The organism is Aquincola agrisoli (assembly GCF_036621135.1).
GTDB lineage: Bacteria > Pseudomonadota > Gammaproteobacteria > Burkholderiales > Burkholderiaceae_C > Aquincola > Aquincola agrisoli.
The window spans coordinates 54568-109280 of the sequence record NZ_JAZIBG010000003.1; the positions used below are offsets into that span (position 1 = coordinate 54568).

Consider the following 54713-nt stretch of genomic DNA (forward strand, 5'->3'; position numbering starts at 1 on the left):
AGCTCCAGCGAGATCTGGCGGCTCATGGCCGCCTTGAGCTGCGGCTCGGCCGCTTCGTGCTTCTGCTTCTGCTCGGCCACGCTGCGCACGATCGCGCGGGCCGCGCGGTGGGTGGAGTCCTCGGCCAGCACGCGGCGCGCCAGGCGGTCGGCCTGCTCGGCGTCGCCGCGCGCCAGCGCCTGCTGCGCGTCGAGCGCCACGCCGTTGAGCCGGCGCATGCGGTGCACCGCGTCGATGCCCGACTGCGCCGTCACCGAGTTGGCGTCGAAACGCAGCGCGCTGCGGTAGCGGGCCTCGGCGCCGTCGAGCTCGCCGGCCAGGCGCAGCGAGTCGCCGTCGCGCACCATCGCGTTGACGATGCCGTCGCGCTGCGTGATGTAGAGGTTGTAGGCCTCGGGCCGCCGGGGCTGCGACATCGCGGCCGCCTCGAGCTGCGCGAGACCTTCCTCAATGCGCCCTTCCGACAGCAGGCGCTGGCCGGACTTGAGGTCGGTGTTGGTGGCGCAGGCAGCCAGCAGCAGCGCAGCCGCCAGGCTGGCCAGCGTGGGCCGGAACGCGGGTGGGGAGGCTTGTCTCATGGTCAGTTGTTTTCCGTCTCGCCACTGGCGGTGTCGGGGGCGTACTCCACGTCGTCGCGGGTGCTGCCGGGCTGCGCCTGCAGCGGCAGCGCCTGCAGCGTGCCCAGCGGCTGGTAGCGCAGCACGATCTGGTGCTCCTCGATCGCCTCGACGCGGTAGCCGCCCTCCAGCGTCGCGCCGACGCGGGCGCTGTGGTCGCGGCCGCCGGCAGAGAGGAAGACGGTGGTCTGGCCCTGCTCGATCCACTTGCCGAGGTAGGTAAAGGGCAGCGGCGGCGCGCTGGGCGGCGCCACCTCGGCCACGGGCGCGGGTGCCACGGATGCAGGCGGCGGCGGCGGGGCTTCCCAGGCCGGCATGGCGAAGGGGTCGGCCGCCGACGGTGCGAATGCGCGCCGCGCCGCATCGGGCAGCACGAGCCCGCCGCGCGGCGCCGGCGCCGGCGCGGCAGTGCCCGCACCGCGCGCCGCCGGAGCAGTGGCCGGCACGGCGGCCACGAGGGTGTCGTCCACCGGCGGCGCGGGCGGCGGCGCCGTGACGATCGCCGCCGCGGTGAGCGCGCCGGCCCCGGCGTAGGCGATCCAGCGCTGGCGTGCGGTCCAGGCCATCGCTCAGCGCTCCCGCAGGTACAGCGAGAGGCGGATGCGCGCCTCCAGCGTCGCGCTGCCCGCGTTCTCGCGCCGCAGCTGGATGTCGTCGATCGCCGCCGCGGGCACCTCGGCCAGCACGGTGCCGACGAAGCCGCGCAGCTCGGCATAGGTGCCGGTCAGCGGCAGCGTCAGCGTGTAGCGCAGCAGCGGTTGCTCGGGCCGGCGCTCCACCCGGTATTCGGCCGAGGCAAGCGCCACGCCGTTGGCCGCCGCCGCGGCGTGGATGCGCGCGAGCCAGGGTGTGGAGGCGTCGGCCCGCGGGAAGAACGCGTGGAAGGCGGCGAGCTGCTCGCCCGCGCTGGCCGGTGCGCTGGCCAGCTCGCGGCCGCTTTGCAGCCGCGCTTCCAGTGCGAGGGCCTGCTGCTGCAGCCCTTCGTGCTCGGCCTGCAGCGGGCGCAGCACGAGCAGCGCCCACCCCAGGGCCGCCGCCAGCAGCACCAGGCCTGCGGCGCCGAAGGGGCCGAGCCTCCGGCCGAGCATGGCGACCATGGCCTTCATGGCGCGTTCCCCACCCAGTCCGCGCTCAGCGTGAACACCACCGTGCGGCCGCCTGGACCCTCGCGCATCGCGTGGCTGGCGAGGAAGACCTGCGCGAAGCCGTCGGTGGCCTCCAGGCGGGCGACGTAGTCCAGCACCTGCTCGTAGCGGCGTGCCTCGCCGCCCAGGCGCACCCGGCGGCCGTCGGCCTCGGGCTGGATCGACAGCAGCGTCACCTGCCGGTGGGCGACCGACTCCAGCTCCTGGAAGAAGCCGTTCCAGGGCTGGTTCAGGCTCGCCAGCACGGTGTTGGCACGTGCCAGCGCCTGGGCCTGGGCCCTCGCCTGCGCCGGGTTCTCGGCCTGCAGCGGGCCGCGCGAGCGGTTGGCAAGGCCGTTGGCCTGCGCGAGCCGCTCGCCCAGCGCGGCCGTGTCGGCGGCCAGGCGGCCGTGCTGCCAGGCCACGCCGCCCGCCAGCAGCACGCCCGCGGCCAGCAGCACGAGGCCGGCCCGCGGCAGGCGGCGCCGCGGGTGCAGGAAGTCGAGGTGCAGCGCCGTCATGCGTGCCCCCCGCGGGAGGGCGGCGGTGCGGCTTCGACGGGATCGGCATCGAGGCGGACCGTGACCACGTCCCAGTCGCCGCCTTCGGGCCAGGCCGGCGCCGGCAGGCCCTGGGTGGCCAGCACCAAGCGCCGCAGCTCGGGCAGGCCCTCGACCAGGCCGGCCTGCGCCAGCAAGCCGGGCAGTTCCTGCGCCAGCGGGGCGCGCAGGCGGTGCGTGCGCAGGCGCTGCCAGTCTCCGCGATCCAGCGCGGCCAGCACCACCTGGCCCGGCTCGGCCACGGCCAGCCATGCGGGGCCGGCCGCCAACGCCGCCCGGCAGCGGCGCACCGCCACCGACAGCAGCGGCTCGATCGCCGCGCCACGCACCTGGGCCTGCGAGAGCGCCGAGGCCAGCCCGTCGAACAGCCCGGGCTCGATGCCGGCCGCCACCGCCGCTCCGCGCCCGGCCTCGCCGTCGAGCACCACCCGCCACTGCTGCGCCTCGTCGCCCACGACCTTGCGCAGGCCATGGCGCGCCGCCGCCTCGCGCTCGGCCTCGTCGCGCAGCTCGCGCCCGCCCGGCACGAGGGCGAGCCGGACAAAGCGGTGCGACAGGCACACGCTGACGGCCGCACGGGGCACGCCCAGCCGCGCCAGGCCGTCGGCCAGCGCCGCCACGGCGGCTGCGGGGCGCGGCCCCTCCGCCACGCAGGGCACGTCGATGCCGCGGGGCGCCTGCGGCCGCCAGCCCCGCGGCCGGTGCGTCAGCCGCACCGACTCCGGGCCCACCTGGGCCTCGATGCGGTCACGCCACGAAGGTGACACGGTCGATCTCCTCCAGGCTACTGCGCCCCTCGCGCACCAATGCCACCGCCGCATCGCGCAGGAAGCGCGTGCCGCCGCGGCGCGCGGCCTCCTTCAGCGCCCGCACGGGCTCCCGCGCGACGATCATCTCGCGCAGCTCGTCGGTCAGCACCATGATCTCGGCGATCGCGGTGCGGCCCTGGTAGCCGGTGCTGCGGCACTGGCCGCAGCCGCGCCCGGCCATGAAGCGGAAGCCCTCGACCTGCGCGGCCGACAGGCCCGAGACGGCCAGCTGCTCGGCCGTCGGCTTCACCGGTACGCTGCAGTGCGGGCAATTGAGCCGCACCAGCCGCTGCGCGACGATGCCGTTCAGTGCCGCCGCGAAGCTGTAGGGGTCGACCTGCATGTGGGTGAAGCGGCCCAGCACGTCGAACACGTTGTTGGCGTGCACGGTGGTGAACACCAGGTGGCCGGTGAGCGCGGCCTGCACCGCGATCTGCGCGGTCTCGGGGTCGCGGATCTCGCCCACCATCACGCGGTCGGGGTCGTGGCGCAGGATGGAGCGCAGCCCGCGCGCGAAAGTGAGGCCCTTCTTCTCGTTGACCGGGATCTGCAGCACGCCGGGGAGCTGGTACTCGACCGGGTCCTCGATCGTGATGATCTTGTCGCGGCCGTGGTTGGTCTCGGAGATGGCGGCGTAGAGGCTCGTCGTCTTGCCGCTGCCGGTCGGGCCGGTGACCAGCAGCATGCCGTAGGGCTCGTTGGCCAGGCGGCGGATCAGCAGCCGGTCATCGGCCGCGAAGCCCAGGCTGTCGAGCGTGAGGCCGCGCGCCTCGTCGGCCAGGCGCTGCTTGTCGAGGATCCGCAGCACCGCGTCCTCGCCGAAGATCGACGGCATGATCGAGACGCGGAAGTCGATCTCGCGCCCGCGCAGCGACACGGTGAAGCGGCCGTCCTGCGGCACGCGGCGCTCGGAGATGTCGAGCTCGGCCATCACCTTGATGCGCGAGACGGCCTGCTCCGCCACGTCGAGCCCGTTGACGGTGGCCACCGGCACCAGCACGCCGTCGATGCGGTACTTGATGTGCAGGCCGGTGCCGCCCATCTCGATGTGGATGTCGGAGGCGTTGGTCTTCAGCGCGTCGTAGAGCGTCGATCGCACGAGGCGCACCACCGGGCTCGCATCCTCCGTGATGCTCTGGAACGACAGGTCCTCGACGCCTGCGTCCGCGCCGCCCGCATGGGCCTGCGAGGGCAGCAGGCCTTCCATCGCCGACAGGCCCTCCTCGTGGCGCGACAGGTAGGCGGCCACGTCGGCATGGTGGGCTAGGCGCCAGGCGAAGGGCGCGTCGACGCGGTGCTCGATCCATTCGATGCGCTCGGCCGCGAACGGATCGCCCAGCACCATCAGCAGCTCGCCGCCGGCCTCGCGCAGCGGCAGCGTCTGCGCACGCGAGGCCTCGGCGAAGGGCAGCACGTCGAAGGCCGGCTGCCAGCGGTGCAGGTCGTCCATGGTGGCCGCGGCGTAGCCCAGCGTCTGCGCCAGGCGGGTGGTGAAGGCCTCCGGCGCTTCGCCCGACAGTTCCTCCAGCGTGGCCGGCACCGGCAGCCCGCGGCCGGGCGCCGCACGGCGGGCCTCGGCAATCTCGGCCGCGGTGAAGGGCAGCACGGGTTCGATGGCGCGCATGTTCATGGCCGCGTCACTGGAGGCTGCCCGCCAGCTCGAAGATCGGGAGGTACATCAGCACCACGATGCCGCCGATGGCCACGCCGATCAGCGCCATCAACAAGGGCTCGAAGAGCTTGGTGAACCAGTCGACCCAGCGCGCCAGCTCTTCATCGTGGAAGGCGGCGATGCGCTCCATCATCACCGCCATGTCGCCGCTGCTCTCGCCCACGCGCAGCATGCGCGAGGCGACGGGCGTCGACAGGCCGGCCTGCACCATCGCGTCGGACAGGCTCATGCCTTCGCGCACACGCTGGGTCGCGACGGCGAGCCGCTCGCGCAGCTCAGGGGGCAGCAGGCCGGCGACCATCGCCAGCGCCGGCACGATGGGCGTGCCGCCGCGCAGCAGCATGCCGACCGTGCGGTAGAAGCGCGCCAGGTGGTACATCAGGATGCGTGCGCCGATGGCCGGCACGCGCGCGGCCAGCGCCCGCAGGCCGCGCAGCAGCTGCGCGAAGCCCAGCACGCCGCCGACCAGCACGGCCGCCGCGGCGGCCAGCATCAGGCCGCCGTGGGTGTTCATCAGCTGCCCCCACTCCAGCAGCAGCCGCGACAGCAGCGGCAGCTCGCGTCCCGACTCCGCATAGATGAGCGAGAAGCGCGGCACCACGTAGGCGAGCAGGAACAGCGTGACCAGCGCGCCCACCACCAGCAGCACCGCCGGGTAGATGGACGCCGAGACGATCTTCTTGCGCACCCGGTCGAGCTGCTGGTGGTAGTCGATGTAGCGCGACAGCGCCTCGGGCAGGTCGCCGGTGCGCTCGGCTGCGCGCACGGTCGCGACGAACAGCGCGCCGAAGACGGCCGGCTGGGCCTCCAGCGCCTGGGACAGCGCCCGGCCCTCGAACAACTGGTCACGCAGCGCAGCCAGCACGTGCCGCACCTCGGGCCGCGCTTCCTTCTCGACCATGGTCTCGATGGTCTCGGGCAGCGACAGGCCGGCCCGCAGCAGCGACACCAGCTCCTGGCTGAATCCGAGCACCGGAAAGCGCGGCGCCCACAGCCGCCAGGGGCCCGCGAGCGAGCGCTGCGCTCGCGCCGACAACACGGCCAGCCCCTGGCCGCGCGCGAGCTCGAGCGCGGCCTCGCGGCTGGGCGCCTCGAAGGCGACCGAGACCACACCGCCCTCGCCATCGAGCGCACGGACATCGAAGCGCATGGAACGACCCGCCCCTACCAGCTCGTGACGTCGGCCGCGTCGCCGCTGCCGCCAGGCTGGCCGTCCTTGCCGTAGCTGAAGAGATCGAACTCGCCGTGTTCGCCGGGCGACTTGTAGCCGTACGGCCGGCCCCAGGGGTCGGGCGGCGCGGCCTTCTGCAGGTAGGGGCCGTTCCACTTGGGCGCGTTGTCGGGCCGCGTGGTCAGGGCCGCCAGGCCCTGCTCGGTGCTGGGGTACTGTCCCATGTCGAGCCGATAGGTGTCGAGCGCGTTGCGCAGCGCGGCGACCTGCGCCTGCGCCGAGCGCACTTCCGACTTGCCCACCTGCGAGAAGTAGCGCGGCGCCACGTAGGCCGCGAGCAGGCCGATGATCACCATGACCACCAACAGCTCCAGCAGGGTGAAACCGCGCTGCTTCATCCGGGGACTCCTCTTCGCTTCGCCAATCAGCCGATGGCCACGTGCGACACCTCGCCGCGGCGGCCCGGCGAGTAGATGTCGTTGATGTTCCAGTGGCCCGTGGTGGGTACCGGCTCGTTCTGCATCGCGACGTCGATGACGAAGGGCTTGTTGGCTGCAACCGCCTGCGCCAGCACCGTCTTGAACTCCGCCGCAGACGTGATCTTGACACCATCGACGCCATAGGCCTTGGCGATGGCCGCGAAGTCGGGCGAATAGCTCTCGCCGCCGCGCTTGAACAGCGTGCCGAAGGTGGTGCCGTAGTGCGCCATCTCCAGGCCGGCGATGGTGCCGTAGGCCGAGTTGTTCATCACGACCCAGATCACCGGCACTTCCTGCTCGGCGGCGGTGGCCAGCACCGACGGGTTCTGGCCGAAGCCGCCGTCGCCCACCAGGGCCACGACCACGCGCTCCGGGCAGGCCAGCTTGGCGCCGATGGCCGCGGGCGCGCCGAAGCCCATCGTCGCGTAGCCGCCGGGCGTGAGGATGCTGCCCGGGGTGTAGATCGGGAACTGCTGGCCCACGCCGTTCTTGTTCCAGCCCACGTCGGTGGTGACCATGCCGTCGCGCGGCAGCACCTCGCGCACCGCGGCCAGGATGCGCTCGGGGCGCATCGGGAAGGCGTCGTTCTGCTGGTGCGGCACGTTCTTGGCGTTGAACTCTTTGCGGAAGTCGGCGATCTTCCGGATCACCGCGTCGTCCTTGCGGCCTTGCGGGTAGAGGCGGCGCGCCACGCGCAACAGCACCGTCAGCGCCGCCTTCAGGTCGGTGACGACACCGATGGCCGCGGGGTAGTTGCGGCCGATTTCCGCGGGGTCGATGTCGATGTGGATGAGCTGCGTGGGCGGGAAGCTGAAGGTGAACTCCGGCTCCCAGGAGCTGCAGTCGGCCTCGGCGAAGCGGGTGCCTGCGCCGAACACCCAGTCGGCGCCGCGGCAGGTGTCGTTGACGAGCTGCGTGCCCCAGAAGCCCGTCATGCCCAGCGTGAGCGGATGGTCGTCGGGCATCGCGCCCTTGCCCATCAGGCTGTGCGCCACCGGCAGCGACAGGTGCGTGGCGAATTCGCGCAGCTCCTCGGCCGCGTCGGCGAGCAGCACGCCGCCGCCCGCGTAGATCACCGGCGACTTGGCCTCGGCCAGCGTGCGCACGATCTGCTCGGCCACCACCTCGTCGAGCGAGGGCTTGTGCAGCGACTTGCTGTGGTGCGACAGGCGCTCGAAGAGGGCGGTGTCGACCTCCATCGAGAAGATGTCCATCGGCACCGACACCAGCACCGGGCCGGGCCGGCCGGTCTCGGCCAGCTGGAAGGCCTTCTCGAGGATCTCGGGGAAGAGGTCGGGCCGCTCGACGCGCCACACGCGCTTGACGAAGGGCTTGTAGATCTCCGACTGCGCGGCGTCCGCGTGCAGGTTCACTTCCTGGTGCGGATGCTTGCCGTAGTAGTGCGTCGGGATGTCGCCGGCGATCACCACCATCGGGATCGAGTCGAGCGCCGCGTTGGCCACGCCGGTGGAGGCGTTGGTGAGGCCGGGGCCCAGGTGCGACAGCAGCACCGCGGTCTGCTTCTTCGCGCGGGCGTAGCCGTCGGCGATGTGCGCGGCGATCTGCTCGTGGCGGGTGTTGATGAACTTCAGCTTGCTTTCGGACATCGCCGCCAGCACCGCGATGTTGGTGTGGCCGCACAGGCCGAACACGTACTCGACGCCGCGGTCTTCGAGGTACTTGACGAGCTGCTTGGAGATCAGGGCTTTCATCGGGAACTCCTGTGAACTGAATAGGGGTGGGATGGCGGACGCGGTCAGATCGCGCCCACCTCGCGCAGGCCGGCCAGCTCCACGGGCGAGTAGCCCAGGCTGCCGAGGATCTCGTCGGTGTGCTGGCCCAGCACGGGCGGCGGCTCGGTCGCGTCCGGGTCGCCGTCGGAGAGCTTGAAGCCGGCACGCGTGACGGTGATCGGCCCGTCGAGGTCGTTCGGGTGGTCGAAGGTCTTCAGCAGCTGGCGCGCCGCGATCTGCGGCGAGGCCAGCACCTGTGGCACGGTGAGCACCTGGCCCGCGGGCACGCCGATGCGGTTGAAGTCCTCCACCCATCCGGCGGCAGGCCGCGCCGCCAGCGCGGCCTCGATCTCGACCGTGAGCTCGGCGCGGTGGCGCTTGCGCGATTCGCGCTGCGCGAAGCGGGGATCGGCCACCAGGTCGGGGCGGCCGATGGCGGCGGCCAGCGCCTCGAACTGCTCCTGCTTGTTGGCGGCGATGTTGAGCAGCCCGTCGCCGGTGCGGAAGGTGCCGGAAGGCGCGGCGGTGAAGTTGTCGTTGCCGTTGGGCGTGGGCTCGACGCCGGCGATCAGGTAGTTGGACACCACCCAGCCCATCGTCACGAGCGAGGCATCGAGCATCGACACGTCGATGAAAGCCCCCTCGCCGCTGCGCTGGCGGCGCACCAGCGCGCTGCTGATGGCAAACGCGGCGGTGATGCCGCTGAGCGTGTCGGCCACCGGATAGCCCACGCGCAGCGGTGCGCTCTGCGCATCGCCGGTGATGCTCATCATCCCGGAAAGGCCCTGGATGATCTGGTCGTAGGCCGGCGCGTCGCGCAGTGGCCCTTCCTGCCCGAAGCCGGTGATCGCGCAGTACACGAGGCCGGGGTTGACCTCGCGCAGCGTGTCGTACGACAGGCCCAGCCGCGCCATCACGCCGGGGCGGAAGTTTTCCACCAGCACGTCGGCCGACTGCACCAGCCGCTTCAGCACGGCCTTGCCCTCGGCCGCCTTCAGGTTGACGGTGACCGACTTCTTGCCGCTGTTCTGCGCCAGGAACGACGCGCCCATGTAGCGCTTGTTCAGGCTGCCGTCCGCCCCGAGCTGGCGCGCCAGGTCGCCGCCGGCCGGCACCTCGACCTTGATCACCTCGGCCCCGAGCAACGCCAGCTGGTAGGCGCAGAACGGCCCGGCCAGCACGTTGGTCAGATCGAGGACCCGGATTCCTCCCAATGCTTTGCTCATGTTGTTGTCTCGTTCTCCGATCAGCGGCGCACGAAGGGGTTGGGCACGTCCAGGTCGGACGAGATCCAGACGCACTTGGTGTGCAGGTATTCCTTGATCGTCTCGGTGCCCGACTCGCGGCCGATGCCCGATTCCTTGTAGCCGCCGAACGGCGACGTGAAGCTGGTGGCGCGGTAGTTGTTGACCCACACCGTGCCGGCCTTGAGCTTGTCGGTGAGCAGCATCGCGCGCTTCAGGCTGCGCGTCCACACCGCACCGGCCAGGCCGTAGTTGACGTCGTTGCCGATGCGGATGGCTTCCTCCTCGTCGTCGAACGGGATCACGCTGAGCACCGGCCCGAAGACCTCCTCCTGCGCGATGCGCATGTCGTTGCGCACGTTGGTGAAGATGGTGGGCTCGACGAAGAGGCCGGCGCCCAGGTCGGGGCGCGACACGCCGCCGAGCACGCAGGTGGCGCCCTCGGCCTTGGCGATGCCGATGTACGACATCACCTTCTCGAACTGCGGGCGCGTGGCCACCGGTCCGATCTGCGTGTCGGGCTGCGACGGATCGCCGAGCTTGGCGGTCTTGACGAACTCGATCAGCTTGGCGACGAAGGCATCGTGGATCGAGCGCTGCACCAGCAGCCGCGAACCGGCCTGGCAGCTCTGCCCGGTGGCCGCGAAGATGCCGGACACCACGCCCTTGACGGCCTGGTCCAGGTCGGCATCGTCGAACACGATGTTGGGCGACTTGCCGCCCAGCTCCAGCGTGACCGTCTTGAAGTTGCGCGCGGCGATCTCGTAGATCTTGCGTCCGGCCTCGCTGCCGCCGGTGAAGCCGATGTGCACGACCTTCGGATGCGTGACGAGCGCCTGCCCCACCTCGGCGCCCAGGCCGGTGACGACGTTGACCACGCCCTTCGGGAAACCGGCCTCGGCGAACAGCGCCGCGAACTCGACCATCGAGGCCGAGGTGAACTCCGAGGGCTTGATCACCGCGGTGCAGCCGGCGGCCAGGGCCGGCGCGAGCTTCCAGCTCGTCAGCGTCAGCGGCGAGTTCCAGGGCGTGATGATGGCGACGACACCCTTGGCCTCGTAGCGGGTGTAGGCGAACACGCCCTTCTTGTCGGTGGGGATCACCGAGCTCTGCACCTTGTCGGCGAGGCCCGCGTAGTACTTGAAGTAGTCGCCCATGTACTTGACCTGGGCCACCACCTCGACGATGAGCTTGCCGTTGTCGCGCTGCTCGATCAGCGCCAGCCGCTCGGCGTTGGCGACGATCAGGTCGCCGAGCTTCCACAGCAGGCGGCCGCGCTCCGACGGCGTCAGCGCCGGCCAGGCGCCCGTCTCGAACGCGCGGTCGGCCGCCGCGACGGCGGCGTCGGCATCGCGGGCGTTCCCGCGCGCCACCAGCGCCCAGGTCTCGCCGCTGAAGGGGTTCTCGGTGGGCAGGTACTCCCCCGAGTCCGGAGCGACGGCCTCCCCGTCGATGTAATGCTGGTACTTCGGCAATGTGTTTTCTGGCATGCGGATCTCCGTTCGTTACCGGTGGGACGCTGAGTTCGATCGGCGACGAGCGTATCTTCAATCGTTCCGTTCAGCGTAACTGTGTTCTGTAAATTGACCTATCGGGGTTAGCGCCAATACTTGCGCCGGGATGCCGGCACGCCGCTGCTAGACTGGATCGCCAATAAGAATGAAGGCCCGTTCGAGGAGCAATGCATGAGCGATGAAGGTGGCGTGGCAGCGGTCGATCGGGCGCTGTCCATCCTGGAGGCCCTCACCGACGAGAAAAACAGCCTGGCGGACATTTCCAAGCGCACGGGGCTCTACAAGAGCACGGTGCTGCGGCTGACGAAGTCGCTTGAAAAGTTCGGCTACGTGCACCGCAGCGAGGAGGGCAGTTACCGGCTGGGCTCCAAGGTGTTCCACCTCGGCTCCATCTACCAGCGCCACTTCAACACCGGCGACCTCGTGCCCCCGGTGCTGCGCCGGATCGCCGAGGAGCTGAAGGAAGGCGCCTCGTTCTACATCGGCGACGGAGACAAGCGTGTGTGCCTGCACCGCGTCGACGCGACGCGCGCCGTGCAGGACTCGGTGCACGAAGGCGACCGGCTGCCGCTGACCGTCGGCGCCGCCGGCCACGTGATCCGCGCCTTCCAGGGCGTGCGCGGCGAGCAGTACGACGAGATCCGCCGCGAGCTGTTCGCCGCCTCGTTCGGCGAGCGCGACGCCGAGACGGCCGCGATGGCCTGCCCGGTGTTCAGCGTGAACCAGCGCTTCCTCGGCGTGCTCAGCGTGTCCGGCCCGCGCTACCGGCTGGAGGCGCTGGGTGTCGATCGCGTGAAACCGGTGCTGTTCAAACATGCCAAGGCGCTGACCAAGACGCTCGGGGGCGACGTCGACGCCCTCGAGCTGTCGGCCTGGTCGAAAGCACCCGCCAAGGCCGTTGCGGCGAAGCGGCGCCCCAAGGCCACCTGAGGGCGCCGCGCCGGTCGTCATTCCGGAAGCCGGATCACTGCTTCTGGATGCGGTCGAGTTCCGACTTGAACGTGCTGACCAGGGCCTTGTCGTACTCGCCCGAGAACTTGTCGTAGATCGGCTTCACGGCCGCCTGCATGCGGGCCAGCTCGGCCGGCGCCAGTTCGTTGACCTGCATGCCCTTGGCCTTCAGTTCACCGACGGCCTTGGCGGCGATGTCACGGCTGACCTGGCGCTGCCAGACGATGGCTTCGTTGGCCGAGTCCTGCAGGATCTTCTGCTCGGTGGGCGACAGCTTGTCCCAGAACTTCTTGCTGACCAGCAGGATGTTGGCCGCGTACACGTGGTTGGTGGCGCTCAGGTACTTCTGCACCTCGTAGAACTTGTTCGACAGGATCACCGAGAACGGGTTCTCCTGGCCGTCGACCGCCTTCTGCTCCAGCGCGCCGTACAGCTCGGCGAAGGGCATCGGCACCGGGTTGGCCTTGAAGGTCTTGAAGGTCTCGAGGAACACGGGGTTCGGGATCACGCGCAGCTTCAGGCCTTCGAGCTCCTCCCCCTTGGTCACGGGGCGCTTGCTGTTGGTGACGTTGCGGAACCCGAGGTCCCAGTAGCCCAGGCCGACCAGGCCCTTCTCCGGCAGCTTGGCCAGCAGCGCCTTGCCGACGGGGCCGTCGAGCAGCGCGTCGGCCTGCTTGAAGTTGCTGACGATGAACGGGAAGTCGAGCAGGCCGAATTCCTTGACGATGCCGGCCAGCGACGTGGGCGCCGGGGCGGTCATCTCCTGCACGCCGCCCTGCAGTGCCGACTGCTGCTGCAGCTCGTTGCCCAGCTGCGACGCGGGGTACTCCCTCACGGTCAGCTTGCCGCCGCTCTTGGCTGCGACGATCTCGGCGAACTTCTTGGCCCCCATGCTCATGGGGTGGTCGGCGTTGTTCAGGTGACCGAACTTGATCGTCCGCTCCTGGATGTCCTGCGCGCTGACGGCGCCGGCGGACAACAGGGCTGCGACCAGCAGCCACGGAGCAAAGCGGGATGGGAGGATCTTCACGGAAACGTCTCCTTCGACGGGGTATGGGGGCACGAGCTCCAGCGGGGTGTTCCGAAGGCTCGCCTCTCGTTGCGTTCAACAGAACGTTGTTCCGATTCTGAGAGGGGTGTTCGCGAAAGTCAACAAGGAAACCCCCACGTGCGACAGAACGTATCCGCCTCTAAGCTCCGGGCAGACTGGAACCATCTCAGGCTCCGGCATCACGCAACCAGCGAGGAGTACCCACCCATGAGCATCGCGAAAACCTTCAAATCCGCGGCCATCGCAGCAGCCCTGGTGGCAGCCGGCGCATCCGCCCAGGCCGTCACCGTCGTCACGCTGCCCGATCACAACGGCGGCTTCGGCACGGCGAGCCTGGAAGCGGTGGGCACCTTCTTCTTCGACGCCTCGCTGTTCAGCAACATCAGCGAGATCGGCAGCGTGGTGCTGTCGGGCACCTTCGGCACGGGCGGCTGGCCCAACGACCACACCGCCCTCGGCGACCTGTACGCCGACGGCATCACGGTGGCCACCTGCGACTACAGCAGCACCTGCTGGCTGCCCGGCGCCGGCGCCCAGAGCTGGAGCTACACCTTCACGGTCGAGCAGTACACCGCCTTCCAGGACGGCCAGCTGAGCCTGGTCGCCGACAAGCTGTACCACGACGAGGTCAATCGCTTCGGCAGCCTCACGCTGACGATCAGCCCGGTGCCCGAGCCCGGCTCCTACGCCCTGATGGGCGCCGGCCTGGGCCTGCTGGCCTGGATGCGCCGCCGCCGCGCCTGACCTGCCCCGCACGGACACAGGCCGAAGGGCGCCGCAAGGCGCCCTTCTTCATGGTGGGCGCGCGGTTTGTGCAGCCCGGATCGGGAGCTCTCAGGGCAAGCCCCAGTGGCACGCAATTGACAGGCGCCGAGCCCGCCCACGATACTGCGCCCCGTCCGACGAATGGAACACGATTCTGCAGAGAAGAACATTTCGCTACAGCGAAGACAGGACAGGGGGGCTTCCGCGCACCCTCCACACCACGCGCCCGCTGGGCGTGCTGGACATCCAGCCCGGTTCCGCCAGTTCCGCACCGCGACTCCTCACCGTGGTACGGGACCGGCTCTTTTTTGTCGCGCACGACAGCGCCGGCGGGACCGAACTCTGGGTCAGCGACGGCACCGGCGCCGGCACGGTGATGGTCAAGGACATCCTGCCCGGCGCGCAGGGCGCCAGGCCGCGCCACCTCGCGGCGATGGGCAGCACGCTCTTCTTCGCGGCGGACGACGGCCGCAACGGCATCGAACTGTGGAAGAGCGACGGCACGGCGGCCAGCACCGTGATGGTGGAGGACCTGAACGAAGGCAGCGGCGGCTCCTTCCCGCACGACTACGCTCGCGTGGGCGATGCGGTGTTCTTCGCGGCCGACGACGCACGAGGCTTCACGTCGCTGTGGCGCCTCGATGCGGCCGGCGGCCTGCGCAAGGTACCTGCGCCGGGCGACGCGGCGCCGTAGCCGCGGCACGTCCGCCTCCGGTGCCTACTCGGCAGCCCGCGAAGCGGCCTTCTGCGCGAGCAGCGGCCTCGCGCCTTCCTTGTCCAGCAACCACAGCCGCGACACGCCGGCGGCATCGTCCGCGACGAACACCAGCGCGTCTCCGAAGGCCATGAAGTGCCGCGGCGGCGACGCCTTGGCACCGGGCACGCCCTCGATCGGCCGGGTGCCGGCCTCGATGCCGTCGCTGCGCCAGGCCCTGAGGCCGGTCTCGCCGTCGGGCCACGCCCAGACGACCCCTTCCTTGAAACGGGTCAGGCCGGTGGGCTGCGAAGGCGTCGCGACAGTCGGCAGGCGCTTGACCGCCACCGTGCCCTCCGCGCTGCCGTCGCTGCGCCAGAGCGCCGTGCCCTCGGCGTCGTCGGCGATGAAATACAGCGCATCGCCCACGGCCGTCAGTTCGCGCGGCGCCGACTGCCGATAGCGGCGCGGATCGACGTCCTTGACCATCACCGTGCCGGCCTCGGTGCCGTCGCTCTTCCACAGCTCCGCGCCGGCGCGGCCGTCATGGGCGCCGAAGTACAGCGTGCCGCCGATGCGGACCAGGTCCCGCGGCGCGGACCCGTTGATCCCCATGCGGATGTCCTTCACCAGGCGCGTGCCTGCGGGGGAGCCGTCGGTGGCCCACAGCTCGGCACCATGGGCCTCGTCGTGCGCCACGAAGTAGAGGGTCTCGCCCGCCGCGAACAGGCTGTCGAACCGCGTCAGCGCATGCCCCGGATTCAGGTCGGCCACGAGGCGCGTGCCGCGCGCGGTGCCGTCGCTGACCCACAGCTCCGCGCCGTGGCGGCCGTCGTCGGCGATGAAATGCAGGCGCTTGCCCACCACCGTCAGCACGCGCGGCATCGACGCATGCATGCCCGGCCAGATGTCGGCCACCCGCCGCGTGCCTTGCGCCGTGCCGTCGGTGCGCCACAGTTCGAAGCCCGACTCGCCATCGTCGGCGACGAAGAACAGGTCGCCGTCGAATTCGATCAACGCGCCGGGCATGGAACCTTCGGGGCCCGGCCGCAGGTCCTTGACGATGCGCGTGCCTTCCGGCGTTCCGTCCGTCGTCCACAACTCCAGGCCCGTGCGGCCGTCGTCCGCGGTGAAGAACGCCCGGTTGCCCACCCGCAGCAGCTCGCCGGGGTATGCACCGCCGGCGCCGGGCTGGACGTCCCGCACCAGGCGCGTGCCGGCAGGGGTGCCGTCCGTGCGCCACAGCTCGTGGCCGTGCACGTCGTCGCTCCCGGCGAAGAGCAGATGCGTCTCGAACGCCGCCGGGCGCCGGGTGACGGAGGGGCCTTGCAGCTGCGCCTGCGCGAGGCCGGCGGCGGACAGCAGCAACAGCAGCGCGCCGCGGCGCAGGCGGCGCAAGCCGGGCATGGGTAAGCGCGGGATCATCGGTCGTGCGGCAGCAGGTCGGAATGAAAAAGGCCCGGGAGCCGCAGGCCTCCGGGCCGGAACCGGGCCCGTCCCCGGGCCCAAGCGCACTCTTCTTACTTGCAGAAGGGCACCAGGCCCATCACCGACTTGATGCCGTTGACGACGTGCTTCTGGAAGGCCATCGCACCCTCCACCTTGAACTGCGCCGTGTTGATCTGGTCGGCCGGCAGGAAGGCGTTGGAATCGTGGCCCAGCGTGGTGACCCACGACTTGCCGCCGTCGTAGTACTGGCACCAGCTCACCGGATGGAACTTGCCATGGCCCGGATGGCCGCCGGTCGCACGCTTGACGGCCAGCGTCTCGGTGTCGACGGTCGCCAGGAAGCGCACGTTGGTCGGGAACGGCACCAGCGTGTACCACTCGTCCTTGAAGCCGACGCGGGTCGGCAGGCCGGCGGTGGAGACGTCGGTCTTGTTGACGAACACGATGTCGCCGTTCTGGTTCGCGCCGTGGTCGTAGAAGTTGGCGTTGCCCAGCAGGCCTTCGTACCAGGGCCAGTTGTATTCCGTGCCGAATGCGTTGTGGATGGCCACGAAGCCGCCGCCGCCCTGGATGTACTTGCGCAGCGAGGTCTTCGCCGCATCGACCTGGGTGCCGCCCGCCGCCGTCTTGGCGTGGTCGGTCATCGTGTCACGCGACGTGCTCAGGAAGATCACGGCCTTGTAGTTGTTCAGGCTGTTCAGGCGCGTGACGTCCTCGGTCCAGTCGACCTCGATGCCCTCGTCGTTCAGCAGGCGCTTCAGGTGATGCTGAGCGATGTTGCGGGTGGGATCCAGCGTGGGGTTCAGGCCGGCCGGCAGGGCCGGGCCCAGGTTGGCGTGGCGCGGGCCCGCGGTGCGCGAATAGATCAGCACCTTGTTCTGGCGCACGCGGCCCCAGTCGCTGTAGCAGGCCGGGTCGAGGCCGCGGCAGACGTTGTAGATCGGATCGAAAAAGCCCTTCGGGCCATTGCCGGCCTGAGCCATCGCTCCGCTCGACAGGCCCATCATCGCCACGCCGGCCACAGCGCCCGACAGCTTGACCAAATTCACCATTCCTTGACTCCTCTGCATGATGTTTCCTTCCGATGAACGGAGTAGGTTGACTCCTCCAAGACGTCTTGCGACACGGGCCCGCCCCGCGCCCAGCAGTTCTGTTTAATAGAACGCCGTTTTGTTCTTGGCAAAAGAAGTATATGAACCGACTTCGAGGTGTCAATCAGTGTCGGCCTCAGGAGTTCTATCCTGCAGAACACGATTGCATCGTCCGCCCCCCACGAACGATGACTTCCCCGGATCAGCGTCCTGTGCCCGGAGGAAAGCTGCCGCCCAGCGATGCGGTGATGCGGCGCGCGGCGGCCAGCACATCCTTCGCGTGGTCGGGCACCAGGCGGTGCACCGGCATCGTCAGCGTGACCGCGCCGGCCAGTTCGCCGGTGACCTGGAACACCGGCGCGGAGATGCCCGCCAGCTCGGGCACGCGGTCGCCGCGCATCACCACGACGCCGTCGCGGCGTATGCGGTCGAACAGCGGCCCGGGGGCGCCCGAGAAGGCCTGCAGGATGCGGCCGCCGGAGCCGCGGTCCATCGGCATCAGGTCACCGGCGCGCGCATGGTCGCGCACGGGATGCGGCGAGTCCACGCGGTACAGGCACAGGCGCATGTCGCCCTGCTGCACATGGAAGGCCGCGCTCTCCAGCGTGGCGCTGGTCAGCTCCTTCAGCGCCGGCACGACCACGGCCTCCAGCGAGAACGACGCGGCGTACACCGCATTGAGCCGCGCGATCTCCGGGCCCAGCACGTAGCGGCCATTGGCATGGCGCATCACCACGCGAGCATGTTCCAGCGAAGCGAGCAGGCGCAGCACGGTGCTCTTGTAGAGGCGGCATCGCTCCGCCAGCTGCGTGAGCGACAGCGAGGGCTGCGCCGTGCTGAACGCGGACAGCAGCGTCAACGCCCGATCGACACCGGCCGATCCGCCAGGCGCAGCGCGTTCGTCGGCAACCGAAGGCATGGCAGCACGTTTGGGCATGCAGGGGACGCAACCGTCAGGGGTAGTCGAAAGGTTCCCAATAATAGATCGACGTTCTGTCAAATGGAACTGGGGAATAACGCGGGGTCGGCATGCCGCAGGCCTGCGCGGCCGCCTGAAGGCGGGCGGATCGAGCGCGGCGGGCCGGCTCAGGGCTTGTCGTGGTCGGCGATCAGCGCCTTGCGGGCCGCCGCCAGCACGGCCCGGCCACGCGCGTTGTCGCCCAGCGCGCGCGCGATCTGCAGGCTGCCCACCAGGGTGCCGGCGATCACCGGTGCACGGTCCTCGGGCACGCCGGGCGGCAGCGCGGCCCGCACCCGTTCCACGAGCTTCTGCACACGCGCGACCGAGGCCTCCTGCACCTCGGGCGCCTGGCGCGGCATCTCCGAGACCAGGGCCGCGACCGGGCAGCCCTGCTCGGTGGAGGCCAGGTGGGCGTCGGCCAGGTACAGCTCGACCAGCGCGCGCAACGGGCTGGCCCCCCGTGCGAGCCGGGCCGCCGTCCGCTCGTCGAGCCGGGCGGCGCTGTCGCGGCCGGCACGCTCGATCGCCTCGGCGAGCAGCGCGTTGCGCGACGCGAAGTGCGCATAGAAGCCGCCGTGGGTCAGGCCGGCCTCCCTCATGATGTCGGCCACCCCGACGCCCGCATAGCCGGCGCGCCGGATCGCCCGCGCCGCCGTCTCGACGATGCGGTCGTGCGTCACCTCGCGGCGGCTACGCTTTGGTTGCATGGCGGGCGGCACCGATTCCATGACGGTCATCATAGGCCACCGTGCGTAGGTGCAGGCGCACAAGCCGCCGACGCCCCCGCCGGCAGCGCTGGCGCCGCGCGCTTCTACAATCAGCGTTCGATGCTTCCGCGCGTCCTCACCTTCTTCGTCGCGTTCATGCTGTTCTGGTTCGGCCTTGCCGCGCCGGAACCCGTGGCCGCGGCCGCCGCCCCCGAGGCGGCGGCACAGGTGGAAACGTCGCTGGCCGGGGTGGAGCAAGGCTCGCCGGGCCACGAGCGTGCCGCCGGCGACCCGCCGGGCGAGAAGCCCTTCGTGCAGCTCCACGCGGAGGGCGCGGCCGACGTGCCCGCGCTGCTGCCGGTCCGTCCCGCGGCCGACGCGCCCACGCTGACGATGGGGCGCCCGCGCCCCTACGCCACCGCCGCCTGGCTGGCCCCCTACCTTGACGGACTCCAGCGGCCGCCCGCCGCGCCCGGGATCCGCGACTGACGCTGCCGCGGCCCTGGCCGCTGGCACCCGCCGGCCCCTTGCATTCCGCACTGCGGCCGGTACTGCGCGGCTTCGCTGCCGCTTCCCATCATGGACGCCCTGCTAGACCCCAACATCTGGATCGCCTTCGCGATGCTGACCGCCCTGGAAATCGTCCTGGGCGTGGACAACATCATCTTCATCTCCATCCTCGTCGGCCGGCTGCCGCCGGAAGTTCGCGACAAGGCGCGGCGCCTCGGCCTGGGCTTCGCGATGGTCTCGCGGCTGCTGCTGCTGTTCTCGCTGAGCTGGGTCATGAGCCTGACGGCGGACCTGTTCAACGTGCTGGGCCAGGGCATCAGCGGCCGGGACATCGTGCTGCTGCTGGGCGGCCTGTTCCTGCTCTACAAGGCCTCGCACGAGATCTTCGTCGAGGTGGAGGCGCCGGAGCAGGACGGCCCGCCCCCGACGGACACGGCCGCCGTCAAGGCGGCCGGCAATCGCCTCTTCTGGAGCATCATCGGCCAGATCGCGGTCATCGACATCGTGTTCTCGCTCGACTCGGTGATCACCGCGGTCGGCATGGTCGACCAGATCGGCGTGATGGTCGCCGCCGTGGTCACCTCGGTCGGCGTGATGCTGGTCGCCGCGAAGCCGATCGGCGAGTTCGTCGACCGCCATCCGTCCGTCAAGGTGCTCGCGCTCGCGTTCCTCGTGATGGTGGGCATGGCACTGACCGCCGAAGCCTTCGAGATGCACGTGCCCAAGGGCTACATCTACGCGGCGATGGCGTTCTCCCTCGCCGTCGAGGCGCTCAACATCCGTTCCCGCGGCAAGCGGCGCAAGGCGGCCGAGGCCGCCGCCTGACCCCCCACCCACCTTCGTTCCCCCCAAGGAAACTGCCATGAACCAGACCTTCCCCACCTACCAGGCCGGCACCGCCGGCACCTCCGTCGCCGAACGCAACCGCGTCCTGCGCAACACCTACTGGCTGCTCGCGCTGTCGATGGTGCCCACCGTGCTGGGCGCCTGGATCGGCGTGTCGACCGGCATCGCGCGCGCGATGTCGCCGGGCATCGGCCTCATCGTGTTCCTCGTCGGCGCCTTCGGCTTCATGTTCGCGATCGAGAAGACCAAGAACTCCGCCGCCGGCGTGCCGATGCTGCTGGCGTTCACGTTCTTCATGGGGCTGATGCTGTCGCGGCTGGTGGGCAGCGTGCTCGGCCTGGCCAACGGCGCCAGCCTGATCATGACGGCCTTCGCAGGCACCGGCGCGATCTTCCTGGGCATGGCCTCGCTGTCGTCGATCATCAAGCGCGACCTGACCTCGATGGGCAAGTGGCTCTTCATCGGCATGATCATGCTGCTGGTCGCCGGCATCGCCAACTTCTTCATCCAGTCCAGCGCGCTGATGATCACGCTGTCGGTGCTGGCCATCGGCATCTTCTCGGCCTTCATCCTGCACGACCTGAAGCGTGTGCAGGACGGCTATGAGACCAACTACATCACCGCCACGCTCGGCGTGTACCTCAGCCTCTACAACGTGTTCCAGTCGCTGCTCGCGCTGCTGGGCATCTTCGGCGGCCGCGACGAGTAAGCGCCCTCCCCTGCCGCGGCGCCGCCTGCGCGCCGCGGCATGGCCGGTCAGAGCTTCGGAATCCGCAGGGTCTTGCTGGCCATCAACGTGCCGGAGAGCACGAACAGCAGCGACAGCGGGTGCAGCACCCAGGGGCCCAGCACCCAGGCCCCGCCCCACAGGGCCTCGCCCACGCGACCCTGCCACATCGCCACCGCCAGCACCGCGGTGAGCAGCACGCTCGTGGGAATCGGCGTGCCCTCGAAATAGGCGACCTTGTCGCCGCCCCCCGAAAGCGACTCGGCGGTCACGTTGTACCGTGCCAGCCGGCTGACGCCGCAGCACACGAAATACACCAGCGCTGCGGCATCCCAGCCGCCCTGCAGCCCGGCCGCGAAGCCCAGCGCCGCCGGCCCCACGCCGAACGAGACCACGTCGGCCAGCGAATCCAGCTCCCGCCCGAGCGCCGACGACTGCCGGCGCCACCGGGCGATGCGCCCGTCGAGCACGTCGAACAGCAGCGCGGCGGGCGCCATCGCGGCAGCCAGCCAGAAGTGGCGCACGTCGCCGAGCTGCAGGTAGCGCATCGCGAACAGCACCGAGGCGACGCCGCAGGCCGCATTGCCCAGGGTGAAGAAATCGGCGAGCTGGAAGTCCCGGATCATCGAGAAATGGCGCCGCTGCGCGGGGGCGGCGGCGGGCGGCTTGCTGTGCGTCAGGGCCATGGGTGTTCTCCGCGTGGCGAGGCTCGGACCTCGAGTGGATACCGAATCGGTTCCGCAAGGCAGCCCGCACCGGCGCATTGCGCCGTCGGAACCGGCCTACGGACCGCGTCCATCCCGGCAAATTCCGCAAATTCGGCTCAAGTTCCAAGCACAAATGAACGAAATGATATTGTCGCCACAGTAGCACCTCCACCGTGCCACGAGGTCCATTTCGAATCACCTGCTGCAACGCGTGCTGTCCATCTACATCCTGGTGACGATGGCCATCTTTGCTGCAGACATGGCGCTTCAGTATCGCAGCCACCGCCAAGGCATCATGGCCGAACTCTCGATGCTGCAGCGGACCTTCGAGCGCAGCGTCGGCTACGCGCTCTGGCACATGGACCGCCGGCAGCTCGACGCCGCCGTCGTCGGCATGCTGGAGATGCCCAGCGTCAGCCGCGTCACCGTCACCGGGCCGGAGGGCGAGATCGTCAGCGAGGCGTCGTCCGGTGAAGCGCGCAAGCAGCGGCACCTGCTGCCGATCAGCACCTTCTCGTCGTCGATGCCGCTGGTGCATGCCAGCGGAAGCGCGCCGCCGGTCGCGCTGGGCACGCTGGAGATCCAGTCGAACAGCAGCGTCATCCTCCACCGCCTGCAGGGCGTGCTGCTGTTTGCCGCGCTGACGGCGGCGATCAAGACCGCGGTGCTCGTGCTGCTGCTGCGCCGGCACTTCGACCGCATCCTGTCGCGCCCGCTGTTCGAGATCGCCCGGCGTGCCGGCCAGATCAACCCCAAGGATCCCGAAGTGCGGCCGCTGCCCGTCAAGCCCGGCGAGCCCGACGAACTCGACGTGATCTCCTCGGCGATCAACGGCCTGCTGCAGGAAGTGGCCGCCACCGTCGGCGCCTTCGACGCCCTCAACAAGAACCTCGAATCCCAGGTGGAGCAGCGCACCGCCGCACTGCAGCAGTCCAACGCGGCGCTGGCGCAGTCGATCGAGCAGCTGCACCTGGCGCAGCAGAGCCTGGTCGAGTCTGAGAAGATGGCGGCACTCGGCGGCCTGGTGGCCGGCATCGCGCACGAGATCAACACCCCCGTCGGCCTGGGGCTGACCGGCGCCTCCCACTTCGCCTACATGGTCCAGCAGCTGGAGACGCGCTTTCGCGCCGGCGAACTGGAGGAGGCGCAGTTCGAGCGCTTCCTCGTCGATTCCAGGGAGCTTGCGCGGTCCATCTGCGTCAGCCTGGAGAAGGCGGCGGCATTGGTGCGCAGCTTCAAGCTGGTGGCGGTGGACCAGGGCAGCGACGAGCTGCGCCGCTTCGGCGTGCGCCAGTACATCGACGACGTGGTGCTCACCCACCACCCGGCGCTGCGCAACGGCAAGGTGGCCGTGCACGTCGACTGCGACCGCCAGCTCGAGGTCACGAGCTACCCCGGCGCGTGGTCGCAGCTGCTGTCCAACTTCATCAACAACTCGGTCACCCACGCCTTCGACGCCGGCACCCGCGAGCCCGCCATCCGCATCGCCGTGCAGGAGGACGGGCAGGACATCGTGCTCACCTATGCCGACAACGGCAAGGGCATGCCCGAGTCCGTGGCCCGCCGCGTCTACGAGCCCTTCTTCACCACCAACCGCCAGAACGGCGGCAGCGGCCTCGGGATGCACATCGCCTACAACCTGGTCCGCCAGCAGCTGCTGGGCAGCATCGCGCTGCAGACGGCGCCCGGCGAAGGATGCGCGTTCACGCTGCGGCTGCCGAAGCAACTGCCGACGACCTGAGCCTGCCCATGTTCAAGAAACCCGCTCCCTCGCCCGACGCCCCGGCCGCCGCCGTGCCCCCCTGGCGCGTGCTGGTCGTCGACGATGCCGCCGAAGTGCACTCGATCACCCGGCTCACGCTGAGCGACTTCGAGTACCTCGGCCGGCCGCTGGCCTTCCTGGGCGCCACGAGCGCCGCCGAGGCACGCGAGCTGCTCGCCGCCACGACCGACATCGCGCTCGCGTTCATCGACGTCGTGATGGAAACGGACCACGCCGGGCTCGATCTCGTCACCCACATCCGCAACGTGCTGGGCGACCGCAACATGCGCATCATCCTGCGCACGGGGCAGCCGGGCATGGCGCCGGAACGCCAGGTGATCCGCGACTTCGAGATCAACGACTACATGAACAAGACGCAGGCGTCGGCGGACAAGCTCTACACCTCGACGCTGGCCGCGCTGCGCGCCTACGACGGCCTGGTGACGCTGGAGCGCTCGCGCCGGCAGCTGGAGTGCTACCGCGACGGCCTGGAGACCGTGATCGAGGCCACGTCCAACCTGTTCGAGCAGCGCTCGCTGCGGCTGTTCGCCAGCGGCCTGCTGCGCCAGCTCAGCGCGATGCTCGCCGGGGCCCACCAGTCGATGATCGTGCGCGCCCACGGCGTGAGCGTCATGCAGACCGGCAGCGGCTTCGAGGTGCTGGCCAAGGCGGGCCGCTTCGACGACCCGCAGGCCGATCCGCTGTCGCCGCAGGTCGCGCAGCGGCTGCAGGCCTGCATGGCGCGCCAGCGCTCGGCCTTCGACGGCGACACCTTCGTGGGCTACTTCCCCACCCGCAGCGGCGTCACCAACCTCATCTACCTCGACGGCGTGCAGGGCGCCGGCGCGGTCGACATGCGGCTGCTCGACATCTTCTCGAAGAACATCTCGATCGCCTTCGAGAACCTGTACCTCGACCGCGAGGTGCGCGAGACCCAGGCCGAGATCATCGCGACGCTGGGCGACGTGGTCGAGACGCGGTCGAAGGAGACCGCCAACCACGTGCGCCGCGTGGCCCACCTGTCGGCGCTGCTCGGTGCCGCGGCCGGGCTGGACGAGGAGCATTGCAGCCTGCTCCTCGCGGCGTCCCCGATGCACGACGTCGGCAAGGTGGCCATCCCGGACAGCATCCTGCTCAAGCCGGGCCCGCTCACAGACGACGAGTGGGTGTGCATGAAGGAGCATGCCCGTATCGGCGAGGAGGTCTTCGGCCGCTCGACCCGGCCCATGCTGCGCGCGGCCGCGATCATCGCCGGCCAGCACCACGAGAAGTACGACGGCACCGGCTACCCGCGCGGGCTGCGCGGCGAGGAGATCCACATCTTCGCGCGCATCGTCGCGCTGGTGGACGTGTTCGACGCCCTCGCGCACGCGCGCTGCTACAAGCCGGCGTGGCCGATGGACCGCGTGCTGCAGCTGCTGCGCGACGAACGCGGCCGCCACTTCGACCCGCAGCTCGTCGACTGCCTGCTGGCCGAGATGGACGCCGTGCTCGACGTGCTGGCGCGCTACCCCGACGGCACGCAGGCGGCTGCCGCCGCGGCCGTCGCGCCCGCCGGCCTGCATTGAGGCGGCCATCCCACGCGCCCGCGCCGCCCGACCATGTTCAAGCCGCCGAGCACCCCCGCAGCGACCGCCGCCGATGCGCCGCTCCCTCCGTGGAAAATCCTCATCGTCGACGACGAACCGCTCGTCCACCTGATGACACGCATGGCGCTGTCGGACCTGCGCTTCCGCCACCGCGGCGTGGAGTTCCACACCGCGGAGAACCTCGCCGACGCCTGGGCCACGCTGCGCCGCGTACCCGACATCGCCGTCGCGCTGATCGACGTGGTGATGGAGACCGACAGCGACGGCCTGGCGCTGGTCGAGCGCATCCGCAACGAACTCGACGACCCCGCGATGCGCATCATCCTGCGCACCGGCCAGCCGGGCCTGACGCCCGAGCGCACCGCCCTGGCGGAGTACGACATCAACACCTACCTCGACAAGTCGACCACCGACGCGAACCGCCTCTACGGCGCGGTGCTGACGGCGCTGCGTTCGTACAGCGAGGTGTCGCGGCTGCGGCAGACCGTGCGGCACCTCGAGGCCCTGTCGGCCACCGACCAGCTCACCGGGCTCAACAACCCCAGCACCCTGCGCTCAACGCTGTGCAAGGCGCTGAGCAGCGCGCAGCGCCGCGGCGAGCCTTTGTCGGTGGTGTTCCTCGACCTGGATGATTTCAAGCGCGTCAACGACCTGCACGGCCACCAGCGCGGCAACGAGATCCTCAGCGCCGCGGGCGCCGCCATCCTGGCCAACTCCCGGCTGGAGGACGGCTGCTTTCGCTACGGCGGCGACGAGTTCTTCGTGATCCTGCCCAACTGCACCGAGGACCAGGTGCGCGAGCACTACCTGAGGCGCCTGCTGCCGGCCTTGGAGCGCATCGGCATCGGCGTGAGCCACGGCGTGGCCCAGGCCGGGCCCGAGGCCTACGACGACGCCGACACGCTGATCCAGCGATCCGACCAGAACATGTATGCCGTCAAGCGCGAACGCCAGCGCCGGCGCCAGGCCGGCCGGCCGGTGGCGCCCGTGGCAGCGCCGGCGGGGCCGATCGCCTGAGCGGGTGGTTCAGGCCAGCGCGATCGCGGCGCGCGCCGCGGGCACGCCGGCCGCCGCCTGCTGCGGCCGTTGAGCGATGAGCCCCGCGAGATGCTGCGCATCGCGTGCGATGCCCGAGAAGCGGCCCGATCCCCAGGTGTGCAGCCACGGCAGCCCCAGGAAGAACAGCCCGGGCAGCGCGGTGACGCCGCGATGGTGCTGGGGCTGCCCGCGGCCGTTGAAGACGGGCGCATCGAGCCAGCCGAAGTCGGGGGCGAAGCCGATGCACCAGACGATGGCTGCGATGCCGGCCTCGCGCAGGTCGATCTGGCCGCGCTCTTCCGCCGGCGCCCACACCGGCTCGTAGCGGCCGCCCGGCGGCGCGTCGATGCCTTCGCGGGCGATGTACTGGTCGATGCTGGCGTTGATGCTGTTGTAGACCGCGTCGGCGCGGTCGAGCACCTCGGCCACGTTGGGCTTGAAGCGCAGCGTGGTGCCGTCCACGCCCTCCATCGCGCCGAAGAGCTGCATGCCTTCGGCGGCGAAGCGGCGCAGGTCGATGTCGCGCCCGCCGTCGCGGCCGGTCACGTAGTGGTTGGTGTTGTCGCGCACGCCCTCGCGCAGCGGGTGCTTCTCGACCGGCATCTCGTAGTAGCCCATGTCGGCCAGCCAGTCGACCACGTCGCGGCCGCGGTAGAAGCGCGCGCAGCGCGGCGCGTCGCCCGCGGCCAGCAGCACGCGGCGGCCGGCCAGGTGCAGGTCTTCAGCGATCTGCGCGCCCGACTGGCCCGAACCCACCACGAGCACCGCGCCTTCGGGCAGCGCCGCGGCGTTGCGGTACTGCTCGGAGTGGAGCTGCAGCACGTCGGCCGGCAGGCGCTCGGCCATGCGCGGCACGATGGGCACGTGGTAGCCGCCCGAGGCGACGACCACGTGGTCGGCGGTGCAGTGCAGCGTGTCGCCGCCCTGCGCGTACTGCACGTCGAAGCCGCCCGAGGCGCGGGGCCGCACCCGTTGCACCGCCACGCCCTCGCGCAGCGGTGCATCCACCTTGCGGCGGAACCCGTCGAGCCACGCGACGATCTCGTCCTTCTTCATGAAGCCGTGCGGATCGTTGCCGGCATACGGGTGGCCCGGCAGCGCGCACTGCCAGTTGGGCGTGACGAGGCAGAAGTTGTCCCAGCGCTGCGTGCGCCACACGTGCATGGCGGTGTGCTTCTCGAACACGACGTGCTCGACGCCGGCGGCCGACAGGCAGGCGCTCATCGACAGCCCCGCCTGCCCGCCGCCGACGATGACGACGCGGTGGTGGGGAACGGCTGCGGTGGTGGGATGGGACATGGCGGGCTACTCCTGGAAGGCCAGCATCTGCACGCGGGCGTCGGGTTGGTCGGTGAAGCGCGCGGCTTGCGCCTCGATGACGTCGAGCTGGTCGGCGGCACGCGAGCACGCGAAGCCGTACTTCGCGGCCACGCGGTCGGAGGCGATCTGCGTGGCCTCGCGCACGCGGCGCAGGAACTCGGGCAGCGCGTAGCTGCCGCCGGGCTCGAAGTAGTCGCGGATCACCAGCGACGGCGAATAGCAGGTCGATTCGCTGGCATCGGGCCAGCGGAGGCGGTAGTGCATGGCAGGCATGGCGGTCTCGGGTCGGGCTGAATGGAAGATCGGTCAGGCGGCTTCGCGCGCAGGTGCCGTATCGCGCACCGGGCTGCCATACAGCGCCAGGTGGTGTTGCGCGCTCTCGGCCCAGCCGAAGCGGCTGCAGACCGCGGGCGGTGCGCGCCGGCCCAGCGCCACCGCCGCGCGCAGCGCATCGGCGATCGAGTCGGCGTCGAGCGGGTCGGCCCAGTGCACGTCGCCGTCGCCGAAGTGCTCGGTGAACGGAGCGATGCGCGACACCACGGCACGCGTGCCGCAGGCCAGCGCCTCCAGCGCGGCCAGGCCAAAGCCTTCCAGCAGCGACGGCATCGCCAGCACGTCGGCGCTGCGGTAGAGCGCGGGCATCCCGGCATCGGGCACGGGACCGAGCAGCACGACGGGCCGGCCCGGGCCGATGGCCAGGCCCGCCGCGGCAGCTTCCGCATGGAAGGCGGCGACTTCGCCGGCATGGTCGAGCACGCTCGCGCCGCCGGCCACGACCAGCTGCGCGCGCGGCAGCTGCCGTCGCAGGCGGGCGAAGGCCTGCAGCGTGCGGCGCGTGTTCTTGCGCTGCTCGATGCCGCCCACCGTGAGCACGAGGGGCGAGGCCGGCCGTCCGCCGGCGGCGGGCCGGGGCGCGGCTTCGGCATCCGCCAGCCACAGCCCGAGCTCGTGCGCCACGGCGGCGTCGGCCGGCTGCGGCGCGGCCGAGAAGCGCACCGGGTCCACGCCGTTGCGCACCTCGTGCGCGGCCAGGCCGTGCTGCTCGCGCAGCCGCCGGCGCCACAGCGCGCTCACGCACAACAGCAGCCGCGCCTCGCGCAGCGAGCGTTCCTCCCACGCCTGCACCTGCGCGTCGGCGAAACGGTCGACGTGGTGCACCGTGCGCACGTAGCCGTCGATCAGGCCCTCGGCCTGCAGATCGGCCAGCGCGTTGGCGCCGATGCCGTCGTGCGCGTGCAGCACGTCGAAGTGCTGGTGCCGCAGCAGCGCCCGCAGGTGCGACCGCACGGCGTCGATGCGTGCGCGCACGCCGTCCGCGAGCGCCGTGCCATCGGCCTGCGGCACCAGCGGTGCGAGCGACACGCGGCAAGGCGTCTCACGGAAGAAACGCTGGCCGCGTGCGGCGGGCGCGATCAGCGTGACCTCATGGCCCGCGGCCTGCAGCGCACGGCCGAGTTCCAGCACGTGCACCACGCCGCCGCGCGGGTTCACCGAATGTGTCAGCAGCGCGATGCGCCGCGCAGCGTGTTCAGCCATGGCCCGCCTCCCGCGGCGCAAGGATGAACGGCCGCTCGCCCAGGTCCCACAGCAGCGCCTCGCCGTCGCGGTGCCGCAGCCGCACCTGCGGCGCTGCGGTGACGTGGCCGATCGCCGCGCAGGCGATGCCGCGCGCCGCGAAGCGCTCGCGCACCGCATCCGCCTGCGCGGGCCGCACGCTGAGCACGAAGCCGTAGCTGGGGAAGGCGGTCAGCCAGCGCAGCATGGCGGCATCGTCGTCGGCCGCGATGCTGCGGGGCCGCGGCACCGCGTCGGCATCGATGCAGGCGCCGGCCTGCGAGCAATCGAGCAGCATCAGCGCGGTGCCGATCGCGCCGGCCATGCTGATGTCCTTGGCCGCGTCGGCCAGGCCGGCTTCGGCCAATGCGGGCAGCACGTCGAGATCACCGCGCAGTCGTTCGGCCGGCGCCTCGGTGGAGGCGTTCCAGTACGGATACGGCTCCTGCCAGTGGCCGCGCAGGTCGACGGCGGCCAGCAGCACGTCGCCGGGCCGGGCGTCGAAGCTGCTGAGCAGCCGCTGCGCGCGGCCGAGGATGGCCACCGACAGCTGTGACCGCGCGCTGCGATGGTTGCTGTGGCCGCCGACCACCGGCACGCCGTAGCGGCGCGAGGCCTCGGCCATGCCCTGCATCAGCGGCCCGGCGGCCTCGGTGCCCGCGCTCCACAGCGCATCGACCACCGCGATCGGCCGACCGCCCATCGCATACACGTCGCTCACGTTGACCATCACGCCGCAGTAGCCGGCGAACCAGGGCTCCTGCTCGACGAAGTCCTCGACGAAGCCCTCGATCGCCAGCAGCAGGTGGCCGCCGGCCCCGTCGGCGATCGCGGCGCAGTCGTCGCCGTTGGGCACGCCGAGCAGCCCGGGCGGCACCGCAGCGGCGTTCGACAATGCGGCCATCGCGTCGCCGATGCCGCGCTTGTGGGCAAAGCCGCGGCTCTCGCGCAGCGCGATGCACAGGCGCTCGGCGGGCGTCATGCCGGCCTCCGGCCTGCGCCGCTGCGGCTCACGTAACCTGTATAGACATCGAGGCACGGCGGGTAGTGCGACAGGTCGGCCTGCATCAGCATGTGCGGCCGGCCGTGCAGCGTCTCTTCCTTCAGTGCCTGCCAGTGCAGCCGTTCGAAGAGCGGCACGTTCTGCTGCTGCACGTGGGCCAGGAACACGCGGCAGCCGCGGGCGTGCGCGCTGGCCACCGCCAGCTGGATGAGCGTCGCGCCGATGCGGCCGTGGTGGCGGAAGGCGGCATGCACGGCCAGGCGCGAGCCCCACCACAGGCCGGGCTCGGCCTGGTGGATGCGCACGGTGCCCACCACCTGGTCGGGCATGCCGCCCATCTGCGACAGCGCCACCAGCGTCTGCGCCTGCGGGTCGATCGCGTCGAGGTCGTCGCCCTCGAACACGCCCTGCTCCTCGCAGAACACGGCGCGGCGCAGCGCCATCGCCTCGCCACGCTCCCAATCACCCGCGGCCCACTTCACGCGGAACTCGCAGGCCACGAAGGCTGGGACGTCGAGCGGCTCGAAGGCCCAGGCCACGGGCGACGCGGCGGCACTCATGCCACCACCTCCCGCTGCACGTCGGCCGTCTCGTACTGCGACAGCGAGGAGCACGCGCCGCACTTGCCGCAGCCGGCCTTGATGTCGGCCGAGCGGATGCCGGCGCGCGACACCATCGCGCCCAGCGGCTCCAGGATCGACTTCATCCACCCGGCATCGGGCGCCGGATGGTCTTCGAGCGGGGTGCCGCCGATGGGCACGAAGGGCACCACGAACGGGTACACGCCCAGGCCCACCAGCGTCTCGCACATCGCGAGGATCTCCTCGCGCGTGTCGCCCAGGCCGGCGAGGATGTAGGTGCTGACCTGGCCGCGGCCGAACACCTTGACCGAGGCCTCGAACGCCGACAGGTAGCGCGACACCGGCACCGTGGCCTTGCCCGGCATGATGCGCTCGCGCACCGCGGGGCTCACGGCTTCGAGGTGCATGCCCAGCGTGTCGATGCCGGCGGCCTTCATGCGGTCGAACCAGCGGTCGTCGTCGGGCGGCTCGCACTGGCCCTGCAGCGGCAGTTCGCGCCCGGCCGGCAGCCCGGCCTGGATGGCGAAGGCGCTCTCGGCCAGCACCTTCGCGCCGCGGTCGTCGCCGGGCGGCGTGCCGGTGGTCATCACCATGTGCTTCACGCCGTCGAGCAGCACGGCCATGCGCGCCACCTCGGCGAGTTGCGCCGGCGTCTTGTGGGCGATGGTGCGGCCGGCGGCCAGCGACTGGCCGATCGCGCAGAACTGGCAGGCCTTGCGCCGGCTCTCGTAGCGGATGCAGGTCTGCAACACCGTGGTGGCCAGCACGTCGGCACCGTGCAGCGTGGCGATGTGCGAATAGGGCACGCCGTCCAGCGTCTGCAGCGCATAGAAGCGCGGCACCTTCGGGAACTCGATGCGCGCGATCGGGATGCTGCCGCGCTTGAGCAGGCTGGCGCCGCCGGCATCGGGCGCGTCGGCCACGAAGGGCGACTGCCACGCGCTCGACGTGTGCACCGGCACCATGATCGTGTGGCCGTCGACGGTGACGGCCTTGTGGTCGGACGGCCCCGCGCCGCCGCGGCGGCTGGGCGCGCCCGCGCCGGGGTCAAGCAGCCGCAGCCCGGACGACTGCAGCTCGGTCATCAGCTGCCGCGCGGCCGCCGACGGCGTGGAGGGCTGGGGTGTCGGCATGGTCATGGGCGTTACTCCCGTTCGAAATTGCAGGGGCGGTGACCGGCTCGGTGCCGGGCATCGGGAACATCGGCGCGGCCGGCCGGCTGTCGATCGCCAGGCTCAGCAACTCGGGCCTGGCGTAGTGGCCCACCGAATCCATCATCCGTTTGCGCTTGGTGATCAGCGCCATGTCGAGGTCGGCGATCACCATGCCCTCGCCTTCGTTCAGCGGCTCGGCGAGGTACTTGCCCTCGGGCGACACGATGGCCGTGTGGCAGCCGCCGCGCAGCGCGCGCTGCAGGCCGGCGTCGGGCGTCACCGCGGCGATCTGCGCATCGGTGAGCCAGCCGGTGGCGTTGATGACGAAGCAGCCCGATTCGAGCGCGTGGTGGCGGATGGTCACCGCCATCTGCTCCGCGAAGATGGGCCCCACCAGCGAGCCGGGGAACTGCGCGCAGTGGATCTCCTCGTGCTGCGCCATCAGCGCATAGCGGGCCAACGGGTTGTAGTGCTCCCAGCAGGCCAGCGCCCCGACGCGGCCCACGGCCGTCTCGGCCACGCGCAGGCCGGCGCCATCGCCCTGGCCCCACACCATGCGCTCGTGGTAGGTGGGCGTGATCTTGCGGCGCTTCAACTTCAGCGTGCCGTCGGCGTCGAACAGCAGCTGCGTGTTGTAGAGGCTGCCGTGGTCGCGCTCGTTCACGCCCAGCAGCACGACCACGCCGCGCGCCCTGGCGCGATCGGCCACCGCCTGCGTCACCGGCCCTGGCACCACCACCGCCCGCTCCATCAGCGCGAGGTGCGGCGCGCCCTGCTGGCAGGGCGGCAGCACGAACGAGAAGTACGGGTAGTAGGGCACGAAGGTCTCGGGGAACACGACGATCTGCGCGCCCTTGGAGGCGGCGCCGTCGATGGCCTCGCAGACCCGGTTCAGCGTGCCGTCGATCGCGTCGAAGTCCGGCGCGATCTGCACGGCCGCAGCGCGAATGGTGGTCATGCTGCAGCCCGCCTCACAGCGTCCAGGTGTCGAGGATGAACGCGTTGCTCTTGCGGTGCAGCAGGATGATGTCAAGCACGTCGAGCGGGTTGATCGGGCGGATGCCTTCGATCAGCGCGCCTTCGCCGTGGCCGTACAGCGCCTGCAGCGCGAAGCGGCACGCATACACCTTGCCGCCTTCGGCGATGAACTTGGCGATCTGGTTGTTGAAGTTCTGGTGGCCGGGGAAGGCCTCGTCGCCCAGCGTCGGGAAGCCGCGCTTCACGCCCAGCGTGACGCCGGGGCCGTACAGCAGCACGCTGGTCTCGAAGCCCTTGCGCTGCAGCCGCGTGGCCTGCAACAGGTTGACGAAGCCGATCGAGCCTTCGAACGCCACGGTGTGGAAGGTGACCAGTGCCTTCTCGCCGGGCTCGGCCTTCACGTCCTCGAAGACCTTCTCTTCGTAGTCGACGAGGTGCTCGCCTTTCTCGTTGGCAGGGCGGGTGACTTTGGGCATGGCGTACTCCGTGGTGGCGTGGGGTTGAGGCTGCGGGCCGGGGCGGCCGCGCCCTCCTCCCTTTGCACGCGATGTGCCACGGCGGCATGCGATCGATGCGATCAATGGCCGATCAATCAACACGGATGCGCGGCCCGGCCATTCGTAAATTTTTGAGCGGCCGTCCGGCCGTGCCGGACGACGCGTGCAGCTCGCCCCGGCCGCACCGGCCAGAGGCGCAGGCCATGCGATCAATGCACCCGATCAACGGGATCGACTGCACCAAGCCTGTACGCGCGGAGGGCCTGCGGACGCCGCCGGGCTGGCATGGCGAATGCAATCAATGCCACGCTTGAACCCGATCAACCTGCCTGCAGCCCGATGACCAAGCCCACTGCCCACTGGCGCAAGCGGCTGCTCGCGACCGAGCGCCCCGCCTACCTCGCGATCCCCGACCTGATCGCCGAGGACCTGCGCGACGGCCGCCTCGCGGCACGCGACCGCCTGCCCACGCTGCGCGAGCTGGCCGAAGACCTGCACCTGAACTACACCACCGTCGCGCGGGCCTATGCCGAGGCGCGCAAGCGCGGGCTGATCGATTCGCGCGCGGGCTATGGCAGCTTCGTGCGTGGCAAGGCGCCGGCCCTGCCGCTGCGCGGCGGCAGCGGCGCGGAGATGACGATGAACCTGCCGCCCGAGCCGTCGGACGCGGCGCTGCTCGCGCGCATGCACGAGAGCGCGGCGGAGGTGATGGCGCAGTGCGACCTGTACGGCCTGCTGCGCTACCAGGACTTCGGCGGCACGCCTGCCGACCGCGAGGCCGGCGCCCACTGGCTGCGCCGGCGGCTGCCCAACGCCACCGCCGACCGGCTGCTGGTGTGCCCCGGCATCCACAGCGTGCTCACCGCGCTGCTGTCGCAGCTCGCGCGGCCGGGCGAGCTGATCTGCGTCGACGCCCTGGCCTACCCGGGCCTGAAGGCCATCGCCACGCAGCTCGGGGTGCAGCTGCATGCGCTGCCGCTGGACGACGACGGCCCCGACGTCGAGGCCTTCGAGCACGCCTGCAAGACGCTGTCGCCGAAGGCCGTGTACTGCAACCCGACGCTGCTGAACCCGACGACGATCACGATGAGCCGCGCACGCCGCGAGGCGCTGGTCGACGTCGCGCTGCGCTACAGCGTGCCCATCGTCGAGGACGATGCCTATGCGATGCTGCCCACCGAGCGGCTGCCGCGCCCGCTGGCCTGCCTGGCGCCCGACGTCACGTACTACATCACCGGCTTCTCGAAGTGCCTGGGCGCGGGGCTGCGCAACGCCTACGTGCTCGCGCCCAACGTGCGCCTCGCGCAGCGCCTGGCAGGCGCATTGCGCGCCACCACGGTCATGGCCTCTCCCGTGACCAACGCCCTCGCCACGCGCTGGGTGCAGGACGGCACGGCCGACGCGGTGCTGGAAGCGATCCGGGACGAGTGCCGCCGCCGCCATGCCCTGGCGATGGACCACCTGGGCCGCTGGGGCGTGGCGGGCCACCCCGAGTGCTTCCACCTCTGGCTGCCGCTGGCGTGCGACTGGAACATCGTCGAGTGCGCCTCGTACCTGCGCACGCAGGGCGTGGCGGTGGTGGCGAGCGCGGCCTTCAGCACCGACGGCAATCCACCCGATGCGATGCGCATCTGCCTGGGCGGCCCCGCGCCGCTCGACGCCTGCGACCGGGCGCTGCGGCTGCTGGCCGACACGCTCGACCATCCGCAGCACCCGCATGCCACCGTGATGTAACAGCAGGCCGGTGCGCCCGCCGAAGCACCCCCTAGAAGGCAATTCCTGACGGTCCGGCGGTACGCGCCAACGCCTGCCCACCGGCTTACCATGCCGGGGGTTCCGGCCGCCGCATGCCGCACGCCGGCCCGCCCCCCATATCACCCCCGAGGAGCCTTCTCCATGCAGTTCCGAACCCTCCTTCGCGTCATGCTGCTGCTGGTCGTGGCCATGTTCGCGACGGCCAGCCGGGCCACGCTGCCGAAGTTCGACACGATGTTCGTCTTCGGCGACAGCCTGTCCGATACCGGCAACGTGATGCTCGCCACGCGGCAGCAGGGCCTCGTGCCGGCCATCCCGCCCTCCGACAGCCCCTACGCCACCTACTACCAGGGCCGCTTCTCGAACGGGCCGGTGGCGGTCGAGTCGCTGTGGAAGGCGGTGTCGCTGAACAAGCTCGCGACGGTCCGCCCGTTCCTGCTCGACCGCAGCATCCCCAAGCGCGGTGCGGTGAACTTCGCGTTCGGCGGCGCCGCGACAGGCGCCTCCAACGCCACGCCCGGCGGCTTCATCGTGCCCGGCGTGCTGGGCCAGGTCGGCCTGTTCAGCGCGGCGCTGGGCAACAAGCCCGCCCCGGCCAACGCGCTCTACGTGGTCTGGGCCGGCGGCAACGACTACGGCGCCACCGGCCAGACATCGCCCGGTCCGGTCGTGGCCAACATCGCGCAGGCGATCCGCACGCTGCATGCACTGGGCGCCCGCAAGTTCCTCGTTCCCAACCTGCCGGACCTCGGCCTCTCGCCGATGGCGCAGGCACAGGGCCAGGGCGCCGCGCTCACCCAGCTGACCAAGGCGCACAACAACCTGCTGGCGCAGACCCTGCGCAACCTCTCCAGCTCGCTGCACCGCGTCAGCATCGTGCAGGCCGACATCTACAAGGTCGGCGAGGTGCTGGTCAGCACCGGCGTGGTCAGCGTGTCGCCGCCGGCGCTGGAAATGATCGCGCCCGGCACCGGCGCGGTCGACTGCCTCTTCCGCAACACCGCCACCTGCATCGACGTGCCGCTGGACGCCCCGCTGCCGCCCGTGCTGTTCTGGGACATCCTGCACCCCACCGCGCAGGTGCACGACGTGATGGCGATGACGATGTACACGCGGCTGCTGCTGAGCCGCATCTCCGACTGATCCGGCCGGCGGCCTGCGCTGCCGCGCACATAGCAGCTATGCGCACCGCCGGCATTGCCCCGGCCGGCGGGCGGCGCCCAGAATCCTCCGGCATCACTCTAAGTCGGAGACAAACACATGAAGATCGGTCGTCGCCGCGTCGCAGCGGCCCTGCTGCTGGCCGGCATCTCGCACGTCGCGGCCGCGGCGTTCCCCGACAAGCCGCTGCGGCTGATCGTGCCGTTCCCGGCGGGCGGCGCCGCCGACCTGATGGCGCGCGGCATGGCGCAGCGGCTGGGCGAGGAGCTGGGCCAGCAAGTGATCATCGACAACCGCGGCGGCGCGGGCGGCGCCCCGGCGGCCGAGGCCGCGGCCAAGTCGCCGGCCGACGGCTACACGCTGTTCTTCGCCACGATGGGCACGCACGCGATCAACCCCGCGCTGTACCCCAAGCTGCGCTACGACCCGGTGAAGGACTTCGCGCCCATCAGCCTGACCCACATCACGCCGCGCGTGCTGGTGGTCGGGCCCTCGGTGCCGGCACGCAACGTGGCCGACCTGATCGCGCTGGCCAAGGCCAAGCCGGGCGCGCTGTCGTACGGCTCCGCCGGCAACGGCAGCTCCAGCCACCTGTCCGGCGCGCTGTTCGAATCGATGGCCGGCGTCGACCTGCTGCACGTGCCGTACAAGGGCAGCGCCCCGCTGCTCACCGACGTGCTGGCCGGGCGGGTGGACATGACCTTCGACTCCTACACCGTCTACGAGGAGCACATCAAGGGCGGCCGCGTGCACGCCCTGGGGGTGACCTCGGTGAACCGCATGAACGCGCTGCCCCAGGTGCCCACGCTGAGCGAGGCCGGCCTCAAGGGCTACGACGTCTCGAACTGGCTCGGCGTGATGGCGCCGGCGGGCACGCCCGCCAGCGTGGTGCAGGTGCTGCACGCCGCGCTGGGCCGCACGATGGCCACGCCGGCGCTGCGCCAGCAGCTGGTCGCGCTGGGCATCGAGCCCACGTTCGGCTCGCCCGCCGAATTCGGCAACCTCATCCGCAGCGAACTGCCCAAGTGGGCGGAGATCGTCAAGCGCTCCGGCGCCACCAACGAGTGAAGCCGGGCGCCTTGAGCGCGGGCCGGCCCTCCGACGGGGCGGGCGGCGGCGCGGTCCAACGCGAGCGCTGCCTGCTGCCGCTGCACGACACGCAGGGCCGCGCGGTGCGGATCGACGTGGTGATCGACCAGCCGGCCGCCACCGGCAGGCCGCATCCCGCGCTGGTGCTGCTGCCGTCGTCGCTGCGCGACTCGCTGGACTGCGACGTGTTCGCTGCGGCGCTCGCCGGGCTCGGCTGGCGCGTGCTGCGCCCCCAGCCGCGCGGCATGGGTTGCAGCACCGGCCCGATGGACGGGCTGGACCTGCATGTGCTGGCGCACGACGTGGTGCAGGTCGTCGACGCGCTGGGCGGCGGCCGTGCGGTGCTGGCCGGCCACGCCTTCGGCCACTTCGTGGCGCGCGTGGCCGCGATGGACCACCCGCGTCAGGTGCGCGGCGTGGCGCTGCTGGGCGCGGCGGCACGGACCTTCCCGCCCGGACTCACCGGCGCGCTCGACGTCGCCGCCGACCCGGCACAGGCCGAGCCCGACCGGCTGCAGGCGCTGCGCCGCGCGTTCTTCGCCGCAGCAAGCGATCCGTCCGAATGGCTGCAGGGCTGGTACCCGCAGTGGCGCGCGGCCTACCGCGCCGCCGGCAGCTCCCCCCCCAAGGCCGCCTGGTGGCCGGCCAGCACGGTGCCGCTGCTCGACCTGCAGGCGTCCGAGGACCCCTGGCGCCCCGCCGACAGCCGCAACGAACTGCGCGACGCCCTCGGCCCGCTCGTCACGGTCGAGGTGATCGAAGGCGCCAGCCACGCCCTGCTGCCCGAGCAGCCGCAGGCCGTGGCCGCGGCCGTCGACCGCTGGGCCCGCACCCTCCCTCCCTGACTCAGCGCGTGGCCCGCACGCGGGCGAAGGCGCTGAGCCGGTCGACGTCGTGGATGACGAGGCGCCGGCCCGCCACCGCCAGCAGGCCGCCGTCGGTCAGCTCCTTGAAGCAGCGCGACAGCGTCTCGGGCGTGAGGTTCAGGTGGCCCGCCACCACGTTCTTGCACAGCGTCAGCTCGATCTGCGCGGTCTTCAGGCCGTCGGCCGGCAGCTGGCGCAGCAGGTAGTGCACCAGGCGCTGCGCCGGCGGCTGCAGCGAATACGACTCGATGTCGTCGACGATGCCCTTCACGCGCGACGACAGGCTGCGCAGCATCGCCATCGCAAACGCGCTGTCGCGCTCGATCAGCCTCACGATGGCCTCGCGCGGCAGGTAGAGGAACAGCGAATCCTCCAGCGCCTGCACGTTGAGGAAGTAGCCCTCCCCGTTGAGCATGGTGATGTCGCCGAAGCAGCCGCCCTGCCCGATGAGCTGGATGGGCCGGTCGGTGCCGTGCCACGACAGCAGCGACATCTTGATCTTGCCGTAGACAACCACGTGGAAGCCGTCGCAGCGGTCGCCCTGCCGGAACAGGACCTCCTTGCGCTTGGCCTCCACGCGGCAGACCTGGGTGGCCAGGGCCTCCAGGTCTTCCTGCCTTGCATGGCTGAACAACGGCACGTTCCGCAACAGCTGAGCCGCGGTGGCTTTGGTTGGCATCAGCATCAGGCTCTCCCCGCCTCTCGATCCAGGCCCCGATCGTAAGGCGGCGCCGCCCCGCACCGCGGCGGCGTCCGGCTGGCGCTCAGGCGGTGGACGCCCGGGCGTGGTTGACGAACAGGATCGACAGCGCGGCAATGGCGCCGGGGATGCCGATCGCGAGGAAGTTCTGCGCCAGCGGCAGCGACATGCCCACGAGCGCGCCGATCAGGATGGGCGCGGCGATCGCGCCCGCGCGGCCCACGCCGAGCATCATGCCGACGCCCGTCGTGCGGATCGACGCCGGATAGAACTGGCCCGCGTAGGCGGCCAGCACGATCTGCGTGCCGATGGTCGAGGCCCCCGCCAGCGCGACGAGCGCGAACACCGCCGGCTTCGGCAGCTCCACGCCCAGCAGCGTGATCGAGACGGCCGCCATCAGGTACATCGCCGTCAGCACGTGCTTGATGTGGAACCGGTCGGCCAGCCAGCCGCCGCCGATGGCACCGGCCATCGCCCCGAGGTTGAGCACCAGCACGAAGGTGAGCGCCGACCCCAGGCTGTAGCCGGCGCTCGACATCAGCTTGGTCAGCCAGGAGCTCAGCGCGTAGACCATGAAGAGGCACAGGAAGCAGCTGAGCCAGAACGCCAGCGTGCTCAGGCCGCGGCCGTCGGCGAACAGCGCACCCACCGGCGTGCCGGCCGCGCGCTCCTTGCTGGGCACGACGAACTGCTCGCCCTCCTGCGGGCGGTAGCCGGGCGACAGGCGGGCCAGGATGCCGCGCAGCTCGTCGAAGCGGCGCCGCCGGATGAGGAACAGCATCGATTCGGGCAGCTGGAACCACATGAACGGGATCAGCAGCACCGGCAGTCCCGCGGCGATGAACACCGACTGCCAGCCGTAGCTCTCGATCAGGTGCTTGCCGAGGAACGCCGCCAGCACGCCGCCGAGCGAATAGCCGCTGAACATCAGCGTGACCAGCGTGCTGCGCATGCGTTGCGGTGCGTACTCCGTCATGTGGGCGATCACGGTCGGCATGACACCGCCGATGCCCACGCCCGCGAGGAAGCGCAGGAAGCTGAAGGTGAGCGGGTCGGTCGCGAAGCCCGCGGCGGCGGTGAACAGGCTGAAGATCGCGATGCAGGCGGCGATCACCGGCTTGCGGCCCATCCTGTCGGCAAGCGTGCCGAACACGACGTTGCCGAACATCATGCCGAAGAGCGCCGAGCTGACCATGAAACCCGCCTGCGTGGCGTCGACGCCGTACTCCTTCATGATGGACGGCAGCGCGATGCCGGCGACGGCGAGGTCGTAGCCGTCGAACACGATGATCAGCGCGCACCACATCAGCACGCCGCCATGGAAACGGTTGAAGGAAGCCTTGTCTGCCAAGGCGCAGACATCGGTGGAGGGCATGGGTTGTCTCCCTGAGCATTTATTGTTCTGGGCGGCAAAGCCGCCACGGGCGCGCCGTGGCGACGGCCGCCGGCCGGCACCGCCCGGCTCTGCGTCCGGGTCTCGTGCCGGCCTGGGCGCCGATCAGGCGCAGGTCACAGCTCGAGCCACAGCGCGTCGTCGCCCGAGGCGAACACGCCTTCCGGCGCGGTGGGGATCTTGCCTTCGGCGGTGTCGGCGATCACGCGACGCTTGGTCGCTTCGAACTCGGCCAGGTCCTTCAGGCGCGAGATCATGATCACCTGGCCCACCGGCCCGCCGACGCGGACCTTGACCTCGGGCGCAATGCCGTACTGCTGCTTGATGGCGGCAGCGCGAGCCCGGAAGTAGGCCAGCGCTTCGCCTTGCTTGCCACCGTTGGGGGTACCGGTGCGGGTGTAGACGACGGTCATGGTGATCTCCTTGAATCGAGGTTTTTTGAGTGCCGTTGCATTGCATTGGCAGGGCCAGAATAGGTTTGGCGCCCCTCAATTGCCTTGATTGCAATCAAGGATAAAAAATCAACGACCAGGGTCATCACTGATGGGGTAACCCCCATCACGCCGGGCCGGGAGCGCATCCCGCGCCCCGCCCCGCTGGTGGCCGCTCAGCGCGGCGCGAGCGTCACGCCGCAGCCCGCCGCCTGGGGCAGCGCGATGGCGCCCTGCACCACCGGCAGCGGCGTGAAGGGGTCGTCCAGCAGGTGCTGGTGTTCCGACAGCTCGCATGCAAACGGCAGCTGCTTCACGACGCTGGCGGCCTGCAGGCTCATCGACTGCAGCAGCGCGGGCCCGAACGCCGCGCCCACGCGGCAGGTCACGCCGCCGGCTTCGCAGATCCGCACGGCCTCGACGAAGCGCCGCAGCCCGCCGAGCTTGGTGACCTTGAGGTTGATGACGTCCACCATCCGCTCGCTGACGAGGCGGAACACGTCGTGCACGGTCTGCGCGCTCTCGTCGGCCTCCACCGCCACGGGCAGCGTGCGCGTCACCAGCGCGAGGCCGGCCCAGTCCGCCGCGGGCACGGGCTGCTCGATCAGCGCGATGTCGTAGCGCTCCATCCGCGCGAAGGCCGAGATCATCTGCTTGGCGGTGTACGACTGGTTCGGGTCGAGCGTCAGCGCCACGCCGTCGCCCACCGCCTGCCGCACGGCCGCGATGCGGGCCACGTCGAGCGGCGTGTCGCCCGAGAGCTTCAGCTTGAGCTGGCCGTAACCTTCCTCGGCCAGCTCGCGCGCCTTGGCCGCCATCTCATCGGGAGACTTGATCGCGAGGATGCGCGCCTGCGCCACCCGGTCGCGGAAGCGGCCGCCCAGCAGCACGTTCACCGCCACGCCGAGGCGGCGGGCCAGCAGGTCGTGCAGCGCCATGTCGATGGCGGCCTTGACGCTGGCGTTGTAGTTCAGCGCGGCGTCGATCTCCTCCATCACCTCGGCGAGGCTGTCGATGCGGCGGCCCTGCAGCATCGGCGCCAGGTGGCGCAGCGAGGCCTCGGCGCCGCTGCCCTGCGTGGTGATGGCCGGGATGGCATGGGCATAGGCCAGGCCTTCCCGGCCGTCCTCGTCCACCAGCGTGAGCAGCCAGCCCTCGAGCTGCGGCACCTTGGCGCGCGCGAACTTCCAGGTCGGATCCTTCAGGCCCTGCGTGCAGGGCGTGATGCGGACGTCGGCAATTTGCATTACGCCTCCGATGAGTCAGAGCGGGTATCCAGGCGCCGCGAAGCAGGCGCAGCGGGGGTGGGCTATTCCAACGTGATGTGGCCCTTGCTGACGACCTCGCGCCACTTGTCGGACTCCGCTTGCATCAGCTTGCGGTACTCCTCGGGCGTGGAGGTGAGCGCCACCGCGCCCTGCTCCAGGAACTGGTTCTTCAGCTCGGGCGACTGCACCGCGGCCACCACCGCGTCGCGGAACTTCTTCTGGATGTCGGCCGGCAGGCCCTTCGGGGCGATGACGCCGTACAGCGTGTCCATCTTGACGCCCGGCAGGCCCAGCTCCTTGGTCGTCGGCACCTGCGGCGCCTGCGGCGCACGGGTGTCGCCCGCCACCGCCAGCACCTTCAGCGTCCCCGCCTTCACGTGCGGCAGCACTGGCAGCAGGTCCACCATCGCGAACTGCACCTCGCCGCCGAGCACGCCCGTCACCGCCGGCGCGGCGCCCTTGTAGGGCACGTGCTGCACGTTGATCTGCGCCTGCTGCTTCAGCAGCTCGAAGCCGATGTGCGGCGTGGTGCCCGGGCCGGCGGAGCTGTAGTTGAACTTGTCCGGTGCGGCCTTGGCGGCCGCCACCAGCTCGGGCAGCGTGCCGACGGGCACGTCCTTGCCGGCGACGATCACCGAGGGGATGCGGGCCACCAGCGTCAGGTACTGCACGTCGGTCGGCGCGTAGGGCACCTTCATCAGGTTGGGCATGCCGGCCAGCGGGCCGGGCGCCACCAGCGCGAAGGTGTAGCCGTCGGGCGCCGAACGGGCCAGGTCGTTGACACCGATGGTGCCGCCAGCGCCGGCCTTGTTGTCGACCACGATGGTCTGGTTGAGCGCCGCGCCCACCTGCCGGGCCACCAGCCGCGCGATGGCGTCGGTGGGGCCGCCGGCCGAATAGGGCACGACCAGGCGAATGGTCTTGTTGGGCCAGGCGGCCTGCGCATGGGCGGCGGACAGGGCCACGGCACCGAGGGTGAAGGCGCAGGCGGCCGCGATCTTGCTGAGCATGGGATGTCTCCTTGACGGCTCTTTCAACCCCCGCAGTGTCGCGCCGCGCGCGCCGCGCGGTAAGCGCGCCGGGAAGCAATTCAGCTATGCAACAGCTATGCGTTCCGCGCAATTCAGCTTTGCGCCCCGGCCCCCTGGCTGACGCGGCCCGCGATTCCTAGAGTCCCGCTGCCCCCCAGGTTGCTGCGGCGGGCCACGACAACGACTGGAGACAAGCCTTGAACAGATTCAGACTGCACGCCTCGGCGTGCGCCGTGCTGCTGTGCGCCACCGCCTGCGGCGGCGACGGCGGCGGCGACGAACCCGCCTCCCCTGCCGCGCTCGCGCCCGACTGCACCGCCCTGCAGAAGCTGGACTTTGCCAACACGGTGATCCAGAGCGCGGTGCATGTCGAGCAGGGAGCCACGGGCACCGACGCGGTCCGCATGCCGGCCCACTGCCTGGTGACCGGCGAGATCGCGCCGCGCATCGGCGCCGCGGGCGTGCGCTACGGCATCGGCTTCGAGCTGCGGCTGCCGCTCGACTGGAACGGCCGCTTCCAGTTCCAGGGCGGCGGCGGCGTCGACGGCACCATCCCGCAGGCCTTCGGCACGCTGCGCGACGGCGTGGTGCCGGCGCTGGCGCAGGGGGCCGCGGTGGTCACCAGCAACATGGGCCACACCGGCACCAGCACCCGCGACGCCACGTTCGGACTCGACCCGCAGGCCCGCATCGACTGGGGCTACAACGCGATGGACAAGGTGACCGTGCTCGCCAAGGACCTGGTGGCGCGGTTCTACGGCAAGGCCCCGGCGTATTCGTACTACGTGGGCTGCTCCGGCGGCGGGCGCCAGGGCATGATGATGTCGCAGCGCTTCCCCACCTACTTCGACGGCGTGGTGTCGGGCGCGCCGATCCTGGAGCAGCACGTGGCGCAGATCGCCTCGATGCAGATCCTGCAGGAGTTCCGGGCCATCGCGCCGGCCGATGCCAACGGCGCGAAGATCCTCAGCCGCGCCTACTCGGACAGCGACCTCAAGCTCATCGCCGACGGCGTGCTCGCCAAGTGCGACGCCCTCGACGGCGCGGCCGACGGCCTGATCGAGCACTACGGTGCCTGCACCTACGACGTGGCCGCGCTGCAATGCACCGGCGCGAAGCAGGACGGTTGCCTCTCGGCCGCCCAGGTGGGCGCCTTCACCCGCGTGATGCAGGGCCCGAAGAACAGCGCCGGCCAGCAGCTCTACCCGCCCTACCCGTGGGACACCGGCATCGCCGGCTGGCGCACCAACCAGCTCGGCACCTCCACCACCGCCACGCCCAACTCGGCCAAGTTCACCAACCAGTCGATCCGCTACGTCTTCATGACGCCGCCGGTGCCGGACTTCGACTACTTCTCGTTCGACTTCGACCGCGACCCGGCCACCATGCTGGCTTCGGCCGCCTACACCACCACCAACGGCACGAACTACGAGGGATTCAAGGCCCGCGGCGGCAAGACCATCGTCTACACCGGCCTGAGCGACTCGCTCGTCAACCCGGCCGGCGTGAACCGCTGGTACCGCGAGCTGGTCGCCGCCAACGGCGGGCTCGAGGCCACGCAGCGCTTCGCACGCTTCTTCAACGTGCCGGGCATGGAGCACTGCCGCGGCGGCAAGGCGCTGGACCGCTTCGACCCGGTCACCGCGCTGTACGACTGGGTCGAGAAGGGCGTCGCGCCCACCACGCTGACGGCCACCGGCGCCAGCTTCCCCGGCCGCACCCGCCCGATCTGCGCGTACCCGCTGATCGCCCGCTACACGGGCGCCGGCAGCGTCGACGACGCCGCGAACTTCCGTTGCGAAGCTCCCTGATCCCGGATTTTTCCCCGACCACGAGAACAACCTCCATGAAGAGACACTTCGACACCACCGCCGCTGCCGCCTGCGTCCTCGCCCTCGGGACAGGCCTGGCCACACCGGCCCTTGCACAGGGCACCGCGGCCGGCAACGTGACGATCTACGGCCTGGTGGACGCCTGCCTGGCCCGCGCCGACCTCGGCGCCAACCACCTGAACGCGCTGAACAGCGGTTGCCTCTTCGGTAGCCGGCTGGGCTTCCGCGGCACCGAGGACCTGGGCGGCGGCCACCGCGCCTACTTCACGCTGGAAGGCGGCCTGTCGCTCGACAACGGGCAGCTCGGCCAGGGCGGCCGCATCTTCGGCCGCAAGGCGCTGGTGGCGCTGGGCGGGCCGTGGGGTGCCATCGAGATGGGCCGGGACTACGCGCCGGCGTTCTACCTGGTGCAGCCGGTCGACCCGATGGGCCTGGGCATCGGCACCGCGAGCAGCAGCCTGTGGACGGGCTCCGCCGCCACGACGGCGGCCCGCAACGACAACGCGATCAACTACCTCTCGCCCACCTGGGGCGGCCTGTCGCTGCGGCTGCAGCTCTCGGCCGGCGAAGGCGGAGCGGGCGGTGCCCGCAAGTCCAAGGGCTTCAACCTGCTCTACCGCAGCGGCGGCACGACGGCCGGTCTGTCGCATGCCCGCGTGGCCAACGCCGCCGACACCGACGAGGACCGCGCGACCACCGCCGCGGTGCGCCACGAGTTCGGCGCCTTCTCGCTGTCGGCCATCGTGCAGTCCGGTGCGTGGGAGGGCTCGCGCACGGCCACGGCGCCGGCCAGCGCGAGCAGCGTCTTCAGCCGCAAGTACCGCAGCTACCTCGTCGGCGGCACGGTGCGCGCCGGGGCGGCCGGCAAGGTCGCCGCCTCCATCAAGCGCTACGACGACCGCACCTCGCGCAACTACGACCTCACCCAGTTCAGCATCAACTACGTGCACTCGCTGTCCAAGCGCACCGACCTGTACGCCGGCTACTCGCGTCTGAAGAACGAGCGCGGCTCCACCTACGCGGTGTCCGACGCGGTCAACTCGTACAGCGGCGTGAGCACGGGCGCCACCACCTCGCTGCTCGCGGCGGGCATCAAGCACGTGTTCTGAGGAAGGAAGGCGACGCGATGAATCCACAACGCCGATCGATCCTCGCCGGCGGCGCCGCCGCCGCGCTGGCTACCTGCCACCCCGGCGCCTGGGCGGCGGACGGCGGCTACCCGAACAAGCCGCTGCGCATCATCGTGCCGCTGGCCCCGGGCGGCTCGGCCGACGCGATGTGCCGCCTCGTCGGCAACGGCCTGGCCAAGGTGTTGGGACAGACGGTGATCGTCGAGAACCGCGCCGGGGCGGGCGGCGTCACCGGCCTCGGCGAGGTGGTGAAGTCGCGGCCCGACGGCTACACGCTGGGCTATTCGCTGGCCGGCGCGCTCACGGTGGCGCCGCACATCGCGAAGAACATGCCCTTCGATCCGCTGAAGGACCTGGCGCCGCTGACGCAGGTGGTCGCGGTGCCGGAGATCCTGGTCGCCCACCCGAACGTCGGCGTGAAGACGCTGCAGGCCCTGGTCGCCAAGGCCAAGGCGGAGCCGGGCCGGCTCAATTTCGGTTCGGCCGGCAACGCCACGGTGCCGCACCTGGGCGGCGAGCTGCTCAAGCGCGAGGCCGGCATCGACATCGTGCACGTGCCCTACAAGGGCTCGGGTCCGGCGCTGAACGACCTGCTGGCCGGCCAGGTGGAGCTGATGGTCTCCGACATCACGCTGGTGCGCCCGCACATCGCGGCCGGCCGCCTGGTCGCCCTGGCGGTGGCGGGCCCGGCACGGGTGAGCGAGCTGCCCGAGGTGCCGACCGCCGCTCAGGCGGGCCTGCCGGGCTTCACCATCGCCAACTGGCACGGCATGGTGGCGCCCGCCGGCACGCCGGCCGCGCTGCTCACCCGGCTGCGCGACGCCATCGCGCAGGTGGTGCGCCTGCCCGAGGTGGCCGCGCGCATCGACCAGGAAGGCGCCGAGGCGGTGGTGAGCACGCCGGCCGCGTTCGCAAGCTTCCTGCAGCAGGAAAGCGCACGCTCGGCCACCCTGGTGAAAGCACTGGGCATCCGCTGGGAGTGAGCGCAGGCAGGGCGGGCAGAATCGCCCTGATGCAGACCCCCAAGGCCACCGGATTCCAGCTCGATATCGCCGCCGACCTGCACAAATGGCGCACCTTCCTCGCCATCGGCGAGCTGGGGAGCCTGACACGCGCCGCCCTCTTCCTCGACAGCAACCAGTCGCTGCTGAGCCGGCAGCTCAACGCGCTGGAGCGTGAGTGCGGGGCGCGCCTGTTCACGCGCACGGGCCGCGGGGTTGAGCTGTCGGAAGTGGGCCGGCGCATCTTTCCGCAGGTGCGCGCGCTGCTGGCCGACGCCGAGCAGCTCGAGCGTGAGATCCGCGGCGAGGCACGCGAGCTGACCGGCCGCGTCACGCTCGGCTCGCTGCCCTCGATCGGCCACCCGCTGGTCGGCCGGCTCTTCACCGAGGTGCGCAGCCGCCACCCCGGCGTGCACCTGAAGATCCTCGAAGGCTCCAGCGGGCAGGTCGAGGAGTGGCTGGCCGATGCACGGGTCGACATCGCGATCCTTTACCGCTACGGTGCCTCGCTGCCCGAGCATGAGCAGGCGCTGGCCACCGTCGACAGCTACCTGATCGGCGCGCGCGGCGACACGCTCACCACGGCCGCCGAGGTGCCGTTCGCCTCGCTGCACGAGCTGCCCTTCATCCTGCCCAGCGCGCCCAATGGCCTGCGCACCGCGCTCGATGCGATGGCGCGGCAGGAGCGCATCACGCTGGCCCCGGCCATCGAGGCCGACTCCCTGCCGCTGCAGAAGCTGCTCGTCGAGCAGGAGCGGCTCTACACCGTGCTGCCGCTGCACGCCGTGTGGCAGGAGATGCAGGAACGCAAGCTGCAGGCGGCGCGCATCGTGTCGCCGTCGCTGCAGCGCAGCGTGTCGATGGCGATGGCAAGGCAGAAGGGCCCGGCCAAGGCGGTGTCGGCGGTGGCCGCGCTGATCGTGCAGATCGTCGACGAGATGGCGCAGCGCGGCATGTGGCGGCCGAGCACGCCGGAGTAGCGCGCGCCGTTGCGGGGCCGGCGCTACCCGCCGGCAAGCACCGGCAGACCCGCTGCGTCCAGCGTGGCGTGCAACACGGTGCCCGTGGTCGACTCGGTGCAGTAGAGCGTGCGCCGGCCGGGGCCGCCGAAGGCGACGTTCGTCAGCGAGGCGCCGGCCGGGCTGCGCAGCACCACTTCCGGCTCGGCACGGTGGTTGAGCACCCAGGCACAGCCCAGCCCCGGGTTGGCCACCACCAGCCGGCCGCCTTCGTCCATCGCCAGGCCATCGGGGCCGCTGGGCCCGTACGACGTGAAGAACGCGCCGACCTTCGACACGCTGCCGTCGGCCTGCAGCGGCACGCGCCACACCTGGTTGCCGCGCGTCACGGCCAGGAACAGCACGCGCTCGTCGGCCGACAGCACCAGGCCGTTGGGGCTGGGCACGTTGTCGAGCAGCAGGTCGAGCTGCCCGCCGGGCCGCAGCCGGAAGACACGGCCGGTCGGGTCGTGCAGGCCGCTCTGACCCTGGTCGGTGAAGTAGAGGTTGCCTGCCCGGTCGAAGGCCAGGTCGTTGACGCCCTTGAACCGCTCCGAATTGCGGCGCTCGAGGAACGGCGACACGCGCCCGCTGCGCACGTCGACCTGCATCAGGCCGTTCTTGTAGTCGGCCACCACCAGCGTCCCGGCATCGAGGAACTTCATGCCGTTGGGCTCGCCGTCGTACTCGGCCACCAGCGTCCAGGCGCCCTGCGGATCGATGCGGAAGATGCGGCCGAACGGGATGTCGGACACGTAGAGCATGCCCTGCGCATCGAACACCGGCGCCTCGAGGAAGCTGTCGACCGGCTCGCCGCCGCGGTTGGCATCGGCCCAGGCCGAGCGCACACCGGTGCGCCTGAACGCATCGGGCATGCGCGTGAAGACCTCCGCGTCGCGGACCTCGGGACGGTTCAGCAGGAACATGCCGCGCCCCTCATTCCTTCTCGAAGGCCGTGTTGGAGGCCACCTTGCCCCAGTACGCCGTGCTGTCCTGCAGCATCTTCGCGAAGGCTTCGGTGCCGGCGCTGGCGGGCACTGCGCCGAGGCCGTCGGCGTAGGCCTTCACGTCGGCCGAGGCCACGGCGGCGGCCACCTCCTTCTGCAGCCGCGCCATCACCGCCGGGGGCGTGCCCTTGGGCGCCCACAGGCCGGTGAAGTTGATGACGCTGAAGCCCTTCAGCCCGGCCTCGGCAAACGTGGGCGTGCCGGGCAGCGCCGCCACCCGCTTGTCGCCGCTGATGGCCAGCAGGCGCGCCTTGCCGCCCTGCACCTGGCCGATCACGCCGGGCGTCGAGGCCATCTGGAAATCGATGGTGCCCGACAGCAGCGCCAGCGTCGCCTCGCCCGCGCCCTTGAACGGCACGTGCAGGAAGCTCACGCCCGCGGCGATGCCCAGCGCCTCGCTCGAGAAGTGCGGCGTAGTGCCCGCGCCGCCGGTGCCGTAGGTGAGGCCGCCCTTGTTGGCGCGCGCGGCGTCGAGCAGCGCCTGAAGCGTCTTGTACTTCGAGTCCTGCGCCACCACCAGCGCCATCGGCGCCGTCATGAAGGTGCTGACGGGCACGAGGTCGGTGCCGTGGTCGAAGGGCAGCTTCTTGAAGATGTGCGGCAGCAGCGAGTAGGTGCTGTCGTTGGCCATCAGCGTGTAGCCGTCGGGCGCCGAACGCGCCACTTCCGACGCGCCGATGGTGCCGGTGGCGCCGGCCTTGTTCTCGACGTAGAAGGTCTGGCCCGTCTGCTCGGTGAGCTTCTGCGCGACCTTGCGGGTGACGGCGTCGACTGCGCCGCCCGGCGGATAGGGCACGACGATGCGCACCGGCTTGGCGGGGTAGGCCTGGGCCTGTGCGAGCAGGGGTGCGAGGGCGGCCAGGCCGAGTGCCAGGGCGCCGGCAGCCAGGCGGGCGGTCTTCTTCATGGGATGTCTCCGGTTCGAGGTTCAGCCGCGCGGTCCGTCGCGCGGTCGGGGTCGCGCGATCAGCCGTTCAGCGCGGCGAGCACGTTGTTCGCAGCCGCCACGCCCATCTTCACGTAGGCGTCGGCGGTCACGCCGCCGATGTGCGGGCTCAGCACGATGCGCGGCTCGCCATGGAAGGGGTGCCCCGCGGCCATCGGCTCGACCACGAAGCTGTCGAGCCCGGCCGAGGCCACCTGGCCGCTGCGCACCGCGTCGAGCAGCGCGGCTTCGTCGATCAGGCCGCCCCGCGCGGTGTTGACGACGATCACGCCGCGCCGGCAGGCCGCCAGCGTGGCGGCGTTCAGCAGCCCGGCGTTGTCCGCCGTCAGCGGGCAGTGCAGCGAGATCGCGTCCGACTCGCGCCAGATCGTCTCCAGGCCCACCGGCTGCACGCAGGCCGGCAGGTCCTTCGCGTAGGGATCGAAGCCGAGCACGCGCATGCCCATCGCATCGACCATGCGCGCCAGCCGCAGCCCGATGGCGCCGAGGCCGACGAGGCCGATGGTGCGGCCTTCCAGCTCCACGCTCTTGTGCGTGGCCTTGTCCCAGTGGCCGGCGTGCATGCGCCGGTCGAGTTGCACCACCGACTTGGCGCAGGCCAGCAGCAGCGCCAGCGCCTGCTCGGCCACTGCCGCGGCATTGGCGCCCACGGCGGCCGCCACGCGGATGCCGCGGTCCGCGGCCGCGAGCTTGTCGATCGTGTCGGTGCCGCTGCCGTGCTTGGAGATCACCTTCAGCGACGGCGCCGCGTCCATCGCCGCCGCGCCCACCTTGCTGTAGCGCACGATGATGGCCACCGGGTCGTGCGTGCGGCACAGCGCGACGATGTCGTCCTCGGTCGGCTTGGCGCCGGCATAGACCACGTGGAAGTCCGACAGGATCGCCAGCGCCTGCGGCGCCAGGTCGGCACCGGTGACGAGGAGGACGGGCTTCGTCACAGCGTCTCCCCTTCCTTGATCACGCCGGCGGCACGCAGCGCGGCGTCGAGCCACGACGGCCGCAGCGCCTCGCGGTTGCGGATGCCGGCGATGCGCTTGGTCTCGGCGGCCACCTTCTCGGCCGCCAGCGGCAGCATCGCCGCCGCCTTCTCGCGCTCGATCACGGTCACGCCGTCGCAGTCGCCCACCACCAGGTCGCCCGGGCGCACCGCGACGCCGCCGATGGAGATCGGGTGGTTCAAGCGGCCAGGCACGTACTTGGTCGGGCCGTTGGGATTCAGGCCCGCGGCGAACATCGGGAAGCCCAGCGCGCGGATGGCCTCGCTGTCGCGCACCGCGCCGTCGATGACCACGGCGGCCACGCCCAGCGCCACGCACTGCTGGGACATGATCTCGCCCATCAGCGCGCTCGACAGGTCGCCCTTGCCGTCGATGACGATCACGTCGCCCGGCTTGGCCAGCGCCATCGCGGCATGGATCATCAGGTTGTCGCCGGGGCGCACTTCCACGGTGAGGGCGGGGCCGGCGAAACGCATGGCCGGCGACAGGCCCTGGATGCGCCCGTGCAGCGCGCCGCGGCGGCCGGCCACGTCGGCCAGGATGGAAGAAGGGAACTCGGCGGCGCGGGCGACGACATCGGCGGGCACGCGCTCGATCTCGCGGATCACGTCGGGCAATGCAGCGGCTTGGCTCATGGGAATCTCCTGCAGGTGAAAAGGCGGGCGGTCAGTCGATGCGCACGCCGGCGTCCTTGACGACCTTGCCCCAGCGGGCCGCATCGCTGCGGATCAGGGCGGCGAACTGGTCCGGGGTGCCGCTGATCACGTCGGCACCTTCGTCGCCGAGCTTCTTGACCAGCGACGGCTGCTGCAGCGCCTTGTTGAACTCGGCGTTGAGCTTCGCCACCACGTCGGCCGGCGTGCCGGCAGGCGCCAGGAAGCCGAACCAACTCACCGAATCGGCGCCCTTGAAGCCCGCTTCGGCCAGCGTGGGAACGTTCGGCAGGTCGTCGACCCGCTTGCCCGACGTGACCGCCAGCGCGCGCAGCTTGCCCTGCTTGATCTGCCCCAGCAGCGTGGGCACCGTCGAGAAGTACAGCTCCACCTGGCCGCTGATCACGTCGGTCATGGCCTGCGCCGCGCCCTTGTAGGGCACGTGCTGGTACTTGACGTCGGCGGACCGCTGGAACACCTCCGAGGCCAGGTGTCCCACCGTGCCGTTGCCCGCCGAGGCGAAATTGATGGCGCCCGGCTTGGCCTTGCCCGCCGAGACCGCTTTGGCCAGCGTCTTGAACGGCGACGACGCGCCGGTCACGATGACCATCGGCGCTTCGGCCACCAGCGCGACTGGCACCAGGTCCTTCTGCGGGTCGTAGGGCATCTTCGCGTACAGCGAGGGGTTGATCGACAGGTTGCTCGTCTGCCCCAGCACCAGCGTGTAACCGTCGGCCGGCGACTTGGCCGCCGCATCCACCCCCAGGTTGCCGCCGGCGCCGGGCTTGTTCTCGATCACGAAGGTCCACTTCGTCGTGGCCGCGACGGCCTGCGTCACCTCGCGGGCGATGATGTCCGTGCCGCCTCCGGGCGGGAACGGCACGAAGACCCGGATCGGCTTGCTCGGGAAGGCCTGTGCGTGGGCGGGGCCGGCGCCCGCGAGGGCGGCCGTGGCAGCAAGGGCGAAGCCGAGGACGGCGCGGCGGGAGGTGCTCATTCGTTGTCTCCAAGACGCCCCGGGATGGGGTCTGTGGCCTCAGTATTGGCGGCCGCGGCCTCACGGTCCAATCGATTATTCTTTGCGACCCATCAGATCGGCTTTTGCAATGGACCTGCGAGACCTGCGCTACTTCGAGACGATCGCCGAGTTGCAGCACGTCGGCAAGGCCGCCGAGCAGCTGCACCGCACGCAGCCGGCGCTCACCGGCGCGATCCGGCGGCTGGAGCAGGAGGCGGGCGCGCCGCTGTTCGAGCGCTCGGGCCGCGGCATCCGGCTCACCGCCGCGGGCCGGGTGATGCTGCGCTGGGCGCAGCGCGTGCGCTTCGACGTGGAGGACGCGCAGCGCGAGGTGGCCGACATCGGGCGCGGCCTGGCGGGGCATGTGCGCATCGGCATCGTGCCCACCGCCGCGCAGTTCCTGCTGCCGCAGGCCGTGCGCCAGCTGCTGCAGGAGGCGCCCGACGTGACGCTGAACACCACCGTCGCGCTGGTCGACGTGCTGCTGCCGATGCTGCGCGGCGGCGAGCTCGACCTCGTGATCGGTACCGAGGGCCGGGCGCAGGCCGGCTTCGAATCGCAGCGGCTCGCGGAAGACTGCATCGTCGTGGCCGCCCATGCCGGGCACGAGATCTTCAAGGCCAAGCCGACGCTGAAGGACCTGACGCGCTACCGCTGGGTGCTGCAGAGCCCCGGCGCGCCCACGCGCGACTGGCTGGACCACACCTTCGACCGCAAGCGCCTGCCGCGTCCGGTGGTGCAGGTGGAGAGCAGCATGCTGCTGATGCTGCCGGCGCTGATCGCCGAGACCGGCCTGCTCAGCTTCATCTCGCGCCACCACCTCGACGAGAAGGTGCTGCGGCTGCCGCTGCGCGAGGTGGCGCTGAAGGAGACCACGATGCTGCGGCGGCTGGTGGTCACCCACCGCAGCAACGCCTACCTGTCGCCGGCCGCGCGGCGGCTGATGGAGCTGCTGGGCACGGCCGCGCGCACGGCGGCCGGCTGACCGGGTGGCCCAGGAAGGCTGCGCCTACGCGCGCGGCTTCAGGTGCCGGTCGAGCCAGCCCTGCAGGAACTCCACGCACACCCGCACCTTCGCCGAGGTGTTCAGCCGCGAGGGGTACACCGCCCAGACGTTGGCCTCCTGCGTGTACTCCGGCAGCAGGTGCACGAGCTTGCCGCTGGCGATCAGCGGACCCACGTCCCAGGTGGAGCGCAAGGCGACGCCCCGCCCGTCGACCGCCCACTGCACCACCATCTCGCCGTTGTTGGACGACAGGGGGCCGCGCACCTTGATCGTGCTCTCCTGGCGGCCCTTGTGCAGCCGCCAGACCCCGAAGGGATGGTCGCGCTCCTTGATGATGAGGCAGTCGTGCGTCGAGAGGTCGGCCAGCGTGCGCGGCGTGCCATGGCGCTTCAGGTACGACGGTGCGGCGCACAACACGCGGTGGTTCGATGCCAGCCGGCGGGCGATCAGGTGCGGGGCGATCTCGTCGCCGACCCGCACGTCCAGGTCGAAGCCCTCGGTGGCCACGTCGACCAGCCGGTCGAAGACCTCGAAGCGCACCTGCAGCGCCGGGTGGCGCTCGGTGAATGCCGACAGCGCGGGCGCCACCACGCGCCGGCCGAAGCCGAAGCTGCTGCACACCCGCAGCGAGCCGCGCGGCGCCTGCCGGGTGATGCCGATCTCCTCGACCAGGTGGTCCACGTCGTCGAGGATCTTCATCGCCCAGTGGTAGACGCGCTCGCCCTCCTCGGTGACCACGACGCGGCGCGTGGTGCGGTGGAAGAGCCGGGTGTTCAGCACCGATTCGAGGATCTGGATGCGCTTGGTCACGTAGGACGGCGAGACGCCCAGCTCCTCCGCCGCCCCCGAGAAACTGGACTTGCGTACCACCCCGCAGAACACGCGCAGGTCTTCGGGCAATGGATCGTTATTCATGATCTGTGCACAACGGATTCACATTTCGGCTGATTGTAGAAACGCCGACCCCCCCTAGCATCGCATCGCAGGACACGTACCACAACAAGGGTTAGCTGATGACGAAGCCGCTGAAGATCGCCGTGATTCCCGGGGACGGGATTGGGCAGGAGGTGATGCCGGAAGGCGTGCGCGTGGTGGCCGCCGCGGCGCGCCGCTTCGGCATCGCGATCGAGTTCGATCCCATCGAGTGGGCCAGCTGCGACTACCACGAGCGCACCGGCTCGATGATGCCCAGCGACTGGAAGGCCCAGGTCGGCGGCCACGATGCGCTGTACTTCGGCGCCGTGGGCTGGCCGGCCAAGGTGCCCGACCACGTCTCGCTGTGGGGCTCGCTGTTGAAGTTCCGCCGCGAGTTCGACCAGTACGTGAACCTGCGGCCGGTGCGCCTGTTCGAGGGCGTGCCCTGCCCCCTCGCGGGCCGCCAGCCCGGCGACATCGACTTCTTCGTCGTGCGGGAGAACACCGAGGGCGAGTACACCAACCTCGGCGGCCGCATCTTCGAAGGCACCGAGCGCGAGATCGTCATCCAGGAGTCGGTGTTCTCCCGCCGTGGCACCGACCGCGTGCTGCGCTATGCGTTCGAGCTGGCGCGCTCGCGGCAGCGCAGGCAGCTCA

General features: G+C 70.9%; 55 protein-coding genes (2 of these 55 only partly in view). 19 read left to right on the forward strand and 36 right to left on the reverse strand.

All coding sequences use genetic code 11. The features are described from left to right. The 11 genes in view from V4F39_RS00725 to V4F39_RS00775 are tightly spaced (at most 44 nt apart) and all read right to left on the reverse strand, a layout consistent with a single transcriptional unit that may run on beyond the window. Positions 1 to 578 carry the beginning of a secretin N-terminal domain-containing protein gene (locus V4F39_RS00725; protein WP_332287309.1) on the reverse strand. Its footprint begins 1651 nt before the window's first position, so 578 of the gene's 2229 nt are visible here — the first part of the coding sequence; the start codon lies at positions 576 to 578; its stop codon lies beyond the left edge, outside the window. A 2-nt stretch (positions 579 to 580) separates the two neighbouring features. Further along, positions 581 to 1183 (reverse strand): hypothetical protein, encoded by a 603-nt coding sequence (locus tag V4F39_RS00730; protein WP_332287310.1) that lies wholly within the window; start codon positions 1181 to 1183, stop codon positions 581 to 583. Positions 1184 to 1186: 3 nt separating this feature from the next. Next, positions 1187 to 1723 (reverse strand): GspMb/PilO family protein, encoded by a 537-nt coding sequence (locus V4F39_RS00735; protein WP_332287311.1) that lies wholly within the window; start codon positions 1721 to 1723, stop codon positions 1187 to 1189. Continuing rightward, complete coding sequence (locus V4F39_RS00740) at positions 1720 to 2262, reverse strand: PilN domain-containing protein (protein WP_332287312.1); 543 nt, start codon at positions 2260 to 2262, stop codon at positions 1720 to 1722. The genes V4F39_RS00735 and V4F39_RS00740 overlap by 4 nt, the downstream gene beginning before the upstream one ends. Next, positions 2259 to 3068, reverse strand: a complete 810-nt coding sequence (locus V4F39_RS00745) for a hypothetical protein (RefSeq protein ID WP_332287313.1) — start codon at positions 3066 to 3068, stop codon at positions 2259 to 2261. The genes V4F39_RS00740 and V4F39_RS00745 overlap by 4 nt, the downstream gene beginning before the upstream one ends. After that, on the reverse strand, positions 3049 to 4734 hold the full coding sequence (locus V4F39_RS00750) for a GspE/PulE family protein (RefSeq protein ID WP_332287391.1): 1686 nt from the start codon (positions 4732 to 4734) through the stop codon (positions 3049 to 3051). Before V4F39_RS00750 ends, V4F39_RS00745 begins: the two co-directional genes overlap by 20 nt. A 13-nt stretch (positions 4735 to 4747) precedes the next feature. Then, positions 4748 to 5932, reverse strand: coding sequence for a type II secretion system F family protein (locus tag V4F39_RS00755; protein ID WP_332287314.1), 1185 nt, complete (start codon positions 5930 to 5932; stop codon positions 4748 to 4750). 14 nt (positions 5933 to 5946) lie between these two features. Then, a complete protein-coding gene (gene gspG, locus V4F39_RS00760) occupies positions 5947 to 6351 on the reverse strand; it encodes a type II secretion system major pseudopilin GspG (protein WP_332287315.1) in 405 nt (134 codons plus the stop codon). 26 nt (positions 6352 to 6377) lie between these two features. Further along, on the reverse strand, positions 6378 to 8144 hold the full coding sequence (locus tag V4F39_RS00765; protein WP_332287316.1) for a thiamine pyrophosphate-binding protein: 1767 nt from the start codon (positions 8142 to 8144) through the stop codon (positions 6378 to 6380). A 44-nt stretch (positions 8145 to 8188) separates the two neighbouring features. After that, a complete protein-coding gene (locus V4F39_RS00770) occupies positions 8189 to 9391 on the reverse strand; it encodes a CaiB/BaiF CoA transferase family protein (RefSeq protein WP_332287317.1) in 1203 nt (400 codons plus the stop codon). Positions 9392 to 9411: 20 nt separating this feature from the next. Continuing rightward, positions 9412 to 10899, reverse strand: a complete 1488-nt coding sequence (locus V4F39_RS00775) for an aldehyde dehydrogenase (RefSeq protein WP_332287318.1) — start codon at positions 10897 to 10899, stop codon at positions 9412 to 9414. 195 nt (positions 10900 to 11094) lie between these two features. On the opposite strand from V4F39_RS00775, the gene V4F39_RS00780 reads away from it, so the two are divergent. Further along, complete coding sequence (locus tag V4F39_RS00780; protein ID WP_332287319.1) at positions 11095 to 11853, forward strand: IclR family transcriptional regulator; 759 nt, start codon at positions 11095 to 11097, stop codon at positions 11851 to 11853. Between the two features lie 34 nt (positions 11854 to 11887). On the opposite strand, the gene V4F39_RS00785 is transcribed toward V4F39_RS00780, so the two are convergent. Further along, entirely contained in the window at positions 11888 to 12871 is a 984-nt protein-coding gene (locus tag V4F39_RS00785; protein WP_332287392.1) for a TRAP transporter substrate-binding protein, read from the reverse strand. Between the two features lie 261 nt (positions 12872 to 13132). On the opposite strand from V4F39_RS00785, the gene V4F39_RS00790 reads away from it, so the two are divergent. Further along, positions 13133 to 13669: an FxDxF family PEP-CTERM protein gene (locus V4F39_RS00790; protein WP_332287320.1), complete on the forward strand. Its 537-nt coding sequence runs from the start codon at positions 13133 to 13135 to the stop codon at positions 13667 to 13669. Between the two features lie 307 nt (positions 13670 to 13976). Beyond that, complete coding sequence (locus V4F39_RS00795) at positions 13977 to 14384, forward strand: ELWxxDGT repeat protein (RefSeq protein WP_332287321.1); 408 nt, start codon at positions 13977 to 13979, stop codon at positions 14382 to 14384. Positions 14385 to 14408: 24 nt separating this feature from the next. Here V4F39_RS00795 and V4F39_RS00800 read toward each other — a convergent pair whose 3' ends face one another. The 4 genes from V4F39_RS00800 to V4F39_RS00815 all read right to left on the reverse strand — a co-directional run bounded on the left by V4F39_RS00800 (position 14409) and on the right by V4F39_RS00815 (position 18592). Then, positions 14409 to 15809: an ELWxxDGT repeat protein gene (locus V4F39_RS00800; RefSeq protein ID WP_332287322.1), complete on the reverse strand. Its 1401-nt coding sequence runs from the start codon at positions 15807 to 15809 to the stop codon at positions 14409 to 14411. Between the two features lie 95 nt (positions 15810 to 15904). Further along, the gene (locus tag V4F39_RS00805; RefSeq protein WP_332287323.1) at positions 15905 to 16885 is read right to left on the reverse strand and encodes a ThuA domain-containing protein; all 981 of its coding nucleotides are present in this window, start codon (positions 16883 to 16885) and stop codon (positions 15905 to 15907) included. A gap of 241 nt (positions 16886 to 17126) precedes the next feature. Further along, the gene (locus V4F39_RS00810) at positions 17127 to 17861 is read right to left on the reverse strand and encodes an IclR family transcriptional regulator (protein ID WP_332287324.1); all 735 of its coding nucleotides are present in this window, start codon (positions 17859 to 17861) and stop codon (positions 17127 to 17129) included. 149 nt (positions 17862 to 18010) lie between these two features. Next, a complete protein-coding gene (locus tag V4F39_RS00815; protein WP_332287325.1) occupies positions 18011 to 18592 on the reverse strand; it encodes a TetR/AcrR family transcriptional regulator in 582 nt (193 codons plus the stop codon). Positions 18593 to 18712: 120 nt separating this feature from the next. Between V4F39_RS00815 and V4F39_RS00820 the strand changes: the two genes are divergently transcribed. From V4F39_RS00820 to V4F39_RS00830, 3 genes are all read left to right on the forward strand, one after another. Further along, the gene (locus V4F39_RS00820) at positions 18713 to 19081 is read left to right on the forward strand and encodes a hypothetical protein (protein WP_332287326.1); all 369 of its coding nucleotides are present in this window, start codon (positions 18713 to 18715) and stop codon (positions 19079 to 19081) included. 90 nt (positions 19082 to 19171) lie between these two features. Beyond that, complete coding sequence (locus V4F39_RS00825) at positions 19172 to 19927, forward strand: TerC family protein (RefSeq protein WP_332287327.1); 756 nt, start codon at positions 19172 to 19174, stop codon at positions 19925 to 19927. A gap of 37 nt (positions 19928 to 19964) precedes the next feature. Continuing rightward, the gene (locus V4F39_RS00830; protein WP_332287328.1) at positions 19965 to 20657 is read left to right on the forward strand and encodes a Bax inhibitor-1/YccA family protein; all 693 of its coding nucleotides are present in this window, start codon (positions 19965 to 19967) and stop codon (positions 20655 to 20657) included. Between the two features lie 47 nt (positions 20658 to 20704). On the opposite strand, the gene V4F39_RS00835 is transcribed toward V4F39_RS00830, so the two are convergent. Further along, positions 20705 to 21361 carry a CDP-alcohol phosphatidyltransferase family protein gene (locus tag V4F39_RS00835; RefSeq protein WP_332287329.1) on the reverse strand — a complete coding sequence of 219 codons (657 nt, stop codon included), beginning with the start codon at positions 21359 to 21361 and terminating at the stop codon, positions 20705 to 20707. A 232-nt stretch (positions 21362 to 21593) separates the two neighbouring features. Here V4F39_RS00835 and V4F39_RS00840 point away from each other — a divergent pair, with 232 nt between their 5' ends. Genes V4F39_RS00840 through V4F39_RS00850 form a run of 3 tightly spaced genes read left to right on the forward strand, consistent with a single transcriptional unit; the run spans position 21594 to position 25750 of the window. Beyond that, positions 21594 to 23123 carry a sensor histidine kinase gene (locus tag V4F39_RS00840; RefSeq protein WP_332287330.1) on the forward strand — a complete coding sequence of 510 codons (1530 nt, stop codon included), beginning with the start codon at positions 21594 to 21596 and terminating at the stop codon, positions 23121 to 23123. A gap of 8 nt (positions 23124 to 23131) precedes the next feature. Beyond that, entirely contained in the window at positions 23132 to 24712 is a 1581-nt protein-coding gene (locus V4F39_RS00845) for a DUF3369 domain-containing protein (RefSeq protein ID WP_332287331.1), read from the forward strand. A 33-nt stretch (positions 24713 to 24745) separates the two neighbouring features. Next, positions 24746 to 25750, forward strand: coding sequence for a GGDEF domain-containing response regulator (locus tag V4F39_RS00850; RefSeq protein ID WP_332287332.1), 1005 nt, complete (start codon positions 24746 to 24748; stop codon positions 25748 to 25750). A gap of 9 nt (positions 25751 to 25759) precedes the next feature. Here V4F39_RS00850 and V4F39_RS00855 read toward each other — a convergent pair whose 3' ends face one another. Genes V4F39_RS00855 through V4F39_RS00890 form a run of 8 tightly spaced genes read right to left on the reverse strand, consistent with a single transcriptional unit; the run spans position 25760 to position 32837 of the window. Beyond that, on the reverse strand, positions 25760 to 27070 hold the full coding sequence (locus V4F39_RS00855) for an MSMEG_0569 family flavin-dependent oxidoreductase (protein WP_332287333.1): 1311 nt from the start codon (positions 27068 to 27070) through the stop codon (positions 25760 to 25762). A gap of 6 nt (positions 27071 to 27076) precedes the next feature. Next, positions 27077 to 27364 (reverse strand): MSMEG_0570 family nitrogen starvation response protein, encoded by a 288-nt coding sequence (locus V4F39_RS00860; RefSeq protein ID WP_332287334.1) that lies wholly within the window; start codon positions 27362 to 27364, stop codon positions 27077 to 27079. 33 nt (positions 27365 to 27397) lie between these two features. Beyond that, on the reverse strand, positions 27398 to 28627 hold the full coding sequence (locus V4F39_RS00865; RefSeq protein ID WP_332287335.1) for an MSMEG_0565 family glycosyltransferase: 1230 nt from the start codon (positions 28625 to 28627) through the stop codon (positions 27398 to 27400). Beyond that, positions 28620 to 29627 carry a sll0787 family AIR synthase-like protein gene (locus tag V4F39_RS00870; protein ID WP_332287336.1) on the reverse strand — a complete coding sequence of 336 codons (1008 nt, stop codon included), beginning with the start codon at positions 29625 to 29627 and terminating at the stop codon, positions 28620 to 28622. The genes V4F39_RS00865 and V4F39_RS00870 overlap by 8 nt, the downstream gene beginning before the upstream one ends. Beyond that, positions 29624 to 30208 (reverse strand): MSMEG_0567/Sll0786 family nitrogen starvation N-acetyltransferase, encoded by a 585-nt coding sequence (locus V4F39_RS00875; RefSeq protein WP_332287337.1) that lies wholly within the window; start codon positions 30206 to 30208, stop codon positions 29624 to 29626. The genes V4F39_RS00870 and V4F39_RS00875 overlap by 4 nt, the downstream gene beginning before the upstream one ends. Then, positions 30205 to 31314 carry an MSMEG_0568 family radical SAM protein gene (locus V4F39_RS00880; protein WP_332287393.1) on the reverse strand — a complete coding sequence of 370 codons (1110 nt, stop codon included), beginning with the start codon at positions 31312 to 31314 and terminating at the stop codon, positions 30205 to 30207. Before V4F39_RS00880 ends, V4F39_RS00875 begins: the two co-directional genes overlap by 4 nt. Continuing rightward, positions 31277 to 32341, reverse strand: a complete 1065-nt coding sequence (locus V4F39_RS00885; protein ID WP_332287338.1) for a Nit6803 family nitrilase — start codon at positions 32339 to 32341, stop codon at positions 31277 to 31279. Before V4F39_RS00885 ends, V4F39_RS00880 begins: the two co-directional genes overlap by 38 nt. A gap of 13 nt (positions 32342 to 32354) precedes the next feature. Beyond that, a complete protein-coding gene (locus tag V4F39_RS00890) occupies positions 32355 to 32837 on the reverse strand; it encodes an MSMEG_0572/Sll0783 family nitrogen starvation response protein (RefSeq protein WP_332287339.1) in 483 nt (160 codons plus the stop codon). A gap of 360 nt (positions 32838 to 33197) precedes the next feature. Here V4F39_RS00890 and V4F39_RS00895 point away from each other — a divergent pair, with 360 nt between their 5' ends. The 4 genes from V4F39_RS00895 (at position 33198) to V4F39_RS00910 (ending at position 37708) form a co-directional block, all read left to right on the forward strand. Further along, positions 33198 to 34592, forward strand: a complete 1395-nt coding sequence (locus tag V4F39_RS00895) for an aminotransferase-like domain-containing protein (RefSeq protein WP_332287340.1) — start codon at positions 33198 to 33200, stop codon at positions 34590 to 34592. Between the two features lie 162 nt (positions 34593 to 34754). Beyond that, complete coding sequence (locus V4F39_RS00900; RefSeq protein WP_332287341.1) at positions 34755 to 35756, forward strand: SGNH/GDSL hydrolase family protein; 1002 nt, start codon at positions 34755 to 34757, stop codon at positions 35754 to 35756. 117 nt (positions 35757 to 35873) lie between these two features. After that, positions 35874 to 36842: a Bug family tripartite tricarboxylate transporter substrate binding protein gene (locus V4F39_RS00905; protein ID WP_332287342.1), complete on the forward strand. Its 969-nt coding sequence runs from the start codon at positions 35874 to 35876 to the stop codon at positions 36840 to 36842. Further along, positions 36839 to 37708, forward strand: a complete 870-nt coding sequence (locus V4F39_RS00910) for an alpha/beta fold hydrolase (protein ID WP_332287343.1) — start codon at positions 36839 to 36841, stop codon at positions 37706 to 37708. Before V4F39_RS00905 ends, V4F39_RS00910 begins: the two co-directional genes overlap by 4 nt. A gap of 1 nt (position 37709) precedes the next feature. Here the strand turns inward: V4F39_RS00910 and V4F39_RS00915 are convergent, their stop codons facing one another. The 5 genes from V4F39_RS00915 to V4F39_RS00935 form a co-directional block, all read right to left on the reverse strand. Then, positions 37710 to 38414, reverse strand: coding sequence for a Crp/Fnr family transcriptional regulator (locus V4F39_RS00915; protein ID WP_332287344.1), 705 nt, complete (start codon positions 38412 to 38414; stop codon positions 37710 to 37712). Between the two features lie 79 nt (positions 38415 to 38493). Further along, positions 38494 to 39804, reverse strand: a complete 1311-nt coding sequence (locus V4F39_RS00920; RefSeq protein WP_332287345.1) for an MFS transporter — start codon at positions 39802 to 39804, stop codon at positions 38494 to 38496. A gap of 134 nt (positions 39805 to 39938) precedes the next feature. Next, positions 39939 to 40235 carry a hypothetical protein gene (locus V4F39_RS00925; protein WP_332287346.1) on the reverse strand — a complete coding sequence of 99 codons (297 nt, stop codon included), beginning with the start codon at positions 40233 to 40235 and terminating at the stop codon, positions 39939 to 39941. 194 nt (positions 40236 to 40429) lie between these two features. Continuing rightward, the gene (locus V4F39_RS00930) at positions 40430 to 41500 is read right to left on the reverse strand and encodes a mandelate racemase/muconate lactonizing enzyme family protein (RefSeq protein WP_332287347.1); all 1071 of its coding nucleotides are present in this window, start codon (positions 41498 to 41500) and stop codon (positions 40430 to 40432) included. Positions 41501 to 41562: 62 nt separating this feature from the next. Continuing rightward, positions 41563 to 42531 (reverse strand): Bug family tripartite tricarboxylate transporter substrate binding protein, encoded by a 969-nt coding sequence (locus tag V4F39_RS00935; protein ID WP_332287348.1) that lies wholly within the window; start codon positions 42529 to 42531, stop codon positions 41563 to 41565. 218 nt (positions 42532 to 42749) lie between these two features. On the opposite strand from V4F39_RS00935, the gene V4F39_RS00940 reads away from it, so the two are divergent. The 4 genes from V4F39_RS00940 to V4F39_RS00955 are packed head-to-tail and all read left to right on the forward strand — an operon-like array spanning position 42750 to position 47495. Continuing rightward, complete coding sequence (locus V4F39_RS00940) at positions 42750 to 44363, forward strand: DUF6351 family protein (RefSeq protein ID WP_332287349.1); 1614 nt, start codon at positions 42750 to 42752, stop codon at positions 44361 to 44363. A 35-nt stretch (positions 44364 to 44398) separates the two neighbouring features. Further along, complete coding sequence (locus V4F39_RS00945; RefSeq protein ID WP_332287350.1) at positions 44399 to 45493, forward strand: porin; 1095 nt, start codon at positions 44399 to 44401, stop codon at positions 45491 to 45493. A gap of 17 nt (positions 45494 to 45510) precedes the next feature. Further along, positions 45511 to 46497, forward strand: coding sequence for a Bug family tripartite tricarboxylate transporter substrate binding protein (locus tag V4F39_RS00950; protein WP_332287351.1), 987 nt, complete (start codon positions 45511 to 45513; stop codon positions 46495 to 46497). Positions 46498 to 46526: 29 nt separating this feature from the next. Beyond that, a complete protein-coding gene (locus tag V4F39_RS00955; protein ID WP_332287352.1) occupies positions 46527 to 47495 on the forward strand; it encodes a LysR substrate-binding domain-containing protein in 969 nt (322 codons plus the stop codon). Positions 47496 to 47518: 23 nt separating this feature from the next. Here the strand turns inward: V4F39_RS00955 and V4F39_RS00960 are convergent, their stop codons facing one another. The 5 genes from V4F39_RS00960 to V4F39_RS00980 are packed head-to-tail and all read right to left on the reverse strand — an operon-like array spanning position 47519 to position 52114. Beyond that, positions 47519 to 48439: an SMP-30/gluconolactonase/LRE family protein gene (locus V4F39_RS00960; RefSeq protein WP_332287353.1), complete on the reverse strand. Its 921-nt coding sequence runs from the start codon at positions 48437 to 48439 to the stop codon at positions 47519 to 47521. Positions 48440 to 48449: 10 nt separating this feature from the next. Beyond that, positions 48450 to 49427, reverse strand: a complete 978-nt coding sequence (locus V4F39_RS00965) for a tripartite tricarboxylate transporter substrate binding protein (RefSeq protein WP_332287354.1) — start codon at positions 49425 to 49427, stop codon at positions 48450 to 48452. Positions 49428 to 49486: 59 nt separating this feature from the next. Continuing rightward, positions 49487 to 50404 (reverse strand): NAD(P)-dependent oxidoreductase, encoded by a 918-nt coding sequence (locus V4F39_RS00970; RefSeq protein WP_332287355.1) that lies wholly within the window; start codon positions 50402 to 50404, stop codon positions 49487 to 49489. After that, on the reverse strand, positions 50401 to 51099 hold the full coding sequence (locus V4F39_RS00975) for an RraA family protein (RefSeq protein WP_332287356.1): 699 nt from the start codon (positions 51097 to 51099) through the stop codon (positions 50401 to 50403). Before V4F39_RS00975 ends, V4F39_RS00970 begins: the two co-directional genes overlap by 4 nt. 31 nt (positions 51100 to 51130) lie before the next feature. Beyond that, the gene (locus V4F39_RS00980) at positions 51131 to 52114 is read right to left on the reverse strand and encodes a Bug family tripartite tricarboxylate transporter substrate binding protein (protein WP_332287357.1); all 984 of its coding nucleotides are present in this window, start codon (positions 52112 to 52114) and stop codon (positions 51131 to 51133) included. Positions 52115 to 52223: 109 nt separating this feature from the next. Between V4F39_RS00980 and V4F39_RS00985 the strand changes: the two genes are divergently transcribed. Beyond that, entirely contained in the window at positions 52224 to 53120 is an 897-nt protein-coding gene (locus V4F39_RS00985) for a LysR family transcriptional regulator (RefSeq protein ID WP_332287358.1), read from the forward strand. A gap of 24 nt (positions 53121 to 53144) precedes the next feature. Here the strand turns inward: V4F39_RS00985 and V4F39_RS00990 are convergent, their stop codons facing one another. Then, positions 53145 to 54056: a LysR substrate-binding domain-containing protein gene (locus V4F39_RS00990; protein ID WP_332287359.1), complete on the reverse strand. Its 912-nt coding sequence runs from the start codon at positions 54054 to 54056 to the stop codon at positions 53145 to 53147. A gap of 98 nt (positions 54057 to 54154) precedes the next feature. On the opposite strand from V4F39_RS00990, the gene V4F39_RS00995 reads away from it, so the two are divergent. Beyond that, a protein-coding gene (locus V4F39_RS00995; RefSeq protein WP_332287360.1) for a tartrate dehydrogenase crosses the window boundary here: on the forward strand, positions 54155 to 54713 show its 5' portion. It continues 524 nt past the right edge of the window; the window shows 559 of its 1083 coding nt (coding positions 1–559); the start codon lies at positions 54155 to 54157; the stop codon falls past the right edge of the window.

What these genes read in the sequence shown, in the direction of transcription:
- V4F39_RS00730 (WP_332287310.1), bottom strand. Translation starts at nt 1,183, where the DNA reads ATGGCCTGGACCGCACGCCAGCGCTGGATCGCCTACGCCGGGGCCGGC.
- V4F39_RS00735 (WP_332287311.1), bottom strand. Translation starts at nt 1,723, where the DNA reads ATGAAGGCCATGGTCGCCATGCTCGGCCGGAGGCTCGGCCCCTTCGGC.
- V4F39_RS00740 (WP_332287312.1), bottom strand. Translation starts at nt 2,262, where the DNA reads ATGACGGCGCTGCACCTCGACTTCCTGCACCCGCGGCGCCGCCTGCCG.
- V4F39_RS00750 (WP_332287391.1), bottom strand. Translation starts at nt 4,734, where the DNA reads ATGCGCGCCATCGAACCCGTGCTGCCCTTCACCGCGGCCGAGATTGCC.
- V4F39_RS00755 (WP_332287314.1), bottom strand. Translation starts at nt 5,932, where the DNA reads ATGCGCTTCGATGTCCGTGCGCTCGATGGCGAGGGCGGTGTGGTCTCG.
- gspG (WP_332287315.1), bottom strand. Translation starts at nt 6,351, where the DNA reads ATGAAGCAGCGCGGTTTCACCCTGCTGGAGCTGTTGGTGGTCATGGTG.
- V4F39_RS00765 (WP_332287316.1), bottom strand. Translation starts at nt 8,144, where the DNA reads ATGAAAGCCCTGATCTCCAAGCAGCTCGTCAAGTACCTCGAAGACCGC.
- V4F39_RS00770 (WP_332287317.1), bottom strand. Translation starts at nt 9,391, where the DNA reads ATGAGCAAAGCATTGGGAGGAATCCGGGTCCTCGATCTGACCAACGTG.
- V4F39_RS00775 (WP_332287318.1), bottom strand. Translation starts at nt 10,899, where the DNA reads ATGCCAGAAAACACATTGCCGAAGTACCAGCATTACATCGACGGGGAG.
- V4F39_RS00780 (WP_332287319.1), top strand. Translation starts at nt 11,095, where the DNA reads ATGAGCGATGAAGGTGGCGTGGCAGCGGTCGATCGGGCGCTGTCCATC.
- V4F39_RS00790 (WP_332287320.1), top strand. Translation starts at nt 13,133, where the DNA reads ATGAGCATCGCGAAAACCTTCAAATCCGCGGCCATCGCAGCAGCCCTG.
- V4F39_RS00800 (WP_332287322.1), bottom strand. Translation starts at nt 15,809, where the DNA reads ATGATCCCGCGCTTACCCATGCCCGGCTTGCGCCGCCTGCGCCGCGGC.
- V4F39_RS00805 (WP_332287323.1), bottom strand. Translation starts at nt 16,885, where the DNA reads ATGGTGAATTTGGTCAAGCTGTCGGGCGCTGTGGCCGGCGTGGCGATG.
- V4F39_RS00810 (WP_332287324.1), bottom strand. Translation starts at nt 17,861, where the DNA reads ATGCCCAAACGTGCTGCCATGCCTTCGGTTGCCGACGAACGCGCTGCG.
- V4F39_RS00815 (WP_332287325.1), bottom strand. Translation starts at nt 18,592, where the DNA reads ATGCAACCAAAGCGTAGCCGCCGCGAGGTGACGCACGACCGCATCGTC.
- V4F39_RS00820 (WP_332287326.1), top strand. Translation starts at nt 18,713, where the DNA reads ATGCTTCCGCGCGTCCTCACCTTCTTCGTCGCGTTCATGCTGTTCTGG.
- V4F39_RS00825 (WP_332287327.1), top strand. Translation starts at nt 19,172, where the DNA reads ATGGACGCCCTGCTAGACCCCAACATCTGGATCGCCTTCGCGATGCTG.
- V4F39_RS00830 (WP_332287328.1), top strand. Translation starts at nt 19,965, where the DNA reads ATGAACCAGACCTTCCCCACCTACCAGGCCGGCACCGCCGGCACCTCC.
- V4F39_RS00835 (WP_332287329.1), bottom strand. Translation starts at nt 21,361, where the DNA reads ATGGCCCTGACGCACAGCAAGCCGCCCGCCGCCGCCCCCGCGCAGCGG.
- V4F39_RS00845 (WP_332287331.1), top strand. Translation starts at nt 23,132, where the DNA reads ATGTTCAAGAAACCCGCTCCCTCGCCCGACGCCCCGGCCGCCGCCGTG.
- V4F39_RS00850 (WP_332287332.1), top strand. Translation starts at nt 24,746, where the DNA reads ATGTTCAAGCCGCCGAGCACCCCCGCAGCGACCGCCGCCGATGCGCCG.
- V4F39_RS00855 (WP_332287333.1), bottom strand. Translation starts at nt 27,070, where the DNA reads ATGTCCCATCCCACCACCGCAGCCGTTCCCCACCACCGCGTCGTCATC.
- V4F39_RS00860 (WP_332287334.1), bottom strand. Translation starts at nt 27,364, where the DNA reads ATGCCTGCCATGCACTACCGCCTCCGCTGGCCCGATGCCAGCGAATCG.
- V4F39_RS00865 (WP_332287335.1), bottom strand. Translation starts at nt 28,627, where the DNA reads ATGGCTGAACACGCTGCGCGGCGCATCGCGCTGCTGACACATTCGGTG.
- V4F39_RS00870 (WP_332287336.1), bottom strand. Translation starts at nt 29,627, where the DNA reads ATGACGCCCGCCGAGCGCCTGTGCATCGCGCTGCGCGAGAGCCGCGGC.
- V4F39_RS00875 (WP_332287337.1), bottom strand. Translation starts at nt 30,208, where the DNA reads ATGAGTGCCGCCGCGTCGCCCGTGGCCTGGGCCTTCGAGCCGCTCGAC.
- V4F39_RS00880 (WP_332287393.1), bottom strand. Translation starts at nt 31,314, where the DNA reads ATGACCGAGCTGCAGTCGTCCGGGCTGCGGCTGCTTGACCCCGGCGCG.
- V4F39_RS00885 (WP_332287338.1), bottom strand. Translation starts at nt 32,341, where the DNA reads ATGACCACCATTCGCGCTGCGGCCGTGCAGATCGCGCCGGACTTCGAC.
- V4F39_RS00890 (WP_332287339.1), bottom strand. Translation starts at nt 32,837, where the DNA reads ATGCCCAAAGTCACCCGCCCTGCCAACGAGAAAGGCGAGCACCTCGTC.
- V4F39_RS00895 (WP_332287340.1), top strand. Translation starts at nt 33,198, where the DNA reads ATGACCAAGCCCACTGCCCACTGGCGCAAGCGGCTGCTCGCGACCGAG.
- V4F39_RS00900 (WP_332287341.1), top strand. Translation starts at nt 34,755, where the DNA reads ATGCAGTTCCGAACCCTCCTTCGCGTCATGCTGCTGCTGGTCGTGGCC.
- V4F39_RS00905 (WP_332287342.1), top strand. Translation starts at nt 35,874, where the DNA reads ATGAAGATCGGTCGTCGCCGCGTCGCAGCGGCCCTGCTGCTGGCCGGC.
- V4F39_RS00915 (WP_332287344.1), bottom strand. Translation starts at nt 38,414, where the DNA reads ATGCTGATGCCAACCAAAGCCACCGCGGCTCAGCTGTTGCGGAACGTG.
- V4F39_RS00920 (WP_332287345.1), bottom strand. Translation starts at nt 39,804, where the DNA reads ATGCCCTCCACCGATGTCTGCGCCTTGGCAGACAAGGCTTCCTTCAAC.
- V4F39_RS00925 (WP_332287346.1), bottom strand. Translation starts at nt 40,235, where the DNA reads ATGACCGTCGTCTACACCCGCACCGGTACCCCCAACGGTGGCAAGCAA.
- V4F39_RS00930 (WP_332287347.1), bottom strand. Translation starts at nt 41,500, where the DNA reads ATGCAAATTGCCGACGTCCGCATCACGCCCTGCACGCAGGGCCTGAAG.
- V4F39_RS00935 (WP_332287348.1), bottom strand. Translation starts at nt 42,531, where the DNA reads ATGCTCAGCAAGATCGCGGCCGCCTGCGCCTTCACCCTCGGTGCCGTG.
- V4F39_RS00945 (WP_332287350.1), top strand. Translation starts at nt 44,399, where the DNA reads ATGAAGAGACACTTCGACACCACCGCCGCTGCCGCCTGCGTCCTCGCC.
- V4F39_RS00950 (WP_332287351.1), top strand. Translation starts at nt 45,511, where the DNA reads ATGAATCCACAACGCCGATCGATCCTCGCCGGCGGCGCCGCCGCCGCG.
- V4F39_RS00955 (WP_332287352.1), top strand. Translation starts at nt 46,527, where the DNA reads ATGCAGACCCCCAAGGCCACCGGATTCCAGCTCGATATCGCCGCCGAC.
- V4F39_RS00960 (WP_332287353.1), bottom strand. Translation starts at nt 48,439, where the DNA reads ATGTTCCTGCTGAACCGTCCCGAGGTCCGCGACGCGGAGGTCTTCACG.
- V4F39_RS00965 (WP_332287354.1), bottom strand. Translation starts at nt 49,427, where the DNA reads ATGAAGAAGACCGCCCGCCTGGCTGCCGGCGCCCTGGCACTCGGCCTG.
- V4F39_RS00975 (WP_332287356.1), bottom strand. Translation starts at nt 51,099, where the DNA reads ATGAGCCAAGCCGCTGCATTGCCCGACGTGATCCGCGAGATCGAGCGC.
- V4F39_RS00980 (WP_332287357.1), bottom strand. Translation starts at nt 52,114, where the DNA reads ATGAGCACCTCCCGCCGCGCCGTCCTCGGCTTCGCCCTTGCTGCCACG.
- V4F39_RS00985 (WP_332287358.1), top strand. Translation starts at nt 52,224, where the DNA reads ATGGACCTGCGAGACCTGCGCTACTTCGAGACGATCGCCGAGTTGCAG.
- V4F39_RS00990 (WP_332287359.1), bottom strand. Translation starts at nt 54,056, where the DNA reads ATGAATAACGATCCATTGCCCGAAGACCTGCGCGTGTTCTGCGGGGTG.